The organism is Gemmatimonadaceae bacterium (genome assembly GCA_036273715.1).
In the GTDB taxonomy this organism is placed as follows: domain Bacteria; phylum Gemmatimonadota; class Gemmatimonadetes; order Gemmatimonadales; family Gemmatimonadaceae; genus JADGGM01.
In genome coordinates this window covers 1-56,739 of the sequence record DASUHB010000063.1, presented here as the reverse complement: position 1 = coordinate 56,739, position 56,739 = coordinate 1, and the positions used below count along the sequence as shown (strand labels likewise).

57 protein-coding genes (1 of these 57 only partly in view) are annotated in these 56,739 nt (G+C 67.7%); 28 read left to right on the top strand and 29 right to left on the bottom strand.

The genetic code is table 11. The features are described from left to right. The 4 genes in view from VFW04_13680 to VFW04_13665 are tightly spaced (at most 4 nt apart) and all read left to right on the top strand, a layout consistent with a single transcriptional unit that may run on beyond the window. A protein-coding gene (locus VFW04_13680; GenBank protein ID HEX5180380.1) for an efflux RND transporter periplasmic adaptor subunit crosses the window boundary here: on the top strand, positions 1-152 show its 3' end. It extends 910 nt beyond the left edge of the window; 152 of the gene's 1,062 nt are visible here — the last part of the coding sequence; its start codon lies off the left edge, out of view; its stop codon occupies positions 150-152. Next, entirely contained in the window at positions 149-1,138 is a 990-nt protein-coding gene (locus tag VFW04_13675; protein ID HEX5180379.1) for an ATP-binding cassette domain-containing protein, read from the top strand. Before VFW04_13680 ends, VFW04_13675 begins: the two co-directional genes overlap by 4 nt. A gap of 4 nt (positions 1,139-1,142) precedes the next feature. Further along, positions 1,143-2,261: an ABC transporter permease gene (locus tag VFW04_13670; GenBank protein HEX5180378.1), complete on the top strand. Its 1,119-nt coding sequence runs from the start codon at positions 1,143-1,145 to the stop codon at positions 2,259-2,261. Further along, entirely contained in the window at positions 2,258-2,917 is a 660-nt protein-coding gene (locus tag VFW04_13665; GenBank protein ID HEX5180377.1) for a CerR family C-terminal domain-containing protein, read from the top strand. The genes VFW04_13670 and VFW04_13665 overlap by 4 nt, the downstream gene beginning before the upstream one ends. Here VFW04_13665 and VFW04_13660 read toward each other — a convergent pair. Together VFW04_13660 and VFW04_13655 are read right to left on the bottom strand one after the other, a co-directional pair. Continuing rightward, positions 2,914-4,389, bottom strand: a complete 1,476-nt coding sequence (locus VFW04_13660; protein HEX5180376.1) for an aminopeptidase P N-terminal domain-containing protein — start codon at positions 4,387-4,389, stop codon at positions 2,914-2,916. The two genes, VFW04_13665 and VFW04_13660, sit on opposite strands and share 4 nt — an antisense overlap. 111 nt (positions 4,390-4,500) lie before the next feature. Continuing rightward, complete coding sequence (locus tag VFW04_13655) at positions 4,501-5,004, bottom strand: GNAT family N-acetyltransferase (GenBank protein ID HEX5180375.1); 504 nt, start codon at positions 5,002-5,004, stop codon at positions 4,501-4,503. A gap of 86 nt (positions 5,005-5,090) precedes the next feature. Between VFW04_13655 and VFW04_13650 the strand changes: the two genes are divergently transcribed. After that, positions 5,091-6,500 carry a peptide MFS transporter gene (locus VFW04_13650; GenBank protein ID HEX5180374.1) on the top strand — a complete coding sequence of 470 codons (1,410 nt, stop codon included), beginning with the start codon at positions 5,091-5,093 and terminating at the stop codon, positions 6,498-6,500. Positions 6,501-6,534: 34 nt separating this feature from the next. On the opposite strand, the gene VFW04_13645 is transcribed toward VFW04_13650, so the two are convergent. The 4 genes from VFW04_13645 to VFW04_13630 all read right to left on the bottom strand — a co-directional run bounded on the left by VFW04_13645 (position 6,535) and on the right by VFW04_13630 (position 8,672). Next, complete coding sequence (locus VFW04_13645) at positions 6,535-6,957, bottom strand: SgcJ/EcaC family oxidoreductase (GenBank protein HEX5180373.1); 423 nt, start codon at positions 6,955-6,957, stop codon at positions 6,535-6,537. Positions 6,958-7,068: 111 nt separating this feature from the next. Then, positions 7,069-7,455, bottom strand: coding sequence for a VOC family protein (locus VFW04_13640; protein HEX5180372.1), 387 nt, complete (start codon positions 7,453-7,455; stop codon positions 7,069-7,071). A gap of 71 nt (positions 7,456-7,526) precedes the next feature. Next, entirely contained in the window at positions 7,527-8,321 is a 795-nt protein-coding gene (locus tag VFW04_13635) for a hypothetical protein (protein ID HEX5180371.1), read from the bottom strand. An 81-nt stretch (positions 8,322-8,402) separates the two neighbouring features. Continuing rightward, positions 8,403-8,672, bottom strand: a complete 270-nt coding sequence (locus tag VFW04_13630; protein HEX5180370.1) for a DUF2277 domain-containing protein — start codon at positions 8,670-8,672, stop codon at positions 8,403-8,405. Positions 8,673-8,896: 224 nt separating this feature from the next. Here VFW04_13630 and msrB point away from each other — a divergent pair, with 224 nt between their 5' ends. Next, positions 8,897-9,514, top strand: coding sequence for a peptide-methionine (R)-S-oxide reductase MsrB (msrB, locus tag VFW04_13625; GenBank protein HEX5180369.1), 618 nt, complete (start codon positions 8,897-8,899; stop codon positions 9,512-9,514). A gap of 6 nt (positions 9,515-9,520) precedes the next feature. Here the strand turns inward: msrB and VFW04_13620 are convergent, their stop codons facing one another. The 3 genes from VFW04_13620 to VFW04_13610 form a co-directional block, all read right to left on the bottom strand. Continuing rightward, positions 9,521-12,172, bottom strand: a complete 2,652-nt coding sequence (locus VFW04_13620; protein ID HEX5180368.1) for an ABC transporter permease — start codon at positions 12,170-12,172, stop codon at positions 9,521-9,523. A gap of 14 nt (positions 12,173-12,186) precedes the next feature. Then, on the bottom strand, positions 12,187-12,525 hold the full coding sequence (locus VFW04_13615; protein ID HEX5180367.1) for a PadR family transcriptional regulator: 339 nt from the start codon (positions 12,523-12,525) through the stop codon (positions 12,187-12,189). 97 nt (positions 12,526-12,622) lie between these two features. Continuing rightward, the gene (locus VFW04_13610) at positions 12,623-15,106 is read right to left on the bottom strand and encodes an ADOP family duplicated permease (GenBank protein HEX5180366.1); all 2,484 of its coding nucleotides are present in this window, start codon (positions 15,104-15,106) and stop codon (positions 12,623-12,625) included. A 224-nt stretch (positions 15,107-15,330) separates the two neighbouring features. Here VFW04_13610 and VFW04_13605 point away from each other — a divergent pair, with 224 nt between their 5' ends. Beyond that, complete coding sequence (locus VFW04_13605; GenBank protein HEX5180365.1) at positions 15,331-15,888, top strand: DUF2911 domain-containing protein; 558 nt, start codon at positions 15,331-15,333, stop codon at positions 15,886-15,888. Here VFW04_13605 and VFW04_13600 read toward each other — a convergent pair. Next, complete coding sequence (locus tag VFW04_13600) at positions 15,885-17,711, bottom strand: amidase (protein HEX5180364.1); 1,827 nt, start codon at positions 17,709-17,711, stop codon at positions 15,885-15,887. The two genes, VFW04_13605 and VFW04_13600, sit on opposite strands and share 4 nt — an antisense overlap. Positions 17,712-17,965: 254 nt before the next feature. Here VFW04_13600 and VFW04_13595 point away from each other — a divergent pair, with 254 nt between their 5' ends. Together VFW04_13595 and VFW04_13590 are read left to right on the top strand one after the other, a co-directional pair. Next, complete coding sequence (locus VFW04_13595) at positions 17,966-18,313, top strand: PadR family transcriptional regulator (GenBank protein HEX5180363.1); 348 nt, start codon at positions 17,966-17,968, stop codon at positions 18,311-18,313. Positions 18,314-18,332: 19 nt separating this feature from the next. Further along, positions 18,333-18,584, top strand: coding sequence for a hypothetical protein (locus VFW04_13590; GenBank protein HEX5180362.1), 252 nt, complete (start codon positions 18,333-18,335; stop codon positions 18,582-18,584). Here the strand turns inward: VFW04_13590 and VFW04_13585 are convergent. After that, entirely contained in the window at positions 18,581-19,732 is a 1,152-nt protein-coding gene (locus tag VFW04_13585) for a citrate synthase (GenBank protein HEX5180361.1), read from the bottom strand. The genes VFW04_13590 and VFW04_13585 overlap by 4 nt on opposite strands. A gap of 55 nt (positions 19,733-19,787) precedes the next feature. Here VFW04_13585 and VFW04_13580 point away from each other — a divergent pair, with 55 nt between their 5' ends. Further along, complete coding sequence (locus tag VFW04_13580; protein HEX5180360.1) at positions 19,788-20,999, top strand: citrate synthase family protein; 1,212 nt, start codon at positions 19,788-19,790, stop codon at positions 20,997-20,999. Here the strand turns inward: VFW04_13580 and VFW04_13575 are convergent. The 6 genes from VFW04_13575 to VFW04_13550 all read right to left on the bottom strand — a co-directional run bounded on the left by VFW04_13575 (position 20,996) and on the right by VFW04_13550 (position 27,740). Next, a complete protein-coding gene (locus VFW04_13575) occupies positions 20,996-21,502 on the bottom strand; it encodes a DinB family protein (protein HEX5180359.1) in 507 nt (168 codons plus the stop codon). The genes VFW04_13580 and VFW04_13575 overlap by 4 nt on opposite strands. A gap of 157 nt (positions 21,503-21,659) precedes the next feature. Then, on the bottom strand, positions 21,660-22,850 hold the full coding sequence (locus tag VFW04_13570) for a type II secretion system F family protein (protein ID HEX5180358.1): 1,191 nt from the start codon (positions 22,848-22,850) through the stop codon (positions 21,660-21,662). Between the two features lie 22 nt (positions 22,851-22,872). After that, positions 22,873-24,042, bottom strand: a complete 1,170-nt coding sequence (locus tag VFW04_13565; protein ID HEX5180357.1) for a type IV pilus twitching motility protein PilT — start codon at positions 24,040-24,042, stop codon at positions 22,873-22,875. Between the two features lie 138 nt (positions 24,043-24,180). Next, complete coding sequence (locus tag VFW04_13560) at positions 24,181-26,007, bottom strand: ATPase, T2SS/T4P/T4SS family (GenBank protein HEX5180356.1); 1,827 nt, start codon at positions 26,005-26,007, stop codon at positions 24,181-24,183. A 101-nt stretch (positions 26,008-26,108) separates the two neighbouring features. Beyond that, positions 26,109-26,744, bottom strand: coding sequence for a helix-hairpin-helix domain-containing protein (locus tag VFW04_13555; GenBank protein ID HEX5180355.1), 636 nt, complete (start codon positions 26,742-26,744; stop codon positions 26,109-26,111). 93 nt (positions 26,745-26,837) lie between these two features. After that, positions 26,838-27,740 carry a M28 family peptidase gene (locus tag VFW04_13550; protein HEX5180354.1) on the bottom strand — a complete coding sequence of 301 codons (903 nt, stop codon included), beginning with the start codon at positions 27,738-27,740 and terminating at the stop codon, positions 26,838-26,840. Between the two features lie 173 nt (positions 27,741-27,913). Between VFW04_13550 and VFW04_13545 the strand changes: the two genes are divergently transcribed. Genes VFW04_13545 through VFW04_13530 form a run of 4 tightly spaced genes read left to right on the top strand, consistent with a single transcriptional unit; the run spans position 27,914 to position 32,484 of the window. Beyond that, entirely contained in the window at positions 27,914-29,572 is a 1,659-nt protein-coding gene (locus VFW04_13545; GenBank protein ID HEX5180353.1) for an LptF/LptG family permease, read from the top strand. Then, positions 29,569-30,657 (top strand): LptF/LptG family permease, encoded by a 1,089-nt coding sequence (locus VFW04_13540; GenBank protein ID HEX5180352.1) that lies wholly within the window; start codon positions 29,569-29,571, stop codon positions 30,655-30,657. Before VFW04_13545 ends, VFW04_13540 begins: the two co-directional genes overlap by 4 nt. Before the next feature lie 16 nt (positions 30,658-30,673). Beyond that, the gene (locus VFW04_13535) at positions 30,674-31,534 is read left to right on the top strand and encodes an ABC transporter permease (protein HEX5180351.1); all 861 of its coding nucleotides are present in this window, start codon (positions 30,674-30,676) and stop codon (positions 31,532-31,534) included. Next, a complete protein-coding gene (locus tag VFW04_13530) occupies positions 31,531-32,484 on the top strand; it encodes an MlaD family protein (GenBank protein ID HEX5180350.1) in 954 nt (317 codons plus the stop codon). The genes VFW04_13535 and VFW04_13530 overlap by 4 nt, the downstream gene beginning before the upstream one ends. Here the strand turns inward: VFW04_13530 and VFW04_13525 are convergent. The 3 genes from VFW04_13525 to VFW04_13515 are packed head-to-tail and all read right to left on the bottom strand — an operon-like array spanning position 32,471 to position 35,918. Further along, the gene (locus tag VFW04_13525) at positions 32,471-33,043 is read right to left on the bottom strand and encodes an NAD(P)H-dependent oxidoreductase (protein ID HEX5180349.1); all 573 of its coding nucleotides are present in this window, start codon (positions 33,041-33,043) and stop codon (positions 32,471-32,473) included. The genes VFW04_13530 and VFW04_13525 overlap by 14 nt on opposite strands. 30 nt (positions 33,044-33,073) lie before the next feature. Further along, positions 33,074-34,507, bottom strand: coding sequence for an APC family permease (locus tag VFW04_13520; GenBank protein ID HEX5180348.1), 1,434 nt, complete (start codon positions 34,505-34,507; stop codon positions 33,074-33,076). A 58-nt stretch (positions 34,508-34,565) separates the two neighbouring features. Continuing rightward, the gene (locus tag VFW04_13515) at positions 34,566-35,918 is read right to left on the bottom strand and encodes an amino acid permease (protein HEX5180347.1); all 1,353 of its coding nucleotides are present in this window, start codon (positions 35,916-35,918) and stop codon (positions 34,566-34,568) included. 219 nt (positions 35,919-36,137) lie between these two features. Here VFW04_13515 and VFW04_13510 point away from each other — a divergent pair, with 219 nt between their 5' ends. From VFW04_13510 to VFW04_13490, 5 genes are read left to right on the top strand one after another with little or no spacing between them, the layout of a single operon-like run. After that, a complete protein-coding gene (locus VFW04_13510; protein HEX5180346.1) occupies positions 36,138-36,404 on the top strand; it encodes a hypothetical protein in 267 nt (88 codons plus the stop codon). A 10-nt stretch (positions 36,405-36,414) separates the two neighbouring features. Continuing rightward, positions 36,415-37,410 (top strand): COX15/CtaA family protein, encoded by a 996-nt coding sequence (locus tag VFW04_13505; protein ID HEX5180345.1) that lies wholly within the window; start codon positions 36,415-36,417, stop codon positions 37,408-37,410. Next, complete coding sequence (locus tag VFW04_13500; protein HEX5180344.1) at positions 37,407-38,300, top strand: heme o synthase; 894 nt, start codon at positions 37,407-37,409, stop codon at positions 38,298-38,300. The genes VFW04_13505 and VFW04_13500 overlap by 4 nt, the downstream gene beginning before the upstream one ends. Continuing rightward, a complete protein-coding gene (locus VFW04_13495; protein ID HEX5180343.1) occupies positions 38,300-38,575 on the top strand; it encodes a hypothetical protein in 276 nt (91 codons plus the stop codon). The genes VFW04_13500 and VFW04_13495 overlap by 1 nt, the downstream gene beginning before the upstream one ends. Then, a complete protein-coding gene (locus VFW04_13490; protein HEX5180342.1) occupies positions 38,554-40,380 on the top strand; it encodes an ABC transporter transmembrane domain-containing protein in 1,827 nt (608 codons plus the stop codon). The genes VFW04_13495 and VFW04_13490 overlap by 22 nt, the downstream gene beginning before the upstream one ends. Before the next feature lie 27 nt (positions 40,381-40,407). Here VFW04_13490 and VFW04_13485 read toward each other — a convergent pair whose 3' ends face one another. The 4 genes from VFW04_13485 to VFW04_13470 are packed head-to-tail and all read right to left on the bottom strand — an operon-like array spanning position 40,408 to position 44,403. Continuing rightward, positions 40,408-41,196, bottom strand: coding sequence for a hypothetical protein (locus tag VFW04_13485; GenBank protein HEX5180341.1), 789 nt, complete (start codon positions 41,194-41,196; stop codon positions 40,408-40,410). Next, complete coding sequence (locus VFW04_13480; protein HEX5180340.1) at positions 41,193-42,497, bottom strand: amino acid permease; 1,305 nt, start codon at positions 42,495-42,497, stop codon at positions 41,193-41,195. Before VFW04_13480 ends, VFW04_13485 begins: the two co-directional genes overlap by 4 nt. A 41-nt stretch (positions 42,498-42,538) precedes the next feature. Then, on the bottom strand, positions 42,539-43,717 hold the full coding sequence (locus VFW04_13475; GenBank protein HEX5180339.1) for a Xaa-Pro peptidase family protein: 1,179 nt from the start codon (positions 43,715-43,717) through the stop codon (positions 42,539-42,541). A 32-nt stretch (positions 43,718-43,749) separates the two neighbouring features. Beyond that, a complete protein-coding gene (locus VFW04_13470; GenBank protein HEX5180338.1) occupies positions 43,750-44,403 on the bottom strand; it encodes a hypothetical protein in 654 nt (217 codons plus the stop codon). A gap of 272 nt (positions 44,404-44,675) precedes the next feature. Between VFW04_13470 and VFW04_13465 the strand changes: the two genes are divergently transcribed. From VFW04_13465 to fabF, 9 genes are all read left to right on the top strand, one after another. After that, entirely contained in the window at positions 44,676-44,921 is a 246-nt protein-coding gene (locus VFW04_13465) for a zf-HC2 domain-containing protein (protein HEX5180337.1), read from the top strand. After that, positions 44,918-45,706, top strand: a complete 789-nt coding sequence (locus VFW04_13460; protein ID HEX5180336.1) for a DUF92 domain-containing protein — start codon at positions 44,918-44,920, stop codon at positions 45,704-45,706. Before VFW04_13465 ends, VFW04_13460 begins: the two co-directional genes overlap by 4 nt. A gap of 47 nt (positions 45,707-45,753) precedes the next feature. After that, positions 45,754-46,146, top strand: a complete 393-nt coding sequence (locus VFW04_13455; protein HEX5180335.1) for a lipocalin family protein — start codon at positions 45,754-45,756, stop codon at positions 46,144-46,146. Positions 46,147-46,225: 79 nt separating this feature from the next. Beyond that, on the top strand, positions 46,226-47,647 hold the full coding sequence (locus VFW04_13450; GenBank protein HEX5180334.1) for a radical SAM protein: 1,422 nt from the start codon (positions 46,226-46,228) through the stop codon (positions 47,645-47,647). Then, positions 47,648-48,874, top strand: coding sequence for an FAD-dependent oxidoreductase (locus VFW04_13445; protein ID HEX5180333.1), 1,227 nt, complete (start codon positions 47,648-47,650; stop codon positions 48,872-48,874). Between the two features lie 17 nt (positions 48,875-48,891). Next, entirely contained in the window at positions 48,892-49,365 is a 474-nt protein-coding gene (locus tag VFW04_13440; protein HEX5180332.1) for a flavin reductase family protein, read from the top strand. Beyond that, positions 49,362-50,063, top strand: a complete 702-nt coding sequence (locus VFW04_13435; GenBank protein ID HEX5180331.1) for a methyltransferase domain-containing protein — start codon at positions 49,362-49,364, stop codon at positions 50,061-50,063. The genes VFW04_13440 and VFW04_13435 overlap by 4 nt, the downstream gene beginning before the upstream one ends. Continuing rightward, the gene (locus tag VFW04_13430) at positions 50,042-50,581 is read left to right on the top strand and encodes an SRPBCC family protein (GenBank protein HEX5180330.1); all 540 of its coding nucleotides are present in this window, start codon (positions 50,042-50,044) and stop codon (positions 50,579-50,581) included. Before VFW04_13435 ends, VFW04_13430 begins: the two co-directional genes overlap by 22 nt. 40 nt (positions 50,582-50,621) lie before the next feature. Beyond that, complete coding sequence (fabF, locus tag VFW04_13425; protein HEX5180329.1) at positions 50,622-51,860, top strand: beta-ketoacyl-ACP synthase II; 1,239 nt, start codon at positions 50,622-50,624, stop codon at positions 51,858-51,860. Here the strand turns inward: fabF and VFW04_13420 are convergent. The 5 genes from VFW04_13420 to hemC form a co-directional block, all read right to left on the bottom strand. Beyond that, a complete protein-coding gene (locus VFW04_13420; GenBank protein ID HEX5180328.1) occupies positions 51,826-53,280 on the bottom strand; it encodes a hypothetical protein in 1,455 nt (484 codons plus the stop codon). The two genes, fabF and VFW04_13420, sit on opposite strands and share 35 nt — an antisense overlap. A gap of 17 nt (positions 53,281-53,297) precedes the next feature. Beyond that, complete coding sequence (locus VFW04_13415) at positions 53,298-53,843, bottom strand: inorganic diphosphatase (GenBank protein ID HEX5180327.1); 546 nt, start codon at positions 53,841-53,843, stop codon at positions 53,298-53,300. Continuing rightward, positions 53,840-54,910, bottom strand: a complete 1,071-nt coding sequence (locus VFW04_13410; GenBank protein HEX5180326.1) for an aldo/keto reductase — start codon at positions 54,908-54,910, stop codon at positions 53,840-53,842. The genes VFW04_13415 and VFW04_13410 overlap by 4 nt, the downstream gene beginning before the upstream one ends. Positions 54,911-54,954: 44 nt before the next feature. Continuing rightward, positions 54,955-55,926: a porphobilinogen synthase gene (hemB, locus tag VFW04_13405; protein ID HEX5180325.1), complete on the bottom strand. Its 972-nt coding sequence runs from the start codon at positions 55,924-55,926 to the stop codon at positions 54,955-54,957. Between the two features lie 36 nt (positions 55,927-55,962). Then, on the bottom strand, positions 55,963-56,739 hold a 777-nt coding region (gene hemC / locus VFW04_13400; protein ID HEX5180324.1), incomplete at its 5' end, for a hydroxymethylbilane synthase.

Sequence of the window (56,739 nt, the reverse complement as noted above, 5' to 3'; positions counted from 1 at the left end):
CCGATTTTGCCACGCAGCGGGATGTGAGCCGCACCAAGCGGGACATCAAGACGTTCGAAATCCGGCTGCGCGTCGACAACCATGACCGCGCCCTCGCCGACGGCATGACGGCCTACGTCATCTTCCCGCTCGCCCAACGGCATTCGCCGTGACGATCGCAATCGCCGTTCGCGACATCGTGAAACGCTTCGGCGACTTCACGGCGGTGGACGGCATCTCGTTCGCCGTCGAAGACGGAGAGACGTTCGGCCTCCTCGGCCCCAACGGTGCCGGGAAGTCGACGCTCATTCGCATGCTCACCACGCTGCTGCTGCCGACCTCGGGCACGGCGCTCGTCGCCGGATACGACATCGTCAAAGAGGCCGATAGCGTGCGCCGCGCGATTGGTGTGATTCCGCAGGCGCTGACGAGCGACCTCGATCTCACCGCCCAAGAAAACCTGTTGATTTTCGCCAAGCTGTACGGCGTGCCGCGCGAGCGCCGCAAGGCGCTCATCGCGGACCTGCTCGCCGCGGTGGAGCTGAGCCAGTGGGCGGACAAGCCGGTGAAGAATCTCTCCGGCGGCATGCGGCGCCGCGTGGAGATTGCGCGCGGCTTGGTGCACGAGCCGCGCATTCTCTTTCTCGATGAGCCGACCACGGGCCTGGACCCTGTGTCGCGCACGTCGGTGTGGGAGATGCTGCGCGCAATCAAGGCCGACCGCCGCCTCACGGTGCTGCTCACGACGCACTACATGGACGAAGCGGACAAGCTGTGCGACCGCATCGCGATCGTGGACCACGGCAACCTTATGGCGCTCGACTCGCCGATGAAGCTCAAAGCCGCGATCCCCGGCGAGAACACGCTCGAGGCGAGCTTCGCCGGCGCGCCGGCCGATTGGCGGGAGCAGTTAGGCGCGCTGCCGGGCGTGATGCGGGTCGAGGGGGAGCCGCCGGTGTTCCGCCTCGTGTCCACGAGCGGGCCGGAGACGACCAACGCGCTCATGTCGGCGGCCGCGCGCGCCGGCGTCACGATCGGCTCGCTGTCGGTGCAAAGCACGTCGTTGGACGACGTGTTCGTGCACTACACGGGCCACCAACTTCGCGACGCCCTCCAGGAACCCGCGCCGACCGACAGCCGCTTCATGATGAGGCGTTAGGCAGATGCAGCGGACCTGGGCCATCATCGAGCGCGACCTGCGCCGCTTCCGCCGCAGCCCGGCGCTCATCATCATGTCGCTGCTGATGCCCGTGGTGCAGCTCGTCGTGCTGGGCTACGCGTTCGGCGGCAACGTCAAACACCTCAAAGTCGCCCTGGTGGACGAAGACGGCGGCGTGCCGGCCGTGCGGCTCCACGCGCTGACCAACGCCGTTGCCGAAAACGCACAGACGTTCGAGACCATCCCGTACAGCGACCGCGGACAGGCGCTCGCCGCCCTCCGCAACGGCCGCGTGAACGGGGTGCTCACCATTCCGCCTGGATTCTCGCGGCGCGTGTTGTCGCGCGACGACCCGCGTGTCGCGTTGATCGAGGACAATACCGATAACTTCGTTACGGCCGCGCTGTCCGGCACGTTCACCAGTCTGTTAGGCGCGTACAATCGGCCACCGGCGACATCGGATCGCGTCTCACAGGATCCGACGCTCGAGACCGTCGAGCTCTACCCGTACGTGCCGTACATCCAGTACCTCCTGCCGGGCTCGATCGTGATGTCGATCTTCATGATGGTGATGATCGGCGGCGGGATCATTTACATCGATGACAAGGCGCGCGGGCTGCACGAGGGCTATCTCGTCACGCCCATCACCCGGCTCGAGCTCATCTTCGGGTTCAACATTGCGGGCGCGATCAAGGCGATCATCGCCGGTTCGGTGCTCATGACCATCGGCTCGCTCATCGCCGGCATTCCCGATCCGTTCGCGCCCGTGCGCCTGATCCGCCTTTTCATCGTGATCGCCGTCGCCTCGGTGGCGCTCGTGAGCATGATGTTCCTGCTCATGGTGCGCATGAACGATCCGCTGCTGCCGCGCGCGCTGTTCGGCGTGCTGAACACGCTGCTCTGGTTCCCGAGCGGCGCGATCTATCCGCAGCAGGCCTTTCCGAAATGGATGCGCGTTCTCGCCACGGTGGATCCGTTCACCTACGCGGTACACGCGCTCAAGAGTTTGCTGCTCAAGAACACCGGCTTCTCGGCGATCTGGTTCGACCTGGTGTATCTCGCGGTGTTCTCGGTGCTGACGATGATTGCGGCCACCCTGCTGTTCAAGCGGACGCTGTCGTGAGGACGCGCACTGCGCCGCCTCGCGCACGCCGGCCGGATGCGGCGACGCGGGACCGGCTGCTGGCGGAGGCCACGCGTCTTTTCGCCCAACGCGGCTTCCATGCGGTGAGCGTGCGCGACATCGCGCGCGCCGCGCGCGCGAACGTGGCCGCGGTGAACTACCATTTCGACGGCAAGCTCGGCCTCTATCGCGCCGTCGTGCGCGCTGCCGTTGAAGCGATGCGCGCCGGGGACGACGCGTTCCTCACCGCGGCGCGCGACGCCTCGCCCGAGGAGCAGTTGCGGACGTACGTCATGGGCTACCTGCCTCGCATCGCGTCGAGCGACGATCGCACCGCGTGGATTCACGATCTCATGCGGCACGAAATGTCGGAGCCCACACCGCTCGCTCCGTGGATCGCGGCGCACGGGATTTTGCCGCGGATCGAATATCTGGCGGGCGTGGTGGTGCAGCTGCTCGACTGCAAGCCTAACGACAGGCGCGTGGCTCGCTGCGTGATCAGCGTGCAGGCCCAGTGCCTGTTCTATCGGCCTGATCGGTTCCGGGCAGCGGCGTTCAAGGGCTGGCCGCTCTCCGATGCGGAGCTCGCCGCGGTGGCGGCGCACATCGTCGAGTTTTCGCTCGCCGGGATCGAGCGGATCGCCAAGCAACGTTAGGGATCGAGCGTTGCCGCGGCCAGCCGCTTCTTCATCAGGGCTTCGACCTCGGCGATCTCGCGAGGCACGCCGCTCGAGATGCGCTCGGGCCCGGTCGCCGTCATGAGGTAGTCGTCTTCGATACGCACGCCGATGTTCTGATAGCGTTCCACCGCCGGCCTAACGCGCGCGATGAACGCGCGGTTGCGCGGCGTGTCGGGCAGCGCGTCGAGTGTGCGCGTCGTGATGTAGATGCCGGGTTCGAGCGTGAACGCGTCGCCCACGCGGTAGGTCCCGTCGCCGTAGTAGAATTGCGCCGGGTCGTGCACCGCGAGGCCGAGTCCGTGGCTGATGCCGTGAATCATCCAGATGCCGGCCTGTGAGCACGCGCGCGGCACCTTCGCACAGTCGGCGCCTCCCGGCGGATCCAGCTGCGCATTCACGCTGTCGATGAGGCCGAGCATGGCGAGCCCCCGCGCGCGCACCGCAACCGACGAATCCTGCGCCGCTTGCGCGCTCGCACCCGGCTTCGCCACGCGCTCGGCTGCCGCCTGCGCATCGCGTACCAGCTGATAGATGGTGCGCTGCGCCGCCGTGAACACACCGCTCACCGGCAGCGTGCGCGTGATGTCCGCCGCATATCCCTCGTACTGCGTGGCGGCATCGATCACCACGACGTCGCCGGGCCGAGCGACCGACGTGTCCTGCATGTAGTGCAACTGTGTGCTGTTGAGCCCCGCCCCGACGATGGACCCGTACGCAGGGCGGTCGCCGCCTAACCGCTTGAACGTGTACTCGGCGACGGCCTGCCAGTCGTATTCGTGGTGCGGCTCCGGCGACTGCATCATCGCGCGATGGCCCGCCGCGCTGATCGCCGCCGCCTTACGCAGCAGCGCCATCTCCGCCGGCGACTTGCGCGCGCGGAGCTGGTCGACGATCGGCTCCGCATCCTTCACCGCCAGCGACGAATGCGCGGCGGCGAACGACTTCATGAACTGCTGCCCGCGCGTGAGGCTGTCCTGGGCGGCGAAATCGTCGTCGGCAACGTCGCGGATCGCGTACACGGGGAGTCCGGTCGCGGCGAGCGAATCCGTCACCGATCGGAGCGCCGCGAGCGGCCTCGCCGTTAGGCCATCCTCGCGCGCGATCGTCGCCGAATCGGGCCGAAACCCATAGTAGAACGCCAAGTGCGCGCTCACGGGCGTCGTGAAGAGCGTGGTCGTTTGCCGTCCGTCCCGGATCACCATCACGAACGCCGCATCCGGCTGCTGGAACCCCGTCAGGTAGCGGAAGGATGCAAGCTGATAAAACGGCCCGAAATCCGTGACCGGCGTGCGTGCGCCGAAGGCGATGACGATGCCGCTGTCGAGACGCGCCGCGAGCGCATCGCGCCGCGCAGCGTACTCGTGTTGCGTGATCTGCGCGGAAACGGGGACGCCGGCCGGCAACGCCACCGCGAGCGCTAAGGCACGACGTTGGACGAAACGCATCATGGGACGCACGTAATCCTCGATGAAGAAGTCGCTCGGTCCGCGAGCAATGGCCAACAAGTGGTCAGGACTATAGCGTGGCGCCGGACAAGCGGTAATCCCCGCGACGAACCTTCAATACCGATAGATCAGCGCCGGTCCGCCGAAGAATTCCATCTCGCCGTCTAACGTGGCGCCGAGGGATTGCGCGACGCGAATCGAACCCGCGTTTCCCGGCCGGATCACGCTGATGATGCTCGTGCGCCCCAGAACCTCGCGCGCGAACGCGAGCGCCGCAGCGGCGCCTTCCCGCGCGTAGCCGCGTGCCCAATATGATCTGCCGAGCGTGTACGCGATCTCGAAGCCCGGCCAGCCTTCGGGCTGCTGGCAGCCGATGCGGCCGATGAGCGCACCGGTCGCTCGCTCCTCGACCGCCCACAGCCCATAGCCGAACAGCATCCAATGACCGAGGATGACCGCCATCTGCCGCCACGCTTCCTCGCGCGACAAGGCGTGTCCGTCGCCGAGGTGCTTCGTCACCTCGGGATCGCCGACGATCGGCGCATACTGCTCGAGGTCCCGTTGCTCGAACGCACGCAGAATGAGACGGTCGGTCGTGAGCGTGGGAATCGTGATCATGTGCTTGCCCTTGGACGGTCGCGGGATGAGAATGGTGTCGTGAGTCCGAGTGCCGCCCGCCAGCACCTCCTGTCCCCGGAGTCTCCATGACGACAACGAGCCGCGAGAGCGGAGCCTCGCCGTTTACCGATGCGCTGCCGGGCGACTCCGGCTACGGCGGCACGAGCCACGGGTTCTTCGGGCATCCGCGTGGTTTGTCGACGCTGTTCTTCACGGAGATGTGGGAGCGCTTCAGCTACTACGGGATGCGCGCGTTTTTAATCCTGTACATGGTGCACGCGCTCGGCTTCAACGACAAGCACGCAGGCTCGGTGTACGGCACCTACACGGCCAGCGCGTGGGCGGCGGCGATTGTCGGCGGCATCATCGCAGACCGATGGCTCGGACAATATCGAAGTGTGCTCTATGGTGGAATCATCATCGCGCTCGGTCACTTCACGCTGGCGTTTCACGCGCTTTCGTTCTTCTACGCCGGGCTGGCGCTCATTGTCATCGGTACGGGGTTGCTCAAGCCCAACGTGAGCGGAATCGTTGGCTCGCTGTACGAGCCCAACGACGCACGCCGCGATGCCGGCTTCTCAATTTTCTACATGGGCATCAACCTCGGCGCGTTCATCGGACCGCTGATCGCCGGGTATCTGGCGCAGAAAGTCGACTGGCATCTCGGCTTCGCCTGCGCGGGGATCGGGATGACGTTCGGCGTCGTGCAATACATTCTCGGACGCGATCGGCTCAAGCCCGCCGTGGAACGACTCGAGCGCCAGCGCCGCGAGTCGCATGCGGCCGCGCGCGAGCGAAAGCAGATGGACGTCGACGCGCGCCCAACGGAGGCGACGTTCTGGGGATTCACGAAAGTCGAATGGAAGCGCCTCGCCGCGATGGGTGTGTTCTTCGTGTTCGCGGCCGTGTTCTGGGGCGCGTACGAGCAGGCCGGCTCGACGCTGAACCTGTTCGGCGATCGGTACAGCAACACGACGATTCTCGGATTCACGTTCCCGTCGAGCTGGTTCGTGTCGGTGCAGGCCATGTTCGTGATCATTCTGGCGCCGGCATTCGCGTGGCTCTGGATCAAGCTCGGGCGGCTCGAGCCCTCGACGCCGACGAAATTCGCCATCGGCCTGCTTTTTACCGGATGCTCGTTTCTGCTGCTCATGATTCCGGCGCGCCACCTGCAGGCATCGCCGGGCATCCGCGTGAGTCCGTTCTGGCTGATCGGGTGCTACTTCATCCAGGAGTTAGGCGAGCTGTCGTTGTCGCCGGTGGGGCTCTCGGTGTTCACGAAGTTGTCGCCGGTCAAGATTGTCGGGCTCATGCTCGGCGTGTGGTTCCTTGCAGATTCTGTAGGAAACAAGATCGCCGGGTACGCAGCCGGATTCATCTCCTCGGCGCCGCTCCCGGACCTCTTCGGCACCGTGGCGGCGGTGTGCCTCATCGCATCGTTCGTGGCGTTCCTGATGATCAAGCCCGTCAAGTCGCTCATGGGCGGCATACACTAACCGGTGGTCCGCGAGAGCAAGCTGCCGCGCGAGCCTAACTGCGAAGGACGGCTTCGCCCGTTCGCGGGTTTGCCAACGTGACGTTTTCGAGCGCCTGGATGCGCCAGGCGCCGTTCCGTCGCGTGATCACCGCGAGAATCAACGTATCGATGTCGTGCGCGCCCGCAGGGTGGGCAGGCCCGAGATGGAGGCGCGACCAGAAGTGAACAACTGCCGCGTGCTCACCTATCGGCGCGACGTCGATCAGCTCGTTCTCCAGCGTCGAATCCCGATAGATCGTCGCATGGATCGGCTCGTGCAAGGCGACAATCGCGTCGACGCCCCGCACATAGTGGGCGAACCGGTTCAGGAATGTCGCATCGTGATGGAAGAGAGCGCCGAATGCGGTCACGTCGTGCGCATTCCATGCGGACTGAAACGCCGCCGGCGCATCCTCGGGACGATGGAACTCCGTCACGCTCGTCAGGCTCGGTGCGGCCGCTGGATGTCCGGATGCGCACCGCCACTGGCTCGGTTCTCGGTCACGTGCTGCACCTATCCGTTAGGCGGCGTAGACGCCCGGCGCGCGTCACTGACCGGCAGGCGGTTGCCACAATTCGACTTTGTTTCCCTCGGGATCGATGACCCAGCCGAAGATGCCGTACTCCGAGTCGTCGATCTTGTCGAGGACGTTGCAGCCCTCGGCTCTGAGCGCCGCGATCAGCGCGTGCAGGTCTGCGACGCGGTAGTTCACCATGAACGAGGCGCTGCCGGGAGCGAACTGGTTGCTGTCCGCCGGAGCGACCAACCACGCCGTCGTCCCGCCGATCGGCTTGCCATCCGAGTCGGCCCACTCGAATGACGCCCCGCCCCACGCCTGGACATCGATGCCCAGATGCGTCTTGTACCACGCCTGCAGCGCAGGTGCGTCCTTGGCCTTGAAAAAGACGCCCCCGATGCCGGTGACGCGCTTCATGCCGACCTCCGGTGTGCAGTGGATCGAGTCCTAGCGGCCTAACGCTCAACCGGCCGGCGAACGCCGACCCGTCACGAGGCCCTGGGCGATGCCCGCACCGGCCCGCGCCCGGCGGCGGCGGTGACGACGTTCTGGCGATCGAGAAACGGCACGTCGCGCGCCGGCAGCTTCCAGACCACCGTCCCGTTAGGCAACAGCCGGTGCAGCCGCACCAGCCGCCCGGTCGCCTTCGACACCCACGCGGTCGTCGTCGGCGATTCCTGCACCACCAGGCACTCCACCGCCCCGCCCGCCGTCCGCAGCGTCGTCGTCCCGGTCACGCGCAGTGCCGCCATGCGCACCGAGACGTCGGGCGTGCCGGACACCGGTACGCGCAGCGTGCTGTCCGCCGCCAGCGGCAACGCCGCCAGAAACGATTCCATCATCAGGCGGTGAAAGAACGCCGCGCCTAACGGAACGTCGACGGCCGTGCGCCCCGAATCGACCGACCACGCCGCGCCCGTCAGCCGCCCATCGTGGAACCGCAGATCCTGCCCGCTCGTGTCCGTCACCTGCACCACGCGCATGGGCTCGAGTGTCTCCGCCGACACCTCGAGCGTATCGACCTCCATATGGCCGGATGCGAACGTGTAATCCTGCGTCTCGCGAAACACGGCAACACCGCTGTCCCGCCCCGGCGCGACCCGCCGCACCAGCGTACCGGCAATCCGTTGGGCACTATCCTTCGGGATCACGACCAGGCTGATGGTGTCCGCGTACGGATGGACCCGATCAAGCCTGAGCAGCGGGCTCCCCGGTACTATGGTCTGTGCCATCGACGGCGACGCCGCGAACAGGGCGGCGACACAGCACCACGCGATGCGCATGCGAAACTCCAAAAACGAAGGCCCTCGAGGTCGACCGACCAATCACCGCTCCCGGCGTGTCGTTCCACCGGCCCGCCGCCCTTACGACGCGAAGCGCCGCCGCGACCGCTCCTTCGCTTTCCGCGCTTCCTCTTCGCGATTCCTGGGCGGCGTCCGCGCCTCGAGCGAATCGATGAGTCGCCGCGCCGACGCCGTTACTTCTTCCACCGCGCGATGGAACGCTTCCTCGTTAGCACGCGAGGGATGGGTGCTGCCGCTCAACTTGCGCACGAACTGCAGCGCCGACGCACGAACCTCGTCTTCAGTGGCCGGCGGCGCAAAGTTGGCCAACGTCTTGATGTTTCGGCACATCGAAGATCTCCGGAAGGCAGGGAGCCCAGCCATGGCGCCCGTCAATTTTCAAGCATATCCGCGCGACCGCAGAGGGGAAACCCTGGCGCCACCCCCGGCAGAGCCCGCCAGGATGCGGAACAAAGACCCGTCGGAACGACTATTTTTCTGGGTAGGCTCGATGGCACGCAGCGGCGCCACACCACTCAGCGCAGCCGAACACGACTCCAGCTTCACGAGGACACATGCGCATACACGCGGTCAGCTTCGCCGGCGCCGCCGGCGCGATCGTCTTCGCCCTTGCCGCCTCACACACGGCCGGCGCGCAGGCGCCTAACGAGTCGGCCGCGACGCCGCCGGCAGCCGTCGCGCCGTATCCGGGAGATCACGCCATGGACCATTACAAGAAGCCGAGCGAGGACCAGCTCAAGAAGGACCTGACGCCGCTCGAGTTCGAGGTGACACAGCACGCGTTCACCGAAACCCCGTTCCACAACGCGTACTGGGACAATCACGCCGCCGGTATCTATGTGGACATCGTGTCCGGCGAGCCGCTCTTCAGCTCCCTCGACAAGTTCGATTCCGGTACCGGCTGGCCGAGCTTCACCAAGCCGCTCGATGACAAGAACATCAAGACCGACACCGACCGGTCGGACTTCATGGTGCGCACCGAAGTGCGCTCGAAGCACGCCAACTCCCACTTGGGCCACGTCTTCGACGACGGGCCGAAGCCGACCGGGCTGCGCTACTGCATGAATTCGGCGGCCATGCGCTTCGTGCCGGTCGATTCGCTCGTCGCGGAAGGCTACGGCAAGTATCTGCCGATGTTCCAGAAGGCAGCCGAAGCCGCGAAGCACAAATAAGGCTCGTCAGTCGCTGCGCAGCGCGGCCACAGGATCGAGCCGCGTTGCGCGCCGCGCCGGCACCCACGCCGAGAGCGCGGCGATCGCGGCCAACACGGCCGCCACCCACAGGAACGTTACCGGATCGTTCGGCGTCACGCCGAACAGCAGCGCGCCCATGAGGTGCGTGAGGCCGAGCGCGCCCAACACACCCGCCACGAGCCCCACCGCCGCCAGCACCAGTCCGCGCCCGATGGCCATCGAGAGAACCGCGGATCGCTGCGCGCCTAACGCCATCCGGATGCCGAATTCGTGCCGCCGCTGCTGCACCGTGAACGCGCCGAGTCCGTAGATACCGATCATGGCCAGCACGAGGCCGATGATCCCGAACATGGCGAATAACACCGTCTCGAGCCTCGTGTCGCCCACCGACGCTCGCGCGAGATCGGTCATCGGCGCGACATCGGCAACCGCCTGCGCTGGATCGATCTGCGCCAGCACCGCACGCATCGGCGCCGCCACGGCGAGCGGATTGCCCACCGTCCGCAGCACGAACGTCATGCGGGTGTATGGGAACTGCTCCAGCGGCAGATACATCTCCATGTACGGCTCGGTGCGCGGCCCATCGTGATGGACATCGCCGGCCACGCCGACGATGCGCGCCACGTGCCAGGCGTCCCACTCGTACTTGAGCTCGTGCCCAACGGCCGATCCGTTCGGCCAGAACCTCCGCGCCAGCGTGTGGCTCACCACCACCACTTCGCTTCCCCCGCGGCGATCGGTCGACTCGATGCCCCGCCCATCCTCGATCGGAATCCGCATCGCGCCGAAATATCCGGGGGTGACGGCGCGAAAGTCGCCCACGGGCTCCTGGCCTAACGGCGGCGCCGGCTCCCCGACTACGGTGAAACTGCTCGCCGACCGGTTCCCGGACAGCGGCAGCCAGCTGATCGCGCCCACGGCGCGCACCCCGGGCAGCGACGCGAGGCGGCGCTCCGCGTCCTCGAAATACGAGACCGCGGTGGTATCGCTGTCGTAGGCGTGGCCGTGCAGCGCGACGTCGGCCGTCAGGAGGTGTTGCGTGTCGAAGCCTAACGGAACGCGGCGGAGGTCGGCGAGCGTGCGCACCATGAGGCCGGCGCCCGCCAGCAGCACCACCGCCATCGCGATCTCGAAGACGACGAGCAGCGCCCGTAGGCGGCCCGCCCGCCGGCCCTCCGAGCCGCCGCGCCCGGCCTCGCTCAGCGCGTCCTTGGGATCGCGCCGCGCACTCTGCAACGCCGGGGCGAGCCCGAATGCAATCCCGGTCGCCATTGCTACGCACACGGCGAACGCCAGGACCCGCGCGTCGAGGCTGATCCCGCTCACCGCCGCTACCCCCAGCTGCTCCGGCGCCATGGTGCGCAGGAGCCGCGTCCCGGCCCAGGCGCCGGCCACGCCTAACGCAGCGCCGGCCACGGCGAGCATCACGCTCTCCGTGAGCACCTGGTACGCGATGCGCCGCGGCGCCGCCCCCAGCGCCACGCGCACCGCCATCTCGCGCCGCCGGTCGCCCGCCCGCGCCAGCATCAGGCTCGCGACGTTGGCGCACGCAATGAGCAGCAGGCAGCCCACCGCGCCCAACAGCACCAGGAGCGGCGTCCGCGACGTGCCCACCAGATCCTGCCGCAGTGGACTGGCGAGCGCCGTCCAGTCCGCATCGAGCTGCGGCATCGCGAACGCCCGGCGCCTCGCGATGGCTTTCATCTCCAGATCCGCTTGCTCCCACGACACGCCGGGCTTGAGTCGCGCCACGACTCGAATAAACCGGCCGCCAACCGTGCGGTCCGCGTCGCTGAACCGCACGGGCATCCAGATCGCCGCCGGCCCGAAGAACGCGAAGCCCTCGGGCAACACGCCCACGATCGTCACGTCGTTGCCGTTGATCTGCACCGTCGTTCCCACCACGTCGCGGCGACCGCCGAATCGGCGCTGCCACAGCCCGTAGCCGAGCACCGCCACGCGCGCGGCGGCGGGTTGGTCCTCGGCCTTGGTGTACAATCGGCCAACGACCGGCTTGACGCCTAACATCGGCAAGAGCTCGGCGTTCGCATAGCGCGTCTGCTCGGACACGGCGTCGCCGTCGGCGCCGCGGATCGTCACCCGCGTGGTAAAGAATGCGGCCATGGCTGAGAACGACCGCGCCTCGTCGCGCCAGTCGAGGAAGTTCGCGGGACCGACCACGTTGTGCGCGTCCCCAAACGAGACGTGATGCTCCCACAGCATCACGAGCCCGTTGGGATCGGCGTACGGCAGCGGCCGCAGCAGCACCGCATCGACGACCGAGAAAATTGCCGTCGTGGCGCCGATGCCCAACGCGAGCGTCGCCACCGACGCCGCGGTGAACACGCGCGCGTGACGCAGCGAGCGGAATCCGTAGCGCACATCCTGGCCAAGCCGGTCGAAGACCTGGCCGCGGTATTCGTCGCGTGCCGCGTCGCGCCACCGCTCGCGGCCGCCGAACGCGACCAGCGCACGCCGCCGCGCTTCTCCGGCGTCCGTGCCGGCCCGCGCGAAGGCCTCCGTCTGCATGTCGAGGTGGAACCGCATCTCGTCCGTTAGGCGGGACTCGCGCCCGCGCCGGCCGAGCACGCCCCGCGCTCGCGCCGCCATCTCGAGAACTGAGTCGAAGATCGTCATGCGACCCGCGCCCGTCAGGCAGGTGAGAGGTCGAGGATCATCTCGATGGCCTGCGACATCCGCGTCCAGTTCGCGCGCTCCGCCGCCAACCGCTGGCGGCCGCGGGCCGTGAGCGCGTAGTACCGCGCCCGCCGGTTGTTCTCCGTGGTCTGCCAGGACGATTTGATGAACCGCTGGCGCTCGAGACGATAGAGCGCCGGATAGAGCGATCCCTGCCCCACCTGAAGCACGTTGGCGGATCCGCGCAGCAGCAGCTCGGTGATGCCCCAACCGTGCATCGGGCCCAACTGGAGGGTCTTGAGCACGAGCATGTCGAGGGTGCCCTGCAGCAAGTCGTTGCGCGCGTCGGCCACGCCGGTCCTCCTCTCGGGGGTCGAAGGGAGAATACGCGCTCTTCTTTCGACCGTCAAGGGGACGGGAGCGGCGGCGCCGGATCGTGCGCCGGCGCGATCAGTCGCCGCGAATCGCGATCGCCGGATCGATGCGCGCCGAGCGACGCGCCGGTCCGTAGACGGCGGCCAGCGCCACCGCGCCCAACAGGATCGCCACCGTGACCAGCGTCGCCGGGTCGGCCGCCGTCGTGTCGAAGAGCATCGCTCGGATCACGCGCGTCGACCCCCACGCGAGCAGCGAACCGGCGACGATGCCTGTCGCGACGAGCACGATCGCCTCGCGAACCACCAGCGCGACGACGCGCCGTTCGGTGGCGCCGAGCGCCATGCGGACCCCGATCTCGCGCGTCCGTTGGGCAGCGCCATAGGCGACGACACCGTAGAGGCTGAGCGCCGCGAGCAGCAGCGCGAGACCCGCAAAACCGCTCAATACCGTGGTCACAAAGCGCCGCTGCCCCCCGACACGCTGGCCGCTCGTGCTGATCGTGGGGCCGAACACGAACCGGATCGCCGGCTCGACGCGCCGCACCGCGAGTTGCACCGCGTGCTCCGCGCTCGCCGCATGCGCCGACCGCACGGCGAACGTCATCCATGGCCACACTTCCAACGTGTAGGGCAGGTACACTTCGCCGCCGGTCGTTTGTCCAGGCCCGAACTCGAGCACATCCCCCGCGACGCCGATGATCGGGAGTGTGATCGGCTGGCCGACGTCCGCGCGCGCCTGCGACTGCCGGCGGATGGTGATGCGCCGCCCGATGGGGTTGCCGCCTAACCGACGAGCCAGCGTCGCATCCACCACGAGCCCGCCGCTCATCGGGGCGCGCATGTCCGCATCGCTGAACCAGCGGCCGGCCACGAGCGGGATGCGCATGGTGCGCAGGTAATCGCTGGACACGAGGTGGTAGAGCGCCTGGAGGATCGGCTGCCCGCTCGATGGCGCGCCCTCGGGCACGACCGACGTCTGCAGCAGCGCGCCGCCCGCAACGGCCGCGTCCTGCACTCCCGGCACGGCGCGCTCGGCTTCGACGACGCGCGTCCACAGGTTCGCCGCGTTCGCCGGCGCGTCGTACGCGTGCGTCATCGGCGCGATGGCGAAGGAGATCAGACCGCGCGGGTCGTAGCCTAACGGAACGGCGAGCAGCCGGCGGAAGCTCTGCACGAGCAGTCCGGCTCCCAACAGCAGCGACAAGGCGAGCGCGAACTGCACGACTACGAGCAGGTCGCGCGCCTGACGTTCCCGTCGCCCGCCCACCGCCGCCGTGGCGCCGCTGCGCACCAGGCGCATGCCCTGCACCGCCGACGTCTGGAGCGCCGGCGCCAAGCCCACCAGCACGGCCGTCGCCACTGAAGCGGCGATGGCGAACACCACGGCGCGCGCATCCAGATGCAGTTCGCCGCCGAACGGCAGCAGGCCGGCGAGCGAGTGCCGGATGAATCCGACCAGCGCCGCCGCGGCGCCGAGGCCGATGATGCCCGCGAGGCCGGCGACGAGGCCGGCCTCGAACACCGGCGGGCGCGCCACCTGCCACCGCGATGCGCCTAACGCACTGCGCACGGCGGTGTCGCGCGCCCGTCCACCCGCCCGGATCAGCAACAGCGTGGCCACGTTGGCGCAGGCCAGCAGCATGACCAGCGCCACCGCGCCCGTCACGAGCGCGAGGAGCCGCGGCACGTCCCCGTACAGCGCGTTGGACATCGACTGCAGATCGACCGACGTCCAATGCGCCTGATCCGCCGGATAGCTGGCGGCGAGACGGCGCTCGATCGTCGCCATCGCGCTTACCGCCTGCGCCGAATCGACGCCCGACCGGAGTCGCACCAGCGTTTGGCTGTCGACGTGGAGCTCGCGCCGCGTCAACACGCCGGGATGGGTGGCGCCGAACACGGCGATCGGCTGCCAGAGCTTTGGCGGCGCCCAACCCGCGCCGCCGCCGCCGAAGTTCGGGTACGCAAAGCTCCGCGGCATGACGCCGATGATCGTCGTCGGAATGCTGTCCAGATCCACCACCCGCCCAACGATGGACGGCTCGCCGCCGAACCGGTCGACGAAGAGGTCGTACGACAGAATCGCCACGCGCGCCGCCCCAGCCCGTTCTTCGTCCGGCGAAAACGTCCTGCCTAACAGAGGAACGCCGCCCATGAGATGGAAAAACCCCGGCGACACGTAGGCCGCGATCTGGCGGTCGTTCGGTGCGCCGGGCAGCGAGACCTGGTCGCCGCGCACGAAGGCCAGGCCGTCGATGATCGGCGACCCCGCCGTCTGCGCCTGCCAATCGAGGAACGTCGGATACGACGGCGTCCGCGCGTTGCCGTTGTCCGCGTGCTCGACGACCGTGCGCAGTTGATCCGCATCGCGATACGGCATCCCGCGCAACACGATCGTATCGAGCACGCTGAATGCCGCCGTCGCGCTCGCAATTCCGAGCGCCAGCGTTGCAACAGCAATCCCGCTGAACCCCGGCGCGCGGCGCAGCGATCGCGCCGCATGATGGAGGTCCCGGGCAATACCTCGCCACGTGTCCGATAAACCAGTGGAGTGCATTGCAGTGCCCCGCGCACAACGGCAGGAACGGTTGCATGCTTAACTCGCCGGGCTCCAATCGGGTCACACGCGCGGCGAGCGCTTCCCTTTCCGTCAGCGCCGTCGCAAACTGAGACGCAGCTCGAGCACGCCGAACGTTGCCGCCGGAACCGCGCCTCGTCCGCACGGATTCTTTGGATGCCCGGATCGACTCGTTCACCGCTCACTTTCCGCCGGAGCCTTCGATGCATCGCCTCGTTCTCGCCGCAGCCGTTGCGTTAGTCACTGCCCTCCCTGTCCGCACGCAGGCACAGGTGATGGCGAGCGAGCACGGCATGGTGCAGCAGCGGGTGGACGGGACGACGATCACCATCGAGTACTACCGCCCGCAGCGCCGCGGCCGCGACAATCTGTTCGGCGGCGTCGTCAAATGGGGCAGCACCTGGACCCCGGGCGCCAACTGGGCGACCACCATCGCGGTCGACCACGACGTGAAGATCGACGGCCACCCGCTCGCGAAAGGCAAGTACTCGATCTGGATGGTGCCGCAGCACGGTGATTGGACGGTAATCTTCAGTACGGTGTGGAAGCGGTTTCATGTCCAGGGCCCGGATCCCTCGGCGCCGCAGGTGAAGTTCACCGTGAAGCCGGACAGCACGACGATGGTGGACGTGCTGACGTTCTCGTTCCCCGCCGTCGAGCCCGATGCCACGACGCTCGTGTTCCAGTGGGGAACGACCGCAGTCCCGTTGCACATCGAGGTGCCCCCATCCAACGCACCCGCCCCGCCGGATCCGGCCTAGAACCCCGGCGGCGTCTCGTGCTGCACGCCTAACGCACGTTCGAGCGCGAGACCGACGCGCACCACCGTCCCTTCGTCGAACAACGTGCCGATGAGCGTGACCGCCTGGGGCACGCGCCGGGGCGGATTGAATTTCGGCAGCGGATGCGACGGGTCAGGCGCCCAATCGCTCCGCGCTTCCGACACCTGGACGAACCCGGCGCGCATCGTGAGCGACGGCTGGCCGGTGAAGTTGGTCGTCGTTAGCGTTTCATCGCGCAGCGTTGGGACGAGGAGCACGTCGACGCCCGACATGATCCGGTCCATCTCCTGCGCCAGCTTTCGACGCAAGCGGTCGGTTTGCACGAAGTCGACCGCCGAGAGAAACCGCGCGCTGCGGAAGAGATTCGGCCACGCGTCTGCCGTCTGCATCTTGAGCGAGTCGTCCTGGTGGCTGAGCGTCAGCTCCTCGAATGCCGCCGCGGCTTCGGCGAACAGCACCACGTTGAGTGAATCGACCGGCCAGTTGGGGAACGTGACCGCGGTGGGCACCATGCCTAACTTTGCCGCCGTATCCAGTGCAGCGCGGTCGACGTCGGTGGCCGGCGCCTCTTTCATCCACTCCGGCACGTAACCGATGCGGAGTCCCTTCACGCCCGCGCCGGCGTCAAAGTCGAGGTGGCTCGGCACGCTCGCCACGTCGCCTGCGTCGGGCCCCGTGATCGCGTGCAACACGAGCATCGTGTCCTCGACGCTCCGCGCCATCGGACCGAGCTTGTCGAGCGACCAACACAGCGTCATCGCGCCCGTGCGCGGCACGCGGCCATACGTTGGGCGAAGCCCATTCACGCCGCAGCGCAAGCTCGGACTCACGATGCTGCCCTCGGTTTCGCTGCCGATCGAGAACCCGACGAGGCCGGCGGCCGTGGCCGCACCTGGTCCGGCGCTCGAGCCCGATGCGCCTTCCTCGAGCAGCCACGGATTCATCGTCTGGCCGCCGAACCAGATGTCGTTGAGCGCGAGCGCGCCCATGCTCAACTTTGCCACCAACACCGCGCCTGCCTGATACAACCGCGCCACCACCGCCGCGTCCGCTCGCGGGACGCGGTTTCGAAACGGCTCCGCGCCGTAGGTCGTGGCGATGCCGGCCGTATCGAGCAGGTCCTTCACGCCGAACGGAATGCCGTGCAGCGGTCCGCGATAATGCCCTGCGGCGATTTCGGCGTCGGCCTGTTTGGCTTGCGACAGCGCCAGGTCGCGCGTGAGGGTGATTACACAGCGGAGCTTCGGATCGTACTGTTGCAGGCGCGCGAGATAGATGTTCGTTAGGCGCTCGGAGGTGAGCGCGCGCGACTGGATCCAGCGCGACAGCCTGGTGACCGGCGCGAACGCAATCTCGGCGTCGGTTTCGGGCAGCGCGCCCGGCGCATCGGTCGAGCGCACGAAGCGGTCGTGCGACGGCCCGGGATGCGCGCCACCGAGCACCGGGTTCCACACCGTGGCAGGCGCCAGCGTGGCTTCGAGCGGCAGCTTGCGCGGACCGGTGCGCCGCTCGTAGTAGGGCGCCATTGCTTTCGGCCAGTTGTCGGCGGCTTGCTTGCGCTGCGCCTCGGTCATCGTCACCTGCGCGAGCTTTTCGGCTTCGGCAAAGGTCGCCGTCGTCACGGCAGGACCGACCGCCGGCGCGCTGGCGAACGTCGGCGGGGCGCCGGGCGTGGATGGCGATGCGCCGGCCGTGTCGCCGCTTGCGTTAGGCGTCGGTGTGGCGGCGCGCTCGCGGCACGCCACGGCCACGCCGAGGAGGCCGATTGGCGCGCGAATGAGGAATCGACGACGCGAATTCACGTGCGGGATCTCCGATGGACGTTGGCCGGTCACCAATCGCGGCCGGGGGCGCCGGGTTCCTGACCGACCGGCCCCCGGCGGGCAGGCGCAGCAACAATGGCCGCCGGGTCGGGCCTCCGCAAGCACCGCGGCCGCCTAACGGAGACCGCCCGGCCGCGCGCGGGGCGCGCCGCCGGCGACCCATTGCGTCACAAGGGGAGACGCGATAGGATAGGCTTGAGCCTCGATCCTCCCTCTCCGATCACAGTGCGCCGATGAACGACCTCGACATCAACCTCATGCGCGGTACGCTCGACCTGCTCATTCTCAAGGCCCTGACGTGGGGGCCGCGACACGGCTACGCCGTCGCCGAATGGATCGGGCAGGCCACGGAAGCAACGCTGCTCGTAGGCGAAGGCACGCTGTATCCCGCGCTGCACCGCCTCGAGCGCCAACGTTTGGTGGAAGCCGAATGGGGCGTGTCGGAGAACAACCGGAGCGCCAAGTTTTACCGCCTGAGCCCGGCAGGACGACGCCGGCTGGCGATCGGAAGTTCGTCGTGGCACCGATTCGTCGAGCTCGCGGGGCGGGCGCTCCGGGCCACCTCTCCGGCGCCGGCCTGATGCCTAACGCAACGACGCCGTGCCTCCGGCCGCATCGGTTCGCTCGGCCGGCGCTCGCCTAAACGTGCTCGACGAGGAGATCCTCGACCGCGCAGGAAAACCCAGGCAGCACGTCCTCACCGGCACCGGTGTCGTGCGCGAACACAACGCCGAGCCGATTGCGATAGACGAAATCGGTGAGGTAGTGCGCGAGACGCGAGGCGATTGCGCCATGACGCGTCCCTGGCGGTTCGTGCACGACGAGCCGTCCCCGCGCGGCGCGCTCGCCTAACGGGGAGCAGTCGCGCCATCGGCTTCGGGCGCCGCACCCCCGCGCCGCGGCCAGCGCCGGCCGCGCGGACCCACGTATTCCGACGTGGGACGAATGAGGCGATTCGCCGCGCGCTGCTCGATCGCGTGTGCGATCCATCCACTGACACGGCTGATCGCGAACGTCGGCGTGAAGAGCCCGACCCCAAGCCCGAGCCCGTGCAGCACCAATGCCGTGTAGAACTCCACGTTCGTCTGGAGCCGACGCCCTGGCTTGTACTCCTCGAGCAGCGCAACAGCGGTGCGCTCGACGTGACGCGCCAGCGTGTACAACTGCATGTCTCCCGCTCTCGTGAACAATCGCTCGGCCGCGGCAGCCAGGACGTCGGCGCGCGGGTCTCGCACCTTGTACACGCGGTGCCCGAAACCCATCAGTCGCTCGCCAGCCTCGATCTTGGCCCGCAGCACCGTTTCCGCGCGCGACGCATCGCCGATCTCGAACACCGTCTCGAGCGCCGGTCCGGGCGCGCCGCCATGCAGCGGACCTTTGAGCGCGCCCACAGCCCCCGCTACCGCCGACACGAGATCGGATCCGGTCGAAATGATGACGCGACAGGTGAACGTCGAGGCGTTGAGACCGTGGTCGACGACGGTGTTCAAGTACGTCTCGAGCGCCCGCACGCGCTCCGGGTCGGGCTCGACACCGTCGAGCATGTAGAGGTAGTTCGCGGCGTGGCCCAGATCAGGTCGCGGCGCAATCGGCGCCTTCGCCGCCGCGAGCCGCGCATACGCGGTAACGATCGTCGGCGCGAGCGCCAGGATCGCCTCCGCGCCGCACGACACGAGCGATACCGTACCGATCGCGATGCGCAGGGCATCCATGGAGTCGACCCGCTCGGCGGCACACGCGCGCAGGATCTCGAGGGTCGGCGACGGAAGCGCGCGCTCAGCGGCAAGACTCTCGCGGAACCCATCGAGCTCGGCGCGGGTGGGAAGCGCGCCGTGCCAGAGTAGCCAGGTGGTTTCTTCGAAGGTCGCGTTGGCGGCGAGCTCGCCAACGGGGAAGCCCGCGATGGTCAACTCGCCGGCCTCGCCGTCGACGTGGCTGAGGCGCGTCGTGGCCGCGACGACGCCTTCGAGGCCCGGAGGAATCAGCGTATTGGACGTCATGGCGCAAACCTAGAAAAGCGTGCATGATTGAGTCAATGTTGATTGATCAATCAATATGACAGAGGCGACGCTCTCCGCCGCCGAGGCTGCGCGCGCCCTCGGCGTCGCGCGTCCCACGCTGTACGCGTACGTGAGCCGCGGGCTGATCCGCTCCCAGCCCGGCCCGCGTCCGAGCCGCGCTCGGCGCTACGCCCGCGAGGATGTCGAGCGTCTCCGGTGCCGGTCGGAGGAGCGCCGCGATCCGGACAAGGTCGCGGCGAACGCGTTGCAGTGGGGGGTGCCGGTGCTCGAGTCGTCGATCACGTTGATCTCCGGCGACGCACTGTTCTATCGCGGCCACGATGTGCTCGAGCTCGCGCGCGAGGCATCGGTCGCGGAGGTGGCGTCGCTCATCTGGACCGGTCGTCGGGACGGCGCGCGTCCGGCATTGGCCGAGCGGCAGCCGTCGTTAGGCACGCGGTGGGCTCGTCTCCCCTTCCCGTCGCGTGCGCAGGCCGCGCTTGCCCATTCCGCTGCCGGCGACGCCCGGGCCTTCGATCTCCGCGCGCCGAACGTCGTGCGCATCGGCTGGCGCATCCTCGATCTGCTCGTGCGCGTGGCGGCGCCGCGTGCGGCCGGCGGCACGATCGACGGCGCGCTCGCGCACGGGTGGCGGGTGTCCGGCGCGGGCCAGGATGTCATTCGCGCCGCCCTCATCCTCGTCGCCGACCACGAGCTCAACGTTTCTGCGTTCACCGCGCGGTGCATTGCGTCGGCGGGATCGTCTCCGTACGCGGTGGTCGGCGGCGGGCTCGCCGCGATCGAGGGCGTGAAGCACGGCGGCAGCACGGCGCGGGTCGAATCGCAGCTGGCCGCGCTTCGCCGCACGCGCTCGCTGCGGGCGGCGATCGCCGAGCGGCTTCGACAAGGCTCGCGCATCGAGGGGTTCGGACATCCGCTCTACCCGAACGGCGATCCGCGCGCGGCGATGCTACTCGCGCTCCTCGGCGACCATTTCGGTCGATCGGCCGAGATGCGCTTCGTTCGCGACTACGCGCGCGCCGGCGGGGCGCTCGCCGGCGACGCGCCTAACGTAGACCTTGCCCTCGCGTCCGTCTCCCGCGTGCTCGGCTTGCCTGCATCGTCGGGGCTCACGCTGTTCGCGATCGGCCGGACCATCGGCTGGTTGGGCCATGCGGTCGAGCAATATGCGCTCGATCGGATCATCCGGCCGCGCGCCCGGTACGTCGGCGAAGCGCCGGGCCGCGAGGCACAGACGCCGTCCTAACGCAGCGCGGCGCTCGCCCGGCGCTCGTCCACCTGGCGCAGGTGGTGCTCGAGATGCCCAACGTAGTCGCGCATGAAATACGCGAGCGTTGCGGGCCGATCCGCCGGCACCGTTTGCCACGCGATCTGATCGAGATTGTGGCGGCGATGCTCGCGGTGGGCGACGTCGTCCGGCACCAGCGCCATGACGCGGGCCACATGGCGGTTGTACGTGTGCCAGAGCGTCACGAGCTCGTCCCAGGGCACCGACCGGTACTGTTGGGCCGCTACCCAGTCATCCTGTTGATAGCCCTGGAACACGAGATCGTCCTGCCATCGCACGCGCACGAATCGCTGATGATTGTGCGAGGCCGAGTCGATCAGGTGTCCGATGATTTCCTTGATCGACCACTTCCCCGGCGCCGGCTGGTAGGACGCAACGTCCTCGGGGATCGTGCGGAGGTCGGCGGCCGCGCGGTCGACCGTGTCGCGGAGATGTGTCGCGTAGTCCGGTTCGGCGGTCATGGGTCTCGGTGCACGAATGGAACGCGCCGCGGGAGACGGCGCATGCTGCTCACAATCGCGAGCCGGTGCACGGCTGTCAAACGCGACACCGCGGCCGAGATGGAAAACGCCCCGCCGGAATCTCAGCGGGGCGTGTGCACTGCCTCGTCCGCGTTGCTTACTGCACGGCGTTGATCATGTCGAAGATCGGGAGGTACATGGCGACCACCATGCCGCCGACGACGACGCCGAGGAACACGATCATGATGGGCTCCATCAGGCTGAGCAATCCGCTCACGGCCGTGTCGACTTCGGTGTCGTAGAAGTCGGCGATCTTGGTGAGCATCTCGTCGAGTCCGCCGGTCTGCTCGCCGACGGCGATCATGGAGATCACCATGGGCGGAAAGACGTTGCTCTTCTGCAACGGCGCGCTGATGGTGTCGCCGCCGGCGATGGACGCGCGCGACTCCATGATGGCGTTGTGAATGACCTGGTTGCCCGCGGTCTTGGCCGTGATCTCGAGGCCGTCGAGGATGCTTACGCCGGAGCTGATGAGCGTGCCTAACGTGCGGGTGAAGCGCGACACGGCGCTCTTGCGGAGCAGGCTGCCCAACACCGGCACGCGGAGCAAGAAGCTGTCGACGCGGAGCTTTCCGGTGGGCGTGCGATAGAACTGGCGGAGCATGAAGATGCCGCCCCAGATGGCGCCGCCCAGCAACCACCAATAGTGCTTGAGGAACGACGACAGCCCGATGACGACGCGCGTCGGCAGCGGCAGCGACAGGTTGACGCTGGCGAACATGTTCTGGAAGACCGGGATCACGAAAATGAGCAGCACGACGATGGCAACGACGGCCACGCTCATGATCACGGCCGGATAGATCATCGCGCTCTTCACCTTGCCGACGAGGGCGTCGTTCTTCTCGAGGAAGGTGGCGAGGCGGAGCAGAATGGTGTCGAGAATACCGCCGGCTTCACCGGCGGCAACCATGTTCACGTACAGATCGGTGAACGCCTTGGGGTGCCGGCGAAGCGCATCGGCCACCGTGTGGCCGGACTCCACGTCGTACACCACCTGGCGCGTTACGTCCTGCAGCGCCTTGTTCTCGCTCTGCCGCGACAGGATGTCGAGGGCCTGGACTAACGGAAGGCCGGCGTTGATCATCGTCGCGAACTGTCGCGTGAAGATGACGATGTCGCGCGTCTTGATGCGGCCCTGGCGCTTCTTGGCCTTCTCTTCGTCGATCTTGACGACGATCAGTTTCTGGCGGCGCAGCTGCGCGACGACTTCGTCGCGCGACGCGGCATCCATGGTGGCGGTCTTGAGCTCACCGCCGAGCGTGCGCGCAGTGTAGGCGAAAGTAGGCATGGATCAGTCTCTGGCTGGCGGGCTAACGCTTCCCCGCGATGGACGCAACCTTGGACGGCTTGTTGCCGCTCTTCATCAGGTCGGCGGCATCGGCGGTGAGTGGCGCTTCGCCGATCATGCGCATGAATTCATTCGGGTCCGACGACACACGCAGGCACTCGTCCATTTCGACTTCGCGCGCGACATACAACTGGTAGAGCGCGTCGTTGAGCGTCTGCATGCCGTACTTTTTTCCGCCCTGCATCAACGAATAGATCTGGTGCACCTTCGCATCGCGGATGAGCGCGCGGATGGCCGGGGTGACGACGAGGATCTCCGCGGCCATGGCGCGTCCGCGCCCCTTTGCGCGCGGCAGCAGCGTTTGCGTGATGATGCCTTCGAGCGTGAAGGCCAACTGGGCGCGCACCTGTTCCTGCTGGTGTGACGGGAACACGTCGATCACGCGATTGATCGCTTCGGCCGCCGAGTTGGTGTGAAGGGTGGCGAGGCAGAGGTGACCGGTTTCGGCGATGGTGAGCGCTGCCTGGATGGTTTCGAGATCGCGCATTTCGCCGACGAGGATCGTGTCGGGGTCTTCGCGCAACGCGTACTTGAGCGCGGTGGCGAAGCTCTTGGTGTCGGTGCCGACTTCGCGCTGGTTGACGATGCAGGTCTGGTGGCGGTGGATGAACTCGATTGGGTCTTCCACCGTGATGATGTGTCCTTTGCGTTCGCGGTTGATCTTGTCGATCATCGCCGCGAGGGTGGTGCTCTTGCCGGAACCCGTTGGGCCGGTGACGAGAACCAGGCCGCGCGGCTTTTCGGCCATGCGGGCGACGGCCGCGGGAAGACCGAGCTCCTCGAACGTGCGGACGTTGAACGGGATCTGGCGGATGACGAGCGACACGCAGCCGCGCTGTTTGAAGCAGTTGCCGCGGAAGCGCGCGAGGTTCTGAATGCCGAAGGAGAAGTCGAGCTCATCCTCGGTTTCGAACCGCTTTTTCTGATTTTCGGTGAGAATCGAGTAGGCCAACTGCATGGTGTCTTTTGGCGAGAGCACCGTCTCGACGTTGGCGTTCTGTATGTCGCCGTCGATGCGCAGCTTCGGTTTGTCGCCCGCTGTGATGTGCAGGTCGGACGCATCGCGCTCGATCATCTCTTCGAGGAGCGAGCGGAGGTTGACCGGCGAGGGGGCTGGCGCGGGAGACGTCATGGCCTGTATCGAGTGAGAGTCAGCTGTGCGTTACACGATAGACTTGCAAGCCGCGACCGTGGTAAAACACTGCCGCAGCCGTGGGGAACCGATGTGATCGCCTCGCGTGCCTGGAGCTCCGGAGGTTCTGATCCGGCGTCAGGCGGCTGTCTCGCGAATGACTTGCTCGAGCGTCGTTATTCCTTTCATCACTTTGAGCAGCCCATCCATGCGCAGGGTGAGCATGCCGTCGGAGATGGCGGCCTCGCGGATCTCCACGGCGCCGACGTTTTGGAGAATCAGTTTTCGAACGCGCGGTGTCATGGCCATTACCTCGTACAATCCTTGACGTCCTTTTAGGCCGGACCCGGCGCAGGCATCGCATCCGCGTCCGCGCCAGAGCGGAAGCTGCTCGATTTTCGTGTTGAGGTCGAAGTCGGCGACGATTGGTTGGGCGTCGGCGACGGCGCCGCGTTTCATGTTCTGGACGGCCTCATCTGTGTAGTGCATGTCGCCCAGGGTCATCTCGGGGGAGAGTTTGGTGGCGCGGTACTCGTCATCGCTCCACTCGTAGCGCTCCCGGCATCGATTGCAGATGCGTCGCACCAGTCGTTGGGCGAGGACCAGGTTGAGCGCGGAGGCGACATTGAACGGCTCGAGGCCCATGTCGAGGAGTCGCGTCACCGTTTCGGGAGCCGAGTTGGTGTGGAGGGTGGACATGACGAGGTGACCGGTGAGGGCAGCCTTGATAGCGATGCCACCGGTCTCGAGGTCGCGGATCTCGCCGATCATGATGATGTTCGGGTCTTGCCGTAGGAACGCTTTGAGGGCTGCGGCGAACGAGAGTCCGATGTCCGTGCGGACGAGCACCTGATTGATCCCGTACAAGTTGTATTCGACGGGATCTTCGGCGGTCATGATGTTGACATCGATGTTGTTGACCTTGGAGAGCGCCGAATAGAGCGTCGTCGTTTTGCCGGATCCCGTTGGGCCGGTGACGAGCACCATGCCGTACGGATTGGAGACGGCCTCCATGAGATCGTGTTCGGCGCGCGGCTCGATGCCGAACTTTTCGAGGTCGAGCGTGAGGTTGCCTTTGTCGAGAATACGGAGAACCACTTTCTCGCCGAACAGGGTCGGCAGTGTCGACACGCGGTAGTCGATCACCTTCTTGCCGATTTTGAGTTTGATGCGGCCGTCTTGGGGCACGCGGCGTTCGGCGATGTTGAGGTTCGCCATGATCTTGAAGCGCGAGATCAGGGCGGCCTTGAGTTTCATGGGGGGCTTCATGACTTCCTGGAGAGCGCCGTCGATGCGATAGCGGACGCGCATCTCGTGTTCGTAGCACTCGAAGTGGATGTCTGAAGCGCCGCGTTTGACGGCGTCGGTGAGGAGGCCGTTGATCAACTTGACGACGGGTGCGTCGTCGATGGCCGCAGCGAGCGCTGTGGCGTTGACTTCTTCTTCGCGGTCTTCGACAACTTCAACGTCGCCATCGTCGCCGATGTCGGCGAGGAGGTTTTGCAGCGCGTCGTCCGGCGTCTCGCCGTAGTGCCGCTCGATGGCGTTGCGGAGCGTGTATTCGCCGGCGATGACCGGGAAGATGTCGTACCGCGTGATGAACTTCAGGTCGTCGATGACGCCGAGGTCGGAGGGGTCGGCCATCGCGACGGTGAGGGTGCGTCCTTCGCGCTTGAGGGGAAGCACGAGGTGGCGCTGCGCCAGTTCGGCCGGGATCAGCTTGGCGATGCGAGCATCGACCTCGAAATTGCTGAGGTCGACAGCGGGCATGCGATACTGGCGGGCGAGCATCCTCGTGAGATCGACTTCATCGATGAAGCCGAGCTTGACGAGGTTGTAGCCGACGCGCATGCCCGTGTTTTTCTGCTCTTGAAGCGCTTTTTCGAGCGCTTCGCGCGTGATGAGCCCTTCCCGGATGAGGAGCTCGCCGATGCGCTCGCCAGATGCAGCTACGGGTGCAGCCATGTTCGCCCGGGTCGGGTTATTTCGCGTCGTTGATCGAGTCGATTGGAGGGCGCGGCGTAAGCGTGTGCCGGCGGCGGATGCGTCGTCGCTTGTCGGTGAGCTTAGGGAGGATCTGACACGCGGGCGCGGCTGCGGCGTGGCTTTCGGGCGGCCCCTCGTCCGTCCGGTCGATCCACAGGGTGAGGACGCGGTTGGAGGGAGAAAGTCACATGTGGCGCGAGGATGCGCGCGAGCGCCGGACCGACTCCGCGGACGCGTTTCAATTCGTCGAGATTGCCGAACGGACCGAGTGAATCGCGATTGGCAACGATGCGTCGGGCGAGCGTTGGCCCGATGCGTGGAAGGCGTTCGATTTCGGCTGGTGTGGCGACGTCCATGTCCACCCGGACGTTGGTGGCTGTAGTGGAAGAGTCCCGTTTGCGTGAACGGCGCGGGAGCCTGACCAGCAGGGATGGGGGCTCCGTGGTCGCGCCGCTCTGCGCGGACGCCGAGCCTGCTGGAACGTTGACCTCGCCTATGGTGTCGTGAACAATCGAGCCGCGCCGAGTTTTTCGAACCGGTTTGCGTGTGCGGGCTCTGGCCGAATCGACGTCTTGGATTTGGCGGTCGAGATCTGCGGCTTCGAAGGCAGAGGGCTGGGCGTGGCCGGCCAGGGCTGCGTAGGCCCGGACGGCGCCGCCGAGCACGAGGAGTGCCGAGAGGAAGAAGAGGGCGCGGCGTTCGGCGGGTGTTGGCATCGTGGCCGCACGATAGGATGGATCGGTGCGGGCGGCGTCATCGAAACATTTTGGGTGCGGCGCGAATTGTTGCGGGGTCGTGCGGACGAGCGGTTACTGCGTCGTTAGGAGTTTGGTGGCAACGTCACCGACGATCTGGAGGCTCTGGGCGGAGACTTTGTCGAAGGTATCCTGGGGGGTATGGTGCCAGGGATAGTCATAGTCGATGACGTCGATCACGTGCATTCCGGCGTTGAGCAGGGGGACGTGGTCGTCGGTAATGATCTGGCCGGGAGCGGGAATGAAGTATCGTGAGTAGCCCAGGTCGGCGGCGGTGTTCCAGACGAGGGAGACGACTTCGGGCGCTTGTTGGAGGGAGTGTCCTTCCTGATAAATATCGAGGTCGCGGTCGCCGATCATGTCCCAGAGGACGCCGTACAGGGGTTTATAGTTAGGCGAGGGCAGGTGTTGGGCGAAGTACGTCGAGCCGAGGAGGACGTCGGTGCTCTTGGCGAGGTCGCCGTCATCGAAGTCGCCGTAGTCTTCGCCGTCGACGAACACGAGGTCGACGCCGACGGTGGGCGGGGTCTTGCGCAGGGCGTCGCCTAACGCAATAAACAACGCGACGCCGGAGGCGCCGTCGTTGGCGCCCGGCATGGGAAGCGTCCGTTGGGCGGGGTCCTTGGCGCCGTCGGAGATCGGGCGCGTATCCCAGTGGGTGAGATACAGAATGCGTTGGGCGGCGGCGGGCTTGAACCGTGCAATGATGTTCCGGAGCGGCAGCGTGTCGCCGTGCACGGTGACGTGGGTCCATCGCTGCTCGATGACCGTATCGGCGCGCCGCTTCATCTGGGCGACGATCCAGTCGCCCGTCTTGCGGTGGGCGGGCGATCCGGGAATCCGTGGTCCGAAGTCGAGCTGCGTCTTGACGAAGCCGAGGGCCTCCTCACCGTTGAAGGAGGTTTTCGGGCCTTCGTGCGAGCATGCGGTGATGCCGAGCGAAAACAGACACAACATCCAAAATCGGGTGCGCAAAGACTGCTCCGGAGTCGAGAGGTCGTCGTGGGAATAGTAGCAGGTGTGCGTGTCGGCGGTCCATCGGGAAGCGGGGGGCGCCTTCGCGGCGGTGCCGCTCGTCTTAGATTTGGCGTGAATCCCTCGTCGCGGAAAGCGAACGCGAGCTCACATCGGTGAAGATTCTTCCGCGGTACATTATCCGCGAGCACGTTGGGCCGCTCATTTTCTCGTTGTCGGCGCTGACGATCCTGCTGCTGCTGAACCAGGTGGCGAAGCAATTCGGCCAGCTGGTGGGCAAGGGATTGTCGTGGGCGATCATCGGCGAATTCTTTTTGTTGTCGATTCCGTTCATCGTGGCGATGACGCTGCCGATGGCGGTCCTGGTCGCGGTGCTGTACGGGTTCAGCAGGTTGGTGGCGGAGAACGAGGTGACGGCGCTCCGCGCGTCCGGGGTGAGCGTGAACCGCATCGTGGCGCCGGTGATGGCAGGCGGGGTAGTGTTGGCGCTGCTCATGCTGCTGTTCAACGATCAGGTGTTGCCGCGGGCGAATCACCGGCTGCGCACGCTGCAAACGGATATCGCGCGAAAGAAGCCGACGTTCGCGCTGCGCGAGCAGGTGATCAACGAGGTGATTCCCGGGCGCATTTTCCTCAAGGCCGGGCACATCGACAACGCGACCAACCGGATGCGGGAGGTCTTCATTTACAATTTCGAGGATCCGGCGCATCGCAAGACGATCTACGCCGACAGCGGCGTGATGGGGCTGACGACGGACGAGAGCACGCTCGAGATGACGCTGCACCACGGCTTCGTGCTGCAGACGCCTAACGACGACCCGGCATCGCTGCAGCGCTTGTATTTCACGACCGATGTCGTGCGGGTGCGGGGCGTGACCAACAAATTCGAGAAAACGGAGAAGGACGACTATCGCGGCGAGCGCGAGATGACCGTCTGCCAGATGAATCAGGAATATCAGACGGGCGCGTATCAGCTCGCGCTTGCCCGGAGCGAGCTGGCGGCGAACCTCGGCAACACGGCGAGCTACGCGGCGACGGGGCGTCGTCCGGAGCCGGGGGCGCTGCCGGCGCGGCGGGACAAGCGGACCTCGGGCGAGCTCTACTGCGATCTGGTCCGCAGCGCACTCGGCGCCGTGGGCGTGCCGTCGGCGGATGCCGCCGTGGTGCCGCAGGCGCAGCAAGGCGTGCCGGCCAGGCGGGATGCGAAGGCGGCGGCTCGGCAGCACGGGGCGGCCGCGCGCGGGGCGGCGCCGGCGAAGCCGCCGGCCACCACGTTAGGCAACCTGCATCCGCTGGTGAGCACGCCGGGCCGCGCGGCGCCCGTCCCGGTGCGCCCACAGTTAGGCATGGAGCCGATCCCCTTCGTGACGCCGGCGCAGATCGCGGTGATCGAGTCGCGCATGACCGATGCGCGCATCACCATGGCGCGCTATCAAGTGGAGATCCAGAAAAAATTCGCGCTGGCCGCGGCGTGCGTCGTGTTCGTGCTCTTCGGAGCGCCGATCGCGCTGCGATTCCCGCGCGGCGGCGTGGGCGTCGTCATCGTCGTCAGTGTGGTCGCGTTCGGAATCTATTACGTGTGCCTCATTGGCGGCGAAGCGCTGGCCGACAAGCTCCTGCTCAGTCCCTTCTGGTCGATGTGGGCCGCGAACGCGATTTTCGGCGTGATCGGCGCGGTGATGCTGGTGCGCTCGCAGCGCGTCGGCGCCACGGCGGCGACGCGCGACACCTCGGAGCTCATCGAGCGCGCGCGCGTGTGGGCCGCGCGCCAGCTCGGGCGCATCGGCGTTCGCGTTGGGCGGAGGGCCGCATGAAGCGGCTGATGCATCCGCTGGACCGATATGTCCTTGCGGAGTTCAGCAAGATTCTGATCGCCGCCGCGCTGGGCTTCCCGCTCCTGGCGATCGTCATCGATGCGACAGACCACCTGCAGAAGTATCTCAGCCGAAACCTGGGCTGGGGACAGATCGCCCTCAGCTATCTGTATTGGGTGCCGGACTCGATGTTCATGGTGCTGCCGGCCGCCGTGCTCTTCGCGGCGGTTTTCTCGATCGGCGCATTCACGCGGCATTCCGAGGTGACGGCGGCGAAGGCCTCGGGGATTAGCTTTCACCGGCTCATCGCGCCCATCCTGCTCGCGTCCGTCGTCACGGCGCTGTTCACGCTATTTTTGGGCGAGCTCGTTCCGGTGACCGACCGCAAGCGGAACGACATTCTCGAGGAGCGGAAGTTCACCGGTGTGAGCGACCGGTTCAACTTCGCGTACGAAGCGCAGCGCGGACGCGTGTACCAGATTTCGTCGTTGAACGTGGACCGGAGAGCGATCGACCACGTGACCATCGAGCGGAAAGGCAGCGGCCCAACGTATCCGACGTATCTCGTGGCGGCGCAATCGGCGCGGTGGGACACGACGCACCACGTGTGGATGCTGCACAAGGGCGAGCTGCACGTGATTCCGGATTCGCTGCAGACGATCTCGATTCACTTCGACTCGCTGCGCGACAACGCGTTCACGGAGGGTCCGGCCGATCTCACGGCGACGCCGCCGAGTCCCGATGAGATGCGGTATCTGGAGTTGCGGCGATTCATCGGCGCGCTCGAGCGGTCGGGTGCGGACACGAACGAGCTCAAAGTGGAGCTGGCGCTCAAGATCGCGATTCCGGTGACGTGCATCATCATTGCGATTTTCGGCGCGCCGTTGGCGACGAGCGCGCAGCGGGGCGGCGCGGCGTTCGGCATCGGCATCAGTCTCGCGACGACGATGATCTTTCTCATGCTGATCCAGCTCACGAAGGCCGTTGGGCAAGGCGGGGTGGTGCCGCCCGAGCTGGCGGCGTGGCTGCCTAACATTCTGTTCGCCGCCATCGGGCTCGTGCTGCTGGCGCGGGTGCGCACGTGATCCGTCGGGTCGGCGCGTGAGCGCGAGCGTCTACCCGAGGCACGGCGGCGGCCACCGGCCGACCGACTCGTTTCCGGTGCCGCAGCGGGCGGCGATCAAGTTCTTCCGGCGCGTCGCACAGATCACGATCGGGATTTTTCTCGAGGTGGGGTGGCGGGTCCACTTTCTGCGCGAGATCATGCGTGCGGTGGGCGAGCCGCGGACCTGGCTGCCGCTGACGATCAAGCAGATGAAGAACATCGGCGTGGACTCGCTGCCGCTGGCGGGCATCGTGGCCGCGTTCATCGGGGCTGTGACGGCGTATCAGACGGTGTACCAGCTCTTCCCGGGGGTGCAGCTGTCGGCCGTAGGGTGGATCGTTAGGCAGAGCGTCGTGCTCGAGCTCGGGCCGCTGCTCACGGCGCTGGTGCTGGCCGGGCGCGTGGGCGCGCGCATGACGGCGGAGATCGGCACGATGCGCGTCACCGAGCAGATCGACGCCCTCGAGACACTGGCCTACGATCCCATCGCGTACCTCGTGATACCCCGGACCGTGGCCGGCCTGACAATGGTGCCGCTGTTGACGATTCTGGCGATCGCGATCGGCATCGTGTTCGGGGGTCTGACGGTGATCGTGGCGACCAAGGTGCGCCTAACGGATTACACGACCGGCCTGCGCCTCACGTTCATTCCGTTTCAGGTCTACTACGCCCTCATCAAGGCGACGCTGTTCGGTACGTCCATTGCGCTCATCTGCTCGTACGAAGGCTACGTGACGGAGACCGGCGCCGAAGGCGTGGGCCGGTCGACGGCGCGGGCCGTGGTCATTTCCTCGGTGGTCATCCTATTGTTGGACGCGCTCACCGCCCTCTACCTCGCCCCTGCCCTCGCGCCATGAAGCGACGTGACGAAGTGATCGTTGGTGTGTTCGTGACCGTGGCCATCGTGGTCGGCGTCGTCGGCACACTCTGGCTGGCGCGTCGCGGATTCAGCAAATCGTATCCGATGTATGCCCAGTTCGACTGGGGCAGCAATCTCAAGACCGGGCAGCCGGTCGAGTTGGCAGGCGTGCAAATCGGCTCTGTGGATCAGGTCAAGCTGAATCTCGCCGGCTATCTCGACGTGACCATGTCCATCGACAAACAATGGAAGATCCCGGAAGGCACCTCGGCGACGGTGCAGAACGAAGGGTTCTTTGGCGACAAATCGATCGCGCTGCATCCGTGCCGGCGGCCGCAGCCCACGGTGGGCGCGGAAGGCGCGGGGCCGGTGTCGGCAGTCAAGGACTCCACGCCGGTGTGCAGGCCTAACGCATTCCTGCCGCCGGGAGACACGATTCCCACCGGCAAGGCGGCGCCGAGCATGGATGACCTGCTCATGCGCGTGGATTCGGTGAGCGGACAGATGTCGTTGATCATCCACTCGCTGCAGGTGGAGCTGGTGCAGAAGAACGGCGTGCAGGACCTCCACAAGACCATTCTGTCGACCAACGCGCTGTTGGTGGAGCTGCACCAGGTGGCGGCCCAACAATCGCAGGCGCTGTCGATGACGCTGGCGTCGATTCGCCGGAGCGCGGCAGCGTTGGACAGCGCGGCGCTGGACACGACCGTGCACAACGTTGCGGCGACGACGCGCAACCTCCAGGCAATGACGGCCGAGCTTCAGAAGACCTCGTCGCGACTGGATTCTGTAATCGGGCAGGTCCAACACGGCGACGGAACGGTGAGCAAGCTGCTGAACGATCCGGGCGTGTACAACGAGCTCCGCACGCTCCTGGCGCGCATGGATTCTTTGACGGCGGATGTAAAGGCCAATCCGAAAAAATACTTCAACGTCAAGGTGTTTTAGGCGCGAGGCGGCGCGCGAACTCCGCGAACCGGACCAGGTGGCGGTGGATGAAGTCGCGGGTGGCGGCGTCGGTAAGGCGAAGGTCGGCGTCGAAACGCGTCGCGGCGTATGGCACCAGCACCTCGGGCCCGGGCAGCACCGGCGATTGCGTGAACACGAACGACTGGCGCAGCGCCAATTGCGCGCGCGTCGTGCCCGACATCCCGGTCGACGCGCCCATGAGCGCGACGGGCTTGGCGTGCAGCACCGAGGTCTGAGGCGGACGCGACGCCCAGTCGATCGCGTTCTTGAGCGCGGCACTCGGCCCGAAGTTGTATTCGGGTGTCACGATGAGCAGCGCGTCCGCGGCGTGGACGGCCGTGCGCCATGCGGCCGCGGGTGCCGGTCCGCCCTCGACGTCGATGTCGGGGTTGTACAGCGGCAGGTCGCCGATTCCGTTGAATTCCTCGATGGTCATGTCCGGCGGCATCAACTCGATCGCGGCCCGCAGCAATGCCCGATTGTACGAGCCGGTGCGCAAACTGCCGGATACGCCGAGGATGCGGAGCGGAGTCGTCACGGTGTTGCGATGCGTGGAGGTGCGGGAAATCTACGCCGCATCGGCGTTCGACGGCGCGAGGCGCGCGGCGCGCCGCCTCGCGGCGACCGTGAACAACCCCGCGCCGATGAGGTTGGCAATGCCGATCGTGAACACGATGCGGGCGGCAAAGGCCCATCGGCTGACGACGCCGACGATCGGCACGACCGACAACACGATGTACAGCAGGGTCATGAGGAAGCCGGAGATCGCCGCGATCACGAGGCCGCGCGGGGCGCGTCCGCCTAACCGAGATGCGGCCAGCACGGGCAGCGCGAACATCGCCAAATAGGTGAGCGCGTAGAACACGCCCGACGCCGTGTCGAGCATCTGGAAGGCTTCCTGCAAACCGACGCCGGTGACGCCGAACAACAGAATCGCGAACGTGATCGCGGCAACGAACGCGATCGAGTTGACCGGCGTCCGCCACCTGGGATGCAGCGTGGTGAACCACGACGGGAGCAACCCATCCCAGCCGGCCACCATGGGCAGACGCGTATTACCGGTGAACAACAAGTTCGCATTGGCAACGGCGCGTACGAAGAGCAGCATCACGAGGAGCGGGGCGACGATGCCGAGGATGCCCGACGACCCGTAGGCCAACCGCAGCGACTGCGGAATCGGCGCCACGAGGTCGATCGCACTGCCCTGGACCAGCGAGTACGTGGCGCTCGTCCCGAGGATGAACATGACCGCGATGATCGGCGTGGCGACGAGCACGGAGCGCGAAATGCTGCGACCGGGGTCGCGCGATTCGCCGGCCATGATGGCGACCCACTCGAAGCCGCTCAACGCGCCCATGCCTAACTTGCCCAGCACGTTGGCGCTGAAGAGCGACACGTGCGGGACGCCGGTGGCGAGCGGCCGATAGGTAACGTGGACGCCGCGCGCCGCCGCCACGACAGGCGCGATGATGAGCGCGGTGAACGCGACCAGTTGGGCGAGCCCGCCGAAGTTGTGCACCCACTTCCCCACCCGCAGCCCGAACACCGACACGACGACCATCATCGCGATGAGCGCAACGCCGACGATCAGCTGAAATCGTTCCGTACCGGCGACCGCCGTCGCACGCGGTCCTATTGCGTACGCGAGCGTGCTCGATACGGCGAGGCTCGTCGCCGCCAGCAGCACCAGCGTGTACACCCACAAATTCCACGCGGTGAGAAATCCCCAGAACTCGCCGAAGCCGACTTTGGTCCATTGGTAGAGTCCGCCTTCGAGCGGCAGCCGGCGGCTGAGATAGATCACGACCGCGGCCTGCGGCAGATAGAACAACAGAATGGCGAGAAGCCAGAAGGCGCTCTGCGATTTGCCCAACCGCGCCGCGACGCCGACCCACGAGGAGCCGACGACGTAGAGCAGCTGCGTGAGAACGAGATCGCGGAGCGCGAGCGGACGGCGGAGCGCCGCGCTCTGCTCCTCGACCTTGGCGAGGGATCGGCTCACACGCGAGCGGCTACGGTCGGCGGCGGCGCGGCCTGGCGCGGGCGCCGGGACGCGGTGGTCACGGTTCGGCCGGCGCGCGCGCCACGGCGCGCCGACGCCCAACCGTTGCATAGTAGATCGGGATGCCGATGACCACGCCGCCCAGGACCGCCACGGTGGACCACCGGCTGTCGGGCGACGCCACCGAATTCACCAGCAGGTACACGGTGGCAAGAATGAACAGCCCCGGCACCACGGGGTAGCCCGGGACGCGGAACGGCGGATCGTAGTCCGGCCGCCGGCGCAGGACGAACACCGCGCCTACGCCTAACGCAAGGAACGGCACGATGGCGATCACGAACGCGTCGGCGAGCTGCTGAAAATCGCGGATCAGCACGAAGATGATGCCGAGGACCGCGCACAACGCGATCGACACGTAGGGCGTGTGATACCGCGGATGCACGCTCGCCACCTTGCGCACGAACAATCCGTCATCCGCCATGGCGAAAAAGATGCGCGGCGCGGTGAGGATCGATCCGTTGAGCGTCCCGAACGCCGAGAGCATCACGGTGACGGCCACGAACACCACGCCGGCCGGTCCGACGACGCGCGCCGCGACGTCGGCGGCGACTAACGGAGAGCTCGCGATCTGGCCCACCGGCAGCACGGCGAGATAGGCGAGATTCGCCAGCGCATAGATGAAAATCACCGCGAGCGTCCCGATGATGATGCCCCGCGGCATGTTGCGGCGCGGATCTTTCACTTCGCCGGCGACGAATGTCACATCCTCCCAGCCGTCGTACGCCCAGAGCACGGAGACGAGCGCGAGTCCGAAGGCCGAGACGCTGATGCTGCCGGCGGGAACGGCGGGCGTGAAGTGTCCGCCGGTGTGCGGAAGCCCGAGCGCCAACGCAAGCAGCACGATGAACAGCAAGCCGCCGTACTTCGCGAGCGTCGTGATGTTCTGCACCAGCGAACCCCAGCGCAGCCCGACGTAATTGAAGGTCGCCGTGAGCGCGATGGATACCGCGGCGATGTAGTGCACGTACGCGTCGTACGGCGCGACCGCCGGGTTGTGTCCGAGCACCCGCAGCAAATACTCGGCGAACGTCGTCGAGATGGCGCCGAGCGCGGCCGCACGAATGATGGCCAGCTCCGCCCAACCGAACAGAAAGGCCGGGAGACGGCCCCACGCTTCGCGCAGAAAAACGTAGATCCCACCCGTGTCCGGGAAGGCGCCGGCGATCTCTGCCAGTGTGAGAGCGCCGCAGAGTGCGAAGCAGCCGCCGGCCACCCAGACGAGAATGAGTGGCAGCGGGCCCGGAAGCTTTTGCGCAATTCCCGCCGGCGAGCGAAAGATGCCCGAGCCGATCGTGGAGCCCACGAGAACGGCGACGGTACTGAGCAGTCCGAGCTGTCGTCGAAGAGCCATGGAGCCAAGGAAATGGGACGCATCGCGTGGCCGCGACTCGGCCAGCGCCCGAGCGCTGCACGGACATCGGGGACTTCTACCTGCTCAAACCGGCCTGCGGGAGTACGACGCGCAGTGCGCGCGCGCAATCACACGCTCTTACACAGGTCTGGTCCGCGGGTTGCTTCCGCCGTTCGCTAGGGCGATTTTACGGTGTTTCGACTCCAAAGTTCAATCCCGTTGCGTCTCAACTTATTCTGGCTCGCGGTCGCGTGCTGCGTGGTTGCGCAGTTCGAGATTCTGCGCTTCGCGCTCAAGACGGCACGCGCGAGCAATAGCTCGGTGCCCACGCCCTCACGGTGGAGCGAGGTCCTGTGGACACTCGTTCCGGCGGTTGGGTTGGCAGTGGTGCTCGCGTTCACGTGGCATGCGATCGCATCGCATCGGGCCACGGCGTCGCTCGGGCCCGCGCCTCAAACGTCGGTGATCGTCGAGCACCCCTCGTGAGCACCAATCGATGAAGGTAGCGTTGCGGCGGCTGTCGTACGTCGCGCTGGTCGTGGCCGTCGCGCAGATCGTGTTCGGCGCCATCGTACGCATCAGCGGATCTGGAATGGGATGCGGCGACCATTGGCCCAAGTGCTACGGTCGGTGGTTTCCGCCGTTGGACCAGCCTACTCTGGTCATCGAGTGGACGCACCGGCTCATTGCCGCCGCGCTGCTCGTCGCGCTGGTGGCTCTCACGGCTGCCGCTTACGCCCAGCGGCGCGCGCTCGGTGTGGGCGGACGCGGCGGCGTGCTGCGCGCCAGCGTGCTGGCGCTCGCCATGTGGCCGGCGCAAGCCTTGCTCGGCGGCATCACGGTGTGGCTCGGCAACGTGTGGTACACGATTGCGTCGCACTGGCTGCTGGCCGCGACGCTGCTCGCCGCGCTGGCGGCGGCGGTGATGCGGGCTGGTGGGTTAGGCGGCGCCTGCGCGCGGCGGGAGCGCGCGTCGCCGCGCACGGCGCGCGGAGCGGTCGCGGGCGCGGGCATTGCGCTAGTCACGATCTTCTTGGGCGGCATGACGGCGACCTTTCCAGGCGCGAACGTGGCCTGCTCCGGATTTCCGCTTTGCGGCGCCGGCATCGCATCGGCGGTCATGCCCATCGGTCGCACCATCCAGATGACGCACCGCGTTCTGGCGCTCCTGCTCACGCTGCACGTGTTCGGGCTGTTGTGGGGCGTGGTCCGCCGACGTGAAGCGATCGTCGTCGTGCGCGCGGTGGGCATCGCCGGCGCGCTGATCCTGGCGCAGATCGGGATCGCGGCTGCGATGATCGGTCTCGAGCTGCCTCCGGTGCTGCGGTCGTTGCACCAGAGTGTCGGTGCGCTCATCTGGCTGACGCTCTTCTCGGCGGCGTATCTGGCGCGCATGGCGTCGCGCAGCGAGGAGGCGATGGCCGAACGAGGCGCCATCGCGAGCGCGCCGCCCGCACGCGGCGTGCATGCGACGGCGGAGGCTGCACGATGACGGGCGCAGTCGTCGCAAAGGAGCGGACGATATCGCTCGGCCGCGACCTGGTGATGCTCACCAAGCCGCGCATCATCTCGCTGCTTCTGGTCACGACGATCGCGCCGATGTACGTGGCCGGGTCGCCGACTCTGGTGCTGGTGCTCGTCGTTGCGTTAGGCGGCTACCTCATGGCCGGCGGCGCCAATGCGGTCAACATGTATCTGGACCGCGACATCGACGACCGCATGGCACGCACGCGGCTGCGTCCGCTGCCGAGCGGCCGGATGCATCCCCGCGCCGTGCTGGCGTTCGGGCTTGCGCTGGCCACCGCCGCGACGGCGCTGTTCGCGTTCACCGTCAACGTGCTGAGCGCGGCCCTCGCGCTGGCCGGGTTCTACTTCTACGTGTTCGTGTACACGCGGTGGCTCAAGCGGCGCACGCCGCAGAACATCGTGATCGGCGGCGCCGCGGGGGCATTCCCTCCGCTGGTCGGCTGGGCGGCAGTGACGGGACGTATCGACCTCGCCGCCATCTATCTCTTTCTCATCGTGTTTTACTGGACGCCGCCGCATTTCTGGGCGCTCGCCCTGCTCAAGCAGCACGACTACGGACGCGCCGGCGTGCCCATGGCGCCGCTCGTGTGGGGCGAACGCGAGACGATGCGGCAGATGCTCTGGTATACGGTCCTGCTCGTGCCGATCACGCTCTTACCCGCCGCATTCGGCGCCTTCGGCATCATCTACACAATCTCGGCGGCTGTGTTAGGCGGGCTGCTGTTGGCCGGCGTGGTGCGGGTGATGCGCGTGCGGCCGTGGACGGCCGCGGCGTGGAGCGTCTACAAGTACTCGCTGCTGTATCTCGCGCTGCTGTTCGTCGCCATGGCGGTGGACCGCGGCGTGGCGCGCTGATGGCGATCGACGATCGCGCCGCCCGACCCGATGAGCTCGGCGTGCTGGTCGCCGCCGGCGACGGCGAGCCAGAGCGGCTGTTGATGCTCGGCACCCCACACGGTGGACGCGTCCACATCCGTGAGTGGTCCTCACACAACTGGGCCGGGCCCGCGGACGAGCGCGACGACGCGGTGGCCGACGCACTCGCGGTGTTTCAGCGCGCCTACGACGCGCGCCGGCGCATGAGCGCCGGATTTCCGGAGATTCGCGCATGGCTCGCCGGCCGGCGCTGACACCCGGCACGATCGCGCCCGGCGCGCCGATCGCGTCGGGCGCACGCAAGGTGCCATCGCCGCGCGCGCTGCGCCCGCTGCTCCTGCGCATGCGGCCGTATCGCATGCAGATCGCGCTGGCGTCGGTCGCGCTGCTCGTCAGCGCGGGCATCACGCTCGCGTTTCCGCTCGTCGTCCGATACCTGCTGGACGCGGCCTTCGTGCGGGCGAACGCGCCGGCACTCAATCGCATCGCACTCATTCTGGTCGGCCTCTTTGCGGCGCAGGGCCTGCTCAACTTCGGCCAGGTCTGGGTCCTAACGGCTGCCGCCGAGCGCATCATCGCGAAGCTGCGCGACGATCTGTTCGCGCATCTCGTGCGGTTGTCTCCCGGTTTTTTCACCGAGCGCAGGTCCGGCGAGCTCACGAGCCGTCTGGCGACCGACGTCACCCTGCTGCAGTCGGTGATGACGTATCAGGCCACCGAGCTGTCGCGTCAGGTGCTGTTTCTCGTCGGCGGCGTGATCATGCTGACGCTCACGCATCCGCAGCTCACGGTCACGACGCTGGCCGTGGTGCCGGTGATCGTCGGAACGGCGTGGGTGTTCGGACGCGCGCTCAAGAAGGCGAGCACGGGCGTGCAGGATCGAGTGGCCGATGCGATGGGCAGCGCCGATGAAGCCTTCTCGCAGATCAGGACGGTGCAGAGCTTCACGCGCGAGACGGTGGAGGCGCGCCGGTTCAGCACGCAGCTCCGCGATGTGGTCACTGCCGCCGTCCGGCGCGCCAAGATTCGCGGCGCGTTTTTCGGCGTGATCACCTTCTGCGCATTCGGCGGCGTGGTGATCGTGCTCTGGCAGGGCGGGCGGCTCGTGCTGGCGCGCGAGCTCACGCCCGGTGCGTTAGTCGAGTTCCTGTTCTACGCGTTCTTCGTCGCGGCGGCCGTCGGGTCGCTCGCGTCGCTGTTCGGCAACTACCAGGAAGCCGTTGGCGCGGCACACCGGGTGTTCGAGCTGTTGGACACGAAGCCGACGGTCGTCGATCCACCCGCTCCGGTTGCGCTGCCGCGGCCGGTGCGCGGCGACGTGCGGTTCGAGCACGTGACGTTCAGCTACGGACCCGAGCTGCCGACGGTGTTGCACGACGTGAGCTTCCACATCGCACCGGGCGAGGTGGTGGCGCTGGTGGGGCCGTCGGGCGCGGGGAAGACGACGGTGGCGTCGCTGATCACGCGCTTCTGGGACGTGCCTAACGGAGTGGTGGCGCTGGACGGCGTCGACATCCGCCGCTTGTCGCTGCTCGAGCTGCGCGGCGCGGTGGGGCTGGTGCCGCAGGAGCCGGCGCTGTTCAGCGGAACGGTGCGCGACAACATCGCGTATGCGCGGCCCGAGGCCGGCGATGCGGACGTGCTTGCGGCGGCGCGGGCCGCGCACGCGTGGGAATTCATCGAGCGTCTGCCCGACGGTCTCGAGACGCGGGTGGGAGAGCGCGGCGTGAAGTTGTCGGGCGGCCAGCGCCAGCGCATCGCGATCGCGCGCGTGTTCCTCAAGGACCCCGCCGTCGTGGTGCTCGACGAGGCGACTTCGAGCCTGGACAGCGAGAGCGAGCGATTGGTGAACAGCGCAATGGAGAAGCTGTTGACGGGCCGTTCGACGCTGATCATCGCGCACCGGCTGAGCACCGTGCGCCGCGCGGACCGGCTGCTGGTGCTGGATGGCGGCCGGATCGTGGAAGAGGGCTCGCACGCCGAGCTCCTGGCGGGACGCGGCGTGTACGCGCGCCTTTACACCGTGCAGTATCCGGAAGCCGCGGCCACGGCGACGTAACGCCGCGGGGCCGCGCCTACCGGCAAATTACGGCGCCGCGGGGAACGCGATGGCGGCCGCGACCGCCTGGCGCGGCGCAACGCGGATGGTCGTGTCCCGCTCGCCTAACGACGGCTGCCACACCGCCAGCGTGTAGGTGCCGGGCGGCACCGAGTCGATCGTGAATCCGCCGTCGCGCGACGTCACCGTGAAATACGGGTGGTCGAACACGCGGATCCACGCGCGCGTGCCCGGGTGCACGTCGCAGCGCACGGTCACCAGGCCCGGGTGCGCCAGCACCGCCGCCGTCGGCACCACCTGGCCGGCATCGCTCTCGTCGACGATGTCGATCGTGCTCCCCGCGCGCGTGAACCGCGTCCGGTGCCCGAGCGGATCGAGACTCTGCACGTCGAGCATGCCGCCCGCGATCGCGGCCTGTGTCATCGGGCGCGCCTCGCAGTGCCGGGTGCTGAGATCGTAGCGCCGGAGGACCGGGAGCGGCTTCCCGGCGTGGACGTTCTCGAGCCAGACCACCGCCCCGGCGACGCGATCGCCGCTGCCTTCGACCAACGTCACGCGGCGAGAGGCGCGACACCAGCCGGTGTCCGGCACCGTCGCGATCGTGCTGTCGCGCCGCACGCGGCCGCGCACCAGCACGCGGCCGGCGATGCGTCCGCCGTCGGCGACCGGCGCCACGCGATACGCGGAGTCCTCCTGCGGCGGCGCCGACGCCGCTCGCACGCCCGGCGCGGGCATCGCGTGCGGCGCGCGCTGCCCCTCGGCGTCGCATCCTAACGCAACGCACACGGCCAGGCACACCGCCAGCGGCCGCCTCACCGCCGCCTCCGCAGCACCAAAAACACGACGATCCCCGCGGCCACCAGCGCGCTCCCGAGGAGCGACATCCGCAGCGACTTGTAGAACGAGCTCACGATGCCGGCCACCGCCGCGAGCACGAAGAACGCCGGCACCGCGGGGTAGCCGAGCGTCCGATACGGCCGCTCAGCGTCAGGCATCGAGCGCCGCAGCGCGAACACGCTCGCCGCGCCGAGCCCGAAAAAGATCCAGTCGGCGAACACGACGCCGCTCAACAGCGCGCCCAGGTTGCCGCCGCTCAACCCCAGCAGCGCGATCGACCACACGGCCATCACGACGATCGCCACGTGCGGCGATCCGAATCGCGGATGCACGCGCGCCGCCGCGTCGATGAATAATCCGTCCCGAGCCATGGCGAACACGATGCGCGAATTGGCGAGAATGGTGACGTTGACGAAGCCGAAGATCGAGATCATTGCCGCGAGGGCGATGAACGTCGCGCCCGCTGGGCCGAACATGCGCGTCGCGGTGTCCGCGGCGACGGCTGTCGACGCCGCCAGACCATCCCGACCGAGCGCGCGCAGGTATGCGGCGTTGGCGCCCAGGTAACAGACGACGACGATGGCGATCCCGATAGCCAGCGCTCGGGGAATGTTCCGTCCCGGATCGCGAATCTCGCCCGCTACCATATTCATCTGCTGCCATCCGCCGATGGTGAACAGCACGGGCACGAACGCCGCGGCGAGTCCGGCCACGATGGTGGAGCGCGGCGGGGGCGGATGCGCCACCGGCGGCGGCGATCCGAGCCGCCCCCAGAGCAGCGCGCCGCCCACGATGAGGATGCCCAACGCACCGATCTTGGCGACGGTCATCACGTTCTGCACGACGGCGCCGGGCTTCACGCCCAGATAGTTGACCGCCGCCAGGCCGGCGATCGTGACGCCGGCCACGCCTAACTGCGCGCCCGCGTCCAGCGGAGTGAAGTGCGCCACGTACCCCGCGAATCCGACGGCCACCGCGGCAATGGCGCCCGATGCGATGAGCAGCAGCGACATCCAGCCGTAGAGAAACGCCGGCAGCGCGCCGAATGCCTCGCGGATGTAGACGTAGGCGCCGCCGGCGTCCGGGATCAGCGCCCCGAGCTCGGCGTAGGTGAGCGCGCCGGCGAAGGCGACGACTCCGCCTAACGCCCACACCAGCAGCACCCATCCCGCCGTCGGCAGCTCCTTGGCCGTCTCGGACGGCGTGAAGAAAATGCCGCTGCCGATGATGCCGCCGACGACCAGCATCGCGGCCGAGAAGACGCCGAGCTCCCGCCGCAGCCCGGACGCCGCGACGTCCGCCGGGCTGGACGCGGCCGGCCTCAGACGACGATCAGGTCGCGTTGGTACTCGCGCGGCGTGATCGTCACTGCCGTGTCGCCGATGTGCGCGTTGACTTCGCTGCGCACGCCGATTTCGCCGGCGATGTAGATACCGGGCTCGATCGAGAACGCCACGCCCGGAATGAGCCGCCGCTCCTCGCGTGTCTCGAAGTTGTCGATGTGCGGCCCCGAGCCGTGCAGCTGGATCGCGTCGATCGAATGTCCCGTGCGGTGGGTGAAGTACTGGCCGAACCCGCGCGCGGTGATCACGCCCCGCGCCGCGTCGTCCACATCGGCGCCGCGAATCGGTTCGCCGCCTAACGCGCGCTCCCGCACGATCGCGATCGCCGCGTCGCGCGCGTCGCGCACCGCTTCCCATACAGTGACCGCGCGCGTGCTCGGCGCGCCGATGGCCCCCATCCACGTCTGGTCGGCGAAGATGCCGCCGCGCTCCCTGGCCCAGAGGTCCACCAGCACCAGCTCGCCAGGCCGGATGGTGCGCGGCCGGCTGGCCGACGGCGCATAGTGTGGATTGGCCGCGTTAGGCCCGGCCGCCACGATGGCCGGATGGTCGAACTCCAGGTGGGCGCGCTGGAACTGCTCGACGATCCAGCGCTGCAGCTCGTGCTCGGTGATCGCCTGTCCGGCGCCGATGCGGCGGCCGGCCTCGGCGATGGCATTGCGTCCCACCGTCGCCACGATCTCGGCCGCGCGCTCGTGCGATTGCAGTTGTTCCGGCGTCCACAACGCGTAGAAGCGCGTGACCAGCTCGGCCGACGGCACCACATCGCCGCCCGCCGCGCGCACGAGGTCGAGCACGCCCGCCGGAACGCGGTCGACATACGGCACCGCGTCGCCCGGCGAATACTCCATCGCGACGCGTTTGCCGCGGACGAGCGACGCGATCGCCTGTTCGAGCGAGCGCCACGAGCTGTATCGCTCGCGACCCCACTCGGCGGGCCAGTCCCGCCACGGCCCTTGCTCTATCGCGTGGGTGACCGCGACCGGATTGCCGTCACGCGGGATGTACGCGAAGATGCGGCGCGTCATCATGCCCTTGAGTCCGAGAACGCCGCCGGCGACCGGGTTCATGCCCTGAAAATCGAACAACAGCCAACCATCCACTCCGGCGTCCTTGAGCGCCCGTTGCACATCGGGCAGCGTCTCCTTCGTCAGCATGATGTCGTCGTTTGAGAGTTAGGCGGACCGCGTCACGCGGCACCGGCGTTGGTGGCGGCGTCGTCGCGGTGAATCGAGCGCCATTCGGCCCGCCACTCGCACGTGCCTTCGCCGCGCGCCGCGCACCGGACGTGATCCACCGACCCGCCGCTCGCGCCCAGGAGGCGGAGCAGCTCGTGAAAGAACGATTCGTAGTATGCACATCCGACGCCGCGCGGCGGCACGTCGACGGTCGCCGACTTCGGCACCTCGAGCATCAGAAACGAGCCGTGACGCCGCACCGAACCATTGAGGTACTTCCCTGCAATGCGCTGCGTCTGTCGCAGCGCGATCGGTCGCGCGAGCAACGACGGCAGCGAGGCAATGAGTGAACGAGACGGCGACGCGATCGACTGATACGTCTGGGCGGCCAGATAGCGGCCGGCCGCTCGAAATACCGCTTCGGCGTCCGGCCTCCGGCCAAGCAGCTTGGCGATACCCACCGTCTCATCGTATTCGGTGCGCTGGTGCTTTTTTGCGGCGTCCGTGAAGCGCTGGATCTGCGCGTACACGGTTTCACTCAAGCCGAGGCGTTTATTTCGAAGTTCGGGGACGAGCTCCGCGTCGAGATCGTCGTCGGGGCTGTCCACGCTGCGGACCGCCTCGAGAAAGCTCAGCGGGAGAAGCGCGTCGACCGTTGTAGGCATTTGCAGGGGCGGGAACGCTGAAAGGCAGCACCCAAGGTAACCGGCGCGAGAGGGGGGTTCAAGATTTTTTGGGAACCGATCTCGCCGTCGAATGCTTCAACATCGGAACGATCGATCGGATTGCGTCCGACGCACACACGTCGCGAAGCGGGGCGTTGCGCCGCTCGAGCGCAACGCCAGGCGTTGGTGCACAGTACTCACCAACGAGGGCCTGGGGTCCTATAATCGAGAGCGGCATGAGCACCAACCCACACGCAGACGATCGGTCTCATATGACCTGTACCGAGGTTCTCGAGCGAATCTACGAGTACCTCGACGGTGAGCTGACGACGGAAGTCGAGTTGCAGATTCGCGACCACTTGGCGTTTTGCCGCAAGTGCTTTCCGCATTTCCGTCACGAGCAGGTTTTTCTTCGCTTCATGGAACGGCGCGCCACGATTGCGAAGGCACCTCCCGCCCTGCGGCGCCGCATCATGCAAATGCTGATCGACGAGGAAGCGTCGCGCCCGTTGGAGTGATTGCACGCGCGCTGATCGGATTCGCACTGGCGTGCGCGATCTCGCTGATCGCGTGGCGCGTGCGTGCTCTGTCGCCGAGTGGCGCGGTCGCGGGTGCGATCGTCGGAACGGCAGCGCTCGCCGCCGGTTGGTCGTGGGGGGTCCTTCTTTTTGCTTTCTTTGTGACCGGCACCGCGCTTTCGCGCGCCCAACGCGAAAACACGTTGCGCCGCACTGAATCCGTCGTCGCCAAAGGCGGAACTCGGGACGCGGTGCAGGTGCTGGCCAACGGGGGGCTGTTCGCCCTTGCAGCGCTTGCCTACCTCGTGGTTCCGGTCATGGCCTGGATGGCGATCGGTGGTGGGGCACTTGCAGCCGCTTCGGCGGATACATGGGGTACGGAGGTGGGAACACTTTCGTCCCGATCCCCACGATTGATCACGACGTGGCGGCGGGTCGCTGCTGGAACTTCCGGCGGCGTCACGATCGTCGGCCTCCTCGCAAGCGTCGCCGGGGGGGTATTCGTCGGGGTCATGGCGTGGCTCGTGCACTGGCCACCACACGTTGCGGTCGCCGCGGCCGCAGGCGGAATAGCGGGTGCGTTGGCGGATTCGCTCGCCGGCGCTGCCCTGCAGTCTCGACGGAGATGCACGCGATGCGGCGTGCTCACCGAACGGCCTGTGCACACCTGCGGCGACGCCACGCAACGGATCGGAGGCATTCCATGGTTGGACAACGACGGGGTGAATCTGCTGGCGGGTCTAACGGGAGCGGCGGTGGCGCTGGTCCTGGCCGGCGCTCGATAAGGGCGGCGTTCGCGCGAGCCGCGGTCGTCGCGCTGGCGGTGGTGGCGGTGGCGTGCATCGACACGACTACGCCGCAGTATTTCAACAACGGCGGCTTCAACAACGGGGTGGGCGGCGGCGGCGGTGGCGGCGGACAGCTCGACAGCAACCTTGTCGGGTCGTGGTCGGAGACGATCGTCGACACGGTGGCCGGCGATCCGACCAACCAGCAGACGATCTGGCAATTCAACGCAGACGGCACGGCATCGCGGACGGTGATAACGTTCGACATCACGACGAGCGTGTCGGACACGACGATCTCGAACGGCACGTGGACGGCCGACGGCAGCACGGTGTCGATCACGTTCCAGGCGCCGAACCCGGGCACGGAGCAGTTCACGTACGTCATCAATGGCAGCACACTCTTACTCGGCCAAACGGAGTTCGTGCGAACAGGGTGACGACGCTCCCTCGTCCGCGCCGGTAGCGCGCGACCGACGGCCGGCGGCTTCGCCGGCCACGCGTCCGAGGGTGCTCCTCGTGAGCACCAACCGCGAGCGGCAGCCGATGCCCGTCGTGCCTAACGGTGTGGCGTGTGTGGCGTCGGCGTTGGACCAGGCAGGATACACGGTGCGGGTGGCGGATCTTTGTTTTGCCTCCGATCCCCATGCCGCCGCCCGCGCCGCCGCCACGACGTTCCAGCCGGATGTCATCGGCGTCTCGGTCCGCAACATCGACAACAGCGACCTGATCGCGCTCGAGCACTACACGCCCGAGGCGGCGGCCGTGCTGCGCACGTTGCGCGAGGCCGCGCCCGGGGCCCGGATCATCGCCGGCGGCGCCGCGTTCGGCGTCGCACCGGCGTCGCTGTTCGATGAGTTAGGCGTGGACTACGCGGTGGCCGGCGACGGTGAGCGCGCCACGACGGCATTGCTCGACGCGCTCTCGGCCGGCCGCGATCCGGCGGGGATTCCTGGCGTCGTGCACCGCGACCAGTCGGCGACGATCGTCACGCCGCCGGGTGGCGATCCCGACGTCGATGCCTTCCCCGCCGCTCGCATGCATCGGTGGCTCGACCTCGCGAAGTACGAGCGGCGCGGCGGGACGGTGCCCATCCAGACCAAGCGCGGGTGCGTGTTCAAGTGCATCTACTGCACGTACCTCAACGTGGAGGGGTGGGGCTATCGCCTGCGCGATCCCGAGCACGTCGTGGATGAAATGGACGAGCTGGTTCGCGACGCGGGCGTGCATCATTTCGAGTTCGTGGATTCGACGTTCAATGCCCCGCCCCGCCACGCGGCGGCGATCTGCGAAGCGATCACGCGGCGGCCGCTCAAGGTGCGGCTCGACACGACCAACTTCACGCCGGCCGCGGTGCCGCCGTACCTGCTCGGTACGATGCATACGGCGGGATTCCGCTGGTTAGGCATCACGGCCGAGAGCGCGAGCGATCGCGTGCTCGAGCGCCTGGAGAAGGGCTTCGACGCGGCGCGCGTGCGAGAGGTCGCGGGCCAGGTGGAGCGCGCCGGCATCGGCGTCCTCTGGATTTTTCTCGTGGGCGGTCCGGGCGAGACGATGCAGACGCTCAACGAAACGCTGGCGTTCGCCACGGAGCGGCTCGAGCGGGGCGACGCCGTGTACGTCACCGTCGGGCTGCGCGTGTATCCGGGGACGACGCTGCATCGCATCGCGCTCGACGAGGGCGTGGTGGAGCACGGCGACGCGCTGCTGGTGCCGCGGTTCTACTTCTCGAGTGCGATGTCGATCGAGGCGACGGTGGCGCGGCTGCGCCAGGTGGCGGCGCGTCATCCGCGGTTCATGTTCTCGGCCGACTCCCGCTCGGCGATCCTGCCGTACTTGACGCGGCTGGCGTCGCTGCTGCGCCTGCCGCGGCCGCACTGGCGGTACATGGGTGTGTTCCGGCGGGTCGCGCGGTTAGGCGACCGGGTTCGCGCGGGCTGAGTGGCACACGCGCGCGTGATCGTGGTGGGCGCCGGGCCGGCGGGGAGTTCGACGGCGTGGCACCTGGCCCGGCGCGGCATCGACGTCCTGGTGCTGGACCGGGCGCGGTTTCCGCGGGAGAAGCCCTGCGCCGAGTACCTGAGTCCAGAAGCCTCGCGCCTGCTGGACGCGATGGGTGCGTTAGGCGCGTGCGAGCGCGCGGGGGCGGCGCAGCTGGCGGGCATGATGGTCCGGTCGCCTAACGGAGCCCTGTTGCGGGGCGACTTCGCCGCCGCGCACGGATTCCGGGGATTCCGCGATCGCGGGCTGGCGCTCCGGCGGTCGCTGCTCGACGCCATCCTGCTCGAACGGGCGCGGATCGCAGGCGCGCGGGTGGTGGAAGAAGAACGGGTGACGGGTCTCGTGCGGAACGCACGAGGCGCGGTGGCCGGCGTGGAGGTGCTCGACGCACGCGGCCAGTCCGCAGTGCGGCGTTCCGACATCGTTGTCGGCGCGGACGGCCTGCGCTCCGTGGTGGCGCGGCGGCTCGGATTGTCGCGCGCGCGACGGCTGCCCAGGCGCATCGCGATGATCGCGCACTATCGCGGGGTCGACGGCATGGGAGCGTACGGCGAGATGCACGTGGAGCGCGACGGCTATGCGGGGATTGCGGACGTGGGCGGTGGGCTGACTAACGTGGCCGTCGTCGCACCCGCGGCGCGCGTCAAGCGCGCCGCGGGGGCGGCGGCGGCCTTCTTCGACGGGTGGCTCCGAGCGCATCCACACTTAGGCGCGCGCTTGGCGCGCGCCGAACGTGTGGATGCGGTCCGAGCCACGGGGCCGTTCGCCCACCACGCGCGCCGCGCGTGGGCGCGCGGCGCGGCGCTGGTGGGCGACGCGGCAGACTTCTACGATCCGTTCACCGGCGAAGGCATCTATGCGGCGCTGCGCGGCGGCGAGCTGGTCGCGCCGCACATCGCGAACGCGCTCGAAGCACGCTCCCCAACCGATGCCGACGCTGCACTCGCCGCGTACGACGCCGAGCGCCGTCGCACGTTTCGCGGCAAGTGGCGCGTCGAGCGCCTGGTGTCGCTCGCCGTTGCCGTCCCTGCCCTCATGAACCGCGCCGCGCGGACCCTCGGCCAACGCAAGGACATGGCCGATCTGTTCGTCGGCGTCGCCGGCGACTTCGTCCCGCCGAGCGAAATTCTGTCGCTGCGCTATCTTCTCCGCCTGCTCGCGACCTGACGGAGATTCCGGACGCCATGATCGATGCACCGACGTTTCGCAGCACGCTTGGCCGGTTCGCGACCGGGGTCACCGTCGTCACCGCTCGAGATACATCGGGCCGCGACCACGGTATGACCGTGAGCGCGTTCTGTTCCGTGAGTCTCGATCCGCCGCGCGTCCTGTGCTGCGTGGAACGCAGCGCGGACATGTATCCGGTCATCGCGGGCGCATCGCAGTTCGCCGTCAACATCCTCACCACGGCGCAGGAAGCGATCTCGCGCCGTTTCGCCGAGGAACGCGACGACCGGTTCGACGGGTTGGGCTACACGCGCGGCGTCACCGGATGCGTGCTGCTCGACGACATTCTCGCGTATCTGGAGTGCAGCGTCGCGTCGCGATTCGATGGCGGCGACCACATGATCGTGTTAGGCGATGTGATCGCGGCCGGCGCGGCGGATGGCCGTCCGCTGCTGTATTATCGCGGCGGCTACGCGCAGATGGAGCGGTGATCGCCGTCACGCCGCGCCCGCGGCGCGGGCGCGAGTTCCTGGACGACGCCGAGCGGATGGACGCGCGCGTCGTCCGCCGCTCGTTAGGCGACGTGGCGCGCGCCAACACGTTGTTCGGCGGCACGCGCGCCGTGATCGCCGAGCTGCGCCGCGCCGTGGACGCCGCTGCGGACGAGCCGCTCACGCTGCTCGACGTCGGCACGGGCCGGGGCGACATCCCGGCGGCCGCCACCGAGTGGGGGCACCGCCGCGGCATCCAACTCGACACGATCGGCATCGAGCGATCGGAGTCGCTGGCGCGCATTGCAGCCGAGCGCACCATGGTGATGTCGGCCGACGCGCTGCACCTGCCGCTCGCCGACGACAGCGTGGACGTCGCCATGTGCTCGCAGGTGCTGCACCACTTCGAGCGCGCCGATGCAGCCGCGGTGTTGCGCGAGCTCGACCGCGTGGCGCGAACACGGGTAATCGTGAGCGACCTGCATCGCAGCTGGCTCGCCGCCGGCGGCATCTGGCTCGCGTCGTTTCCGCTGCGCTTCCACCCGGTGAGCAGGCACGACGGCGTAGTCTCCGTGCTGCGTGGATTCACGCGCCGCGAGTTGGGCGAGTTGATCGAGCAGGCCGTTGGGCAGCGTGCCGACGTCCGCTATCGGCTGGGTTTTCGCGTGACGGCGTCGTGGACGCCGGCACCAGCATGACGGCGGCGGGCACGATGCGCGACGCCGTGCGCCTTCCGCCGATGCCGGCGGGATGGGCAATGAACGTCACCGACGAACGCGTGGTTCGAGCACCCATCCGCACGATGTTTGCGCTGGCACGCGACGTCGATCGATGGCCGGAACACCTCGCGCACTATCGATGGGTACGATTCGAGGCGCGCGACGCGGTGGGCGGCGGGCTCGTGGCGATGTCAGCGTCGCGTCCGTTCGGGCCAGTGTCGTGGCCCACGTGGTGGACGTCGGAAATGGCGATCGATGAGGCGCGGCCGGCGATACGATTTCGGCACGTGCGCGGCATCACGCGCGGGATGGAAGTGGAGTGGTCGTTCGAGGAGCATCACGACGGTGTGCTCGTACGCATCGTACATTCGTGGAACGGGCCGCGGTGGCCGATGATTGGTGTGACAGCGGCTCGACACGTGATCGGGCCGGTGTTCATTCACGGCATCGCGAGCCGAACGCTGGCAGGGTTGGCCGCGGTTGCAGAGCGCCGGTGACGGCGCGCCCACATGGGATCCTCGAACGCTTGGCGTGAATATGTCTCGTCGCGTAGTGATCACCGGTATCGGCTGCATCACCCCGATCGGCATCAGTGTCGATGGTCTCTGGTGCGGGCTTCAGGCGCAGCGATCGGCTGTGACCGAGGTGTCGCGGTTCGATCCGTCGCCGTTCCGCAGCCACCTGGCGGGCGAAGTACGGGACTTCGAGCCTAACGACTTCCTCGAGAAGAAGCGCGCCCGCCGGCTGGACCGGTTCGGGCAGTTCTCGGTGGCCGCGGCGCGCATGGCGATCGAGGATGCGCACCTCGACCTCGCCGTCGAGGACAAGGAGCGCGTGGGCACCATGATGGGCACTGCGTTAGGCGGCGTGGGCTACGCCGAGGAGCAGTGCGGCGTCTACTACCAGGGCGGCCTGCGCGACGTGGATCCGGCGCTCGCGCTGATGGTGTTCGGCGGCGCCGCGAGCTGCAACATCGCCATCGAGTTCGGCGTCCAGGGGCCCAACAGCACGAACGCGATGAGCTGCGCCTCGGGCACGATTGCGATCGGCGACGGCTTCCGCCAGATCCGCGACGACTACGCCGACGTGATGATCTGCGGCGGCGCCGAAGCGCCGCTCTGGCCGCTCTGCTTCGGCGCGTTCGCGATCATCCGCGCGATGTCCACCCGCAACGACGACCCGTCGAGCGCGAGCCGCCCATTCGATCGCGACCGCGATGGGTTCGTGATGGCCGAGGCGGCCTCGGTGCTGGTGCTCGAAGAGCGCGAACGGGCGATTGCACGCGGCGCGCCGATCTACGGCGAAGTGCTGGGCTTCGGGATGTCCAACGACGCCTACCACATGACCGCGCCGCGCCCCGATGGCTCGCAGGCCGCGCGGTCGATGCGGCGCGCGTTGGACGATGCGCACGTGCGCCCGGACGAGATCGACTACGTCAATGCGCACGGGAGCTCGACGCCGCTCAACGACGCTACGGAGACGCTGGCCATCAAGCACGTGTTCGGCGACCACGCCTACCGGATGCAGGTGAGCGGCACCAAGGGCTACTACGGGCATGCGTTAGGCGCGAGCGGGGCGATCGAAGCCGCCATCTGCGCGCTCGCCATGACGCGCGACTGGCTGCCGCCCACCGTGAACCTGGCCACGCCCGGCGACGGCTGCGACCTGGACTACATCCCGCGGATCGGCCGCGCCGCGCAACCCGAGCTGCTGTTGTCGAACTCGTTCGGCTTCGGCGGGATCAATGCCGCGCTCGTGCTCCGGAAGGCGAGCTGACGACGGGCCGTGTCCCGTTCGAGGACACGGCGAGCGCTTTGCGTAAGGCCTGCTGCACGGTGCGCTCGAGGGAGCGTGTGTCGCGGAACGGGTGGTCGCGCCGCCATTGGTCGAGGCCCATGACCGCCTTCGCCATCACCGGGTGGCCGCCCGCGCTGCCATAGCGCTTGAACGCCGCGCGCAGCCGATCGCCTAACTTTGCCTCGGGCGACAGCGCGCGCGTGCTCATCACCAGATTCTCGCCGAACACGCCCGAGACCGCGGACACCGACGCGCCGGCCATGCCGAGGCAGAATTCGGCCAGCTGCGCGACGATGTGTTCCTGATCCTCGGGCAGACGGCCCAGGTGCACGTACGCCAGTCCGCCGTGGACGCGCGGCCGCTGCAACGCTTCGCCGAACCGCTTGAGCGCCAGCGTGCCGTACGACGGATGCTGGATGCGGCGCAGCATCGCCTGATCGGCGCGCGGGAACAGATACGCGAACATCTGCAGGTCGTCGTCGCTGGCCGACCGCGACAGCGACTTTGTGTCGGTGACGATGCCGTAGAGCAGCGCGGTCGCCAGCGGCGTCGCGATTTCTTCGTCGGTCGATGCGAGCAGATACTCGGCGGCCATCGTCGCGCTCGCGCCGAACCACGTGCGCACGTCGCGGTAGCTGGCGCGGTAGGGGCCGCTCGTGGGATGGTGATCCAGCACGGCCGCCACTTCGGGCAGCGGCACCGTGAAGTACGGCGGCTGCACGTCGACGAGCACGAGCGGCACCCAGTCGGCGAGCTGGCGGCGCGTGACGTGCTTGACGAGGATGCCCAGCTCCTCGATGAGGCGGCGATTTTCGGGGCGCGTGACGTAGCCTAACGTGATGATCGGCGAGCGCTCGGGCCTCAGGCCTAACGCGCGACGCAGCGCGAGGGCCGAGGCAATCGCATCGGGGTCCGGGTCGTTCTGCACCAGGAACGCGCACGTCCGGCTCCCGCGTAGCGCGCGGCGCAGGCCGCGCAGGCGCTTGTGCGATGCCACGCGGCGCACCACGAGCTCGATCGCGTCGGCGAGCAGCTCGCCCTCGTCCAACCAGCGAAGGCCATCGCGTGCCGGTCCATGGTGTGCGCTGCGCCAGTGGTCGATGACCAGAATCGACCCCGGCGGGAACGCGGCGCGCACGGCGCGCGCCACGCGGCGCGCCCGCGATTCGTCGGCGAGGTCGATGACCGCGATGGCGTCGCGCCCCTCCAGCGGCGCGAACGTCTCAGATTTCGATGGATCGCCGTGCAGCGGAACGGACCAATCGGGAACGCGTTCGTGATCGTCAGTCCAGAGAAACACTTCGCGACCGGCGAGCGCACTTTGCCGCAGCGCCTGCAACCGCCCCGGCTGGTCCGACACGAACAGCACGCCGACCTTGGACTGTGACGACGATTGCATGGGCGTCATGCGATCGTTCACGGACCGGATGCCACTACGAACTGTTCGTCGTATCGCCGGATGGCGTCGTCGATCACGCGCAAGGCGATGTCGCTCTTCTCCCATCCGACCGTCTGGACACGTTTGCCTTCAAGGTCCTTGTAGATGTGGAAGAAGTGCTCGACTTCCTTGAGATAGTGCTGCGGGATGTCGGCGATGTCGAAGAACTCGGCGTAGAAGGGATCATGGCTGGGCACGCCAAGAATCTTGTAGTCGAGCTCGCCGCGGTCCAGCATCCGCAGCACGCCGATGGGTCGGGTATCGATCTGGCAGCCCGGGAAGGTCGGCTCGTTGAGGAGCACGAGGACGTCGCACGGGTCGTGGTCCTCGGCGAGCGTACGCGGGATGAAGCCGTAGTCGCCCGGGTAGTGGACAGCCGAGAACAGCACGCGATCGAGGCGAAAGAGGCCCGATCGCTTGTCCAGCTCGTATTTGTTCTTGCTGCCGCTCGGGATCTCGACGACGGTCGTGACCTCGTCCGGCGGATGCGGTCCGGGCGGCAGGTCGTGCCAGGGGTGGATCACGGGGCCGCGGGTTGCGGCGCGCGGGCGGCGTCGGCGTCGGACGGCCGGTGCATCGTGCCCTTGTAGGTCATCGGCTCCTCGACGACGCCGAAATTCTGCCGCGCGAGCTCGGCGACGCGCCGCATTTGTTCGGGCGTGAGCGGCGGCGCATCTGATGCGGCGGCGAATTCGGCGAGCTGCTCGCGGTCGTAAATGTTGGGCAGCGTGGTGACGACGCGCGGCTCGGCGAGGAGCCACTGGAGGGACGCCTGGCCTAACGTCGCCCGCGTGGTGAGGAAGTCGAGCGTCTTGACTTTGCGGACGCCGTTGACGAGCCACGACCGGGGCCGGTGGCGGCGGTGGTCGTGCTCGGGGAACACCGTGTCTTCGCTGTACTTGCCCTCGAGCATGCCCGACGCGTGGGTGACGCGGATGTTGAACACACAGTTAGGCGCGTGGGCCCGCGCCGCCTCGAGCATGGCCGTGCCGGGGTGCTGCTCGAGGATGTTCCAGATCATCTGGATGGTGTTGATGTCCGGTTCGCGTTCGACGAGCTCCACCGCTTCGTACAGCCAGCCGATGGCGGGGCCGAACGCGGCGCCCCAGGCCCGGATTTTCCCTTCGCGCGTGAGGGCGCGCATCGTCTCCCAGACTAACGGATCGCGGACGTGCTGCATCTTCACGTTGTGCAGCTGGAGCACGTCGATGTAGTCGGTGTTCAGACGGCGCAGGCACTGTTCGACCGCGTGGCGCATGAAGGCCGGCTCGAAGCGCTGGGGCAGCTCGCTCTGGCCGCGGCGGGCGGACTGCGCCGCGGCGTCGTAGATGTCGTAGCCGATTTTGGTGCCGTACACGACGCGATCGCGCATGGTGCCGAACGCGGTGGCGAGCTGGCGTTCACTTCGCCCGTTGCCATAGGCATCGGCGGCATCGAAGAAGGTGACGCCGTGCGTGTCGTACGCCTCTCGGAGCATGGCGACGGCTTCGTCGTCGGTTTTTTCGCCCCACCATCCGGTGGAGAGGGTCCAGAGGCCGAAGCCGACCTCGCTCACCGAGACGCCGGTGCCGGGGAATTCGCGATGGTGCATGGTGCCGCTCCTAACGCGCGCCAGGGCGGCCCTCGCTCCAAAGCCTAACGGAGTCGAGCAGCCGCGTCGACCGCACAATACGTGATGATGATGTCCGCGCCGGCGCGGCGAATGGCAGTGAGCGACTCCATCATCGCTCGGTCGCCGTCGAGCCACCCGCGCTCGGCGGCTGCTTTAATCATAGCAAATTCGCCGCTCACCTGATAGGCGGCGAGGGGGACCGCGGTCGTGCGCCGCACGCGCGCGATGACGTCGAGGTACGGGCCGGCGGGCTTCACCATCACGGCATCCGCGCCCTCGTCGAGGTCGAGCTTCACTTCGCGCAGCGCTTCGCGCGCGTTCGCTGGGTCCATTTGATAACCGCGTCGATCGCCGGTCTTGGGCGTGGATTCCGCCGCCTCACGGAACGGGCCGTAAAACACGGAGGCGAATTTGGCGGCGTACGACAGGATGGGCGTGTGCGCGTACTGCGCGCCATCGAGTGCGCGGCGAATCGCAGCGACGCGGCCATCCATCATGTCGCTCGGCGCGACGATGTCCGCGCCGGCGTGCGCGTGCGACACGGCTTCGCGCGCGAGGAGCTCGAGCGTCGCATCGTTGTCGACGTCGCCGTCCACGAGCATGCCGCAGTGGCCGTGGTCGGTGTACTCGCAGAGGCACACGTCGGTGATCACGACCAAGTTAGGCAGCTCGCGTTTGAGCGCGCGCACGGCGCGTTGCACGGGCCCGTCGTCGGCCCAGGACTCGGTGCCCGTCGCATCTTTGTGTTCCGGGATGCCGAACAAGAGCACGCCGCCCACGCCGGCCTTGGCCGCGCGCTCGGCGTCGCGCAGCAGTTCGTCGACCGACGTTTGGGCCACGCCGGGCATCGCGTCGATGGTCCGGCGTACGCCGGTGCCGGCGCGCACGAACAGCGGGAGGATGAGCTGCTCGGGCACGAGGTGGGTTTCGCGGACGAGGCGGCGCAGCGATTCGGTGCGGCGCAACCGGCGAGGGCGTTGAATCGGGAATGCCATGTGCCTAACGGAAGGAGCGGGACGGCGGGGGCGGCATCATTCGGGCTGCGGCGCCGGCACGGCCTCGAGGCCGCGCAGCGCGGCGAGGATTTCGGCCGCGCCCCGGCGGATGAGATCGGCGGCGAGGCGCGCGCCCGACGATGCCGGATCGCCGGCATCGACGGAGGCGCTGCCGCGCAGGACGCGGCGACCATCGACGTCGGCGATGAGCCCATGGAGCACGAGACCCGACGCTTCCGCCATGACCAGCGCGCCAATGGGCACCTGGCATCCCCCTTCGAGCGCGGCGAGGAACGCGCGCTCGGCGGCAACGGCCATGGCCGTCGGCGCGTGATCGAGCCGCGCGAGGATGCCTAACGTGGCCGCGTCGTCGGCGCGCGCCGTGACGGCGATCGCCCCCTGTCCCGGCGCCGGCAGCCACTCGGGCGGTTCGAGCCACGCCGAGATGCGGCCGTGCGCGTCGAGGCGGCGGAGGCCGGCGGCGGCGAGGATCGCGGCGTGCACCTGGCCTTCATCCACTTTGCGCACGCGTGTGGGGACGTTGCCGCGCAGATCGACCACGTCGAGGTCGGGCCGGGCGGCGCGCAGTTGCGCGCGGCGGCGCAAGCTCGATGTGCCGACGCGGCTGCCGCGCGGCAACTCGGCCAGCGACTCGGCGGCGATGCTCTCGTTGACGACGAGGACGTCGCGCGGATCTTCGCGCTCGAGCACAGCGGCGATCGTTAGGCCTGGGGGCGAATCGGTGGGCAGGTCCTTGAGCGAGTGCACGCAGCAGTCGACTTTGTCCTGCGCGAGCGCGGCCTCGAGCTCGTG

Excerpts from the sequence above, each read along its gene's own strand:
- VFW04_13670 (HEX5180378.1), top strand. The coding sequence starts at position 1,143 with ATGCAGCGGACCTGGGCCATCATCGAGCGCGACCTGCGCCGCTTCCGC.
- VFW04_13660 (HEX5180376.1), bottom strand. The coding sequence starts at position 4,389 with ATGATGCGTTTCGTCCAACGTCGTGCCTTAGCGCTCGCGGTGGCGTTG.
- VFW04_13655 (HEX5180375.1), bottom strand. The coding sequence starts at position 5,004 with ATGATCACGATTCCCACGCTCACGACCGACCGTCTCATTCTGCGTGCG.
- VFW04_13650 (HEX5180374.1), top strand. The coding sequence starts at position 5,091 with ATGACGACAACGAGCCGCGAGAGCGGAGCCTCGCCGTTTACCGATGCG.
- VFW04_13640 (HEX5180372.1), bottom strand. The coding sequence starts at position 7,455 with ATGAAGCGCGTCACCGGCATCGGGGGCGTCTTTTTCAAGGCCAAGGAC.
- VFW04_13635 (HEX5180371.1), bottom strand. The coding sequence starts at position 8,321 with ATGCGCATCGCGTGGTGCTGTGTCGCCGCCCTGTTCGCGGCGTCGCCG.
- VFW04_13630 (HEX5180370.1), bottom strand. The coding sequence starts at position 8,672 with ATGTGCCGAAACATCAAGACGTTGGCCAACTTTGCGCCGCCGGCCACT.
- msrB (HEX5180369.1), top strand. The coding sequence starts at position 8,897 with ATGCGCATACACGCGGTCAGCTTCGCCGGCGCCGCCGGCGCGATCGTC.
- VFW04_13620 (HEX5180368.1), bottom strand. The coding sequence starts at position 12,172 with ATGACGATCTTCGACTCAGTTCTCGAGATGGCGGCGCGAGCGCGGGGC.
- VFW04_13610 (HEX5180366.1), bottom strand. The coding sequence starts at position 15,106 with ATGCACTCCACTGGTTTATCGGACACGTGGCGAGGTATTGCCCGGGAC.
- VFW04_13605 (HEX5180365.1), top strand. The coding sequence starts at position 15,331 with ATGCATCGCCTCGTTCTCGCCGCAGCCGTTGCGTTAGTCACTGCCCTC.
- VFW04_13595 (HEX5180363.1), top strand. The coding sequence starts at position 17,966 with ATGAACGACCTCGACATCAACCTCATGCGCGGTACGCTCGACCTGCTC.
- VFW04_13585 (HEX5180361.1), bottom strand. The coding sequence starts at position 19,732 with ATGACGTCCAATACGCTGATTCCTCCGGGCCTCGAAGGCGTCGTCGCG.
- VFW04_13580 (HEX5180360.1), top strand. The coding sequence starts at position 19,788 with ATGACAGAGGCGACGCTCTCCGCCGCCGAGGCTGCGCGCGCCCTCGGC.
- VFW04_13575 (HEX5180359.1), bottom strand. The coding sequence starts at position 21,502 with ATGACCGCCGAACCGGACTACGCGACACATCTCCGCGACACGGTCGAC.
- VFW04_13570 (HEX5180358.1), bottom strand. The coding sequence starts at position 22,850 with ATGCCTACTTTCGCCTACACTGCGCGCACGCTCGGCGGTGAGCTCAAG.
- VFW04_13565 (HEX5180357.1), bottom strand. The coding sequence starts at position 24,042 with ATGACGTCTCCCGCGCCAGCCCCCTCGCCGGTCAACCTCCGCTCGCTC.
- VFW04_13560 (HEX5180356.1), bottom strand. The coding sequence starts at position 26,007 with ATGGCTGCACCCGTAGCTGCATCTGGCGAGCGCATCGGCGAGCTCCTC.
- VFW04_13555 (HEX5180355.1), bottom strand. The coding sequence starts at position 26,744 with ATGCCAACACCCGCCGAACGCCGCGCCCTCTTCTTCCTCTCGGCACTC.
- VFW04_13550 (HEX5180354.1), bottom strand. The coding sequence starts at position 27,740 with ATGTTGTGTCTGTTTTCGCTCGGCATCACCGCATGCTCGCACGAAGGC.
- VFW04_13540 (HEX5180352.1), top strand. The coding sequence starts at position 29,569 with ATGAAGCGGCTGATGCATCCGCTGGACCGATATGTCCTTGCGGAGTTC.
- VFW04_13530 (HEX5180350.1), top strand. The coding sequence starts at position 31,531 with ATGAAGCGACGTGACGAAGTGATCGTTGGTGTGTTCGTGACCGTGGCC.
- VFW04_13515 (HEX5180347.1), bottom strand. The coding sequence starts at position 35,918 with ATGGCTCTTCGACGACAGCTCGGACTGCTCAGTACCGTCGCCGTTCTC.
- VFW04_13505 (HEX5180345.1), top strand. The coding sequence starts at position 36,415 with ATGAAGGTAGCGTTGCGGCGGCTGTCGTACGTCGCGCTGGTCGTGGCC.
- VFW04_13500 (HEX5180344.1), top strand. The coding sequence starts at position 37,407 with ATGACGGGCGCAGTCGTCGCAAAGGAGCGGACGATATCGCTCGGCCGC.
- VFW04_13495 (HEX5180343.1), top strand. The coding sequence starts at position 38,300 with ATGGCGATCGACGATCGCGCCGCCCGACCCGATGAGCTCGGCGTGCTG.
- VFW04_13490 (HEX5180342.1), top strand. The coding sequence starts at position 38,554 with ATGGCTCGCCGGCCGGCGCTGACACCCGGCACGATCGCGCCCGGCGCG.
- VFW04_13475 (HEX5180339.1), bottom strand. The coding sequence starts at position 43,717 with ATGCTGACGAAGGAGACGCTGCCCGATGTGCAACGGGCGCTCAAGGAC.
- VFW04_13470 (HEX5180338.1), bottom strand. The coding sequence starts at position 44,403 with ATGCCTACAACGGTCGACGCGCTTCTCCCGCTGAGCTTTCTCGAGGCG.
- VFW04_13465 (HEX5180337.1), top strand. The coding sequence starts at position 44,676 with ATGACCTGTACCGAGGTTCTCGAGCGAATCTACGAGTACCTCGACGGT.
- VFW04_13440 (HEX5180332.1), top strand. The coding sequence starts at position 48,892 with ATGATCGATGCACCGACGTTTCGCAGCACGCTTGGCCGGTTCGCGACC.
- fabF (HEX5180329.1), top strand. The coding sequence starts at position 50,622 with ATGTCTCGTCGCGTAGTGATCACCGGTATCGGCTGCATCACCCCGATC.
- VFW04_13420 (HEX5180328.1), bottom strand. The coding sequence starts at position 53,280 with ATGCAATCGTCGTCACAGTCCAAGGTCGGCGTGCTGTTCGTGTCGGAC.
- VFW04_13410 (HEX5180326.1), bottom strand. The coding sequence starts at position 54,910 with ATGCACCATCGCGAATTCCCCGGCACCGGCGTCTCGGTGAGCGAGGTC.
- hemB (HEX5180325.1), bottom strand. The coding sequence starts at position 55,926 with ATGGCATTCCCGATTCAACGCCCTCGCCGGTTGCGCCGCACCGAATCG.